This is a genomic window from Polaromonas glacialis, assembly GCF_000709345.1.
In the GTDB taxonomy this organism is placed as follows: Bacteria; Pseudomonadota; Gammaproteobacteria; order Burkholderiales; family Burkholderiaceae_C; genus Polaromonas; species Polaromonas glacialis.
Genome location: NZ_KL448323.1, coordinates 1,089,027 through 1,146,697, shown reverse-complemented (window position 1 = coordinate 1,146,697; position 57,671 = coordinate 1,089,027). Strand labels below are relative to the sequence as shown.

The window sequence follows — 57,671 nt, the reverse complement described above, 5'->3', positions numbered from 1 at the left end:
CCCCGTCGGCGCAGGCCTTGTCAATGAGGCCGAGCAACTTTTGGCGCTGCTGGACGGACGTCATTTGTCCGCGCCCTCCAACAGCGCCTGGAAGTTTTTTTGCAACACCAGCAAGGCAGCCACCTCGGCCAGCGCCTTTTCCTTGCGCCTGAGTTCGCGCTGCAACTGATCATGCTGGCGCTGCAGCTCGCGAAAGGCGCCGCTCGCCTCGCGTGAAGCGGGCACGGCAGGGGTGCAAAACGCCTGGTGCCACTGCACCAGCTGATGCTCGAACACGCCATGCTCGCGGCACCAGCTGGCCCGGGCCATGTCATCCAGTGCATAGCTTTGCTGCAGCGCCATCAAACGCTGTGCAGGCGTCCAGGCCGACGCCGGGCCGTCCAGTGCAGCAGTTGCAGCGGACACCGGGGGGGCTATCGTGCCGGTTTTCTTGCTTGCGCTTTGCAGCCACTTCCTGAGCGTGCCGGCGGACATGTTGAGTTCACTGGCAACGCTGATAACGGAACGCGTGCCGCGATGCCTGGCTTTGAGCAATGCCTGCTCTTTAAATTCAAGGGAGTGATGTGAATGCGGTGTTCTGGTCATGAAATGTCGTTGCCGGGCAGTTAGCCATTGAAGAATTGGACGCGACAACAAGTCTGACACCCGGGGGTTGTGTTCAGGGGCTTGAGGCACCATATTCGCTAACGAGAAGCTCTGAGCCATTGCCTGCGCGGTAGGCATATCCCCTGCTGGCGCAAGATGACCACGATCAAAACCACTGCCCTTGTAGTCATCCAAGGTCGCCCTTTCGGCAGAACGTAGCCGTGCATCTGGAAAAAATTTGTTCGTTCGCTTTTCGTCGGCATCAGCTATGGATGCGCGGTTGAGCTTTTCAGCGACAAACACGGCTGTTTTTTTTTCACCAGAGTGCAGGATTGCAAAAGCGTCGTAGCAAAGGTCACGGCTGGTGGGTCGTGGTGCCACAACGGGTGGTTTTCCGCCTGCAAAAAATTGGCGACAGGCCGAAAAAGAATCAGTGTCGTCACCTGTGTATCTCTTAATTGAAGTCGCAGCCTTGGAGGCCGTTTTAGCCGTACTGGCAAGGTCTCGCGCCGCCGTGCCAAGTTCCTTGATGACACCATCCAAGCCGAATTTGGTAGCTAATTCACGCCCCGCAGGAATGTCGGCACAGGAATGAAGAGACAGACCGATTGCCAGCGCCAGCAGCATGTAGATCAGGTGAAACTTTGTTCGGGTATGAGGGCGCTTTGTTGTTCTTCTTTTAGTCATCTACTGGGTAGGAGCATGCTTAACGGATCGGATCGGATCAGGACAGGCAATGCGTGGTTGAGTGGTAAATAACAATTACTTGCCAAACCCAGACCTTTTTGTCCGATTTCATCTTCAATTCATCGAAATCCTTGAACAACGATGTTGAAAATCCACAGCTAACGCAAGGAGGCGTCAGACAATTTAGGCACAATAAAAAATGACTTGCAGGAAATCGCAAGTCATTCGTTTGTAGAAAAATTCTTGGTGGAGCGGATGAGGATCGAACTCACGACCTCTGCATTGCGAACGCAGCACTCTCCCAACTGAGCTACCGCCCCCAAGGGAATGTAATGATGCCACTGATTGCAAGGAGCATCGACAAGATGATGAAGAAATTCAACTTCAATTGCCTTACCGGGTTTGTGATGGTGTGGATGATCGGTACCAGTGTCGTGGGGTTCTCTCCTGATGCACACGCCGCAGGAAAACGAGCACGGCAGCATTCCGTGTCGTCACAAAAGGACACGAAGGCTAAGCCTGACCTGTCGGGTCACAAGCGCATTGGTAAGGCATCGGTTTTTGCGGGAAAGTTAGCAGGCAAAAAGATGGCCGATGGAAAAAAAATGAACCCACACAGCGACAACGCTGCCAGTAAGACTCTTCCGCTTGGAACCACTGCGAAAGTTACTAACCTTCAGACCGGCCAAAGCGCGAAAGTCACCATTCGTGATCGTGGGCCGTATGTGAAAGGTCGGATATTGGACGTTTCTCCTTCTACGGCGCACAAGATCGGGATTACGAAACACGATGGCGTAGCTAAGGTCAAAGTCGATCCCATCGCATTCCCGAAACCTAACGGCAGCGTGAAATCTGGCGTCGCCGCGAAGAAAACGAAAGCGAACAAGCCCACTTCTGCCGTACAGCACAAGTAACTGAGGTAGCCCCCGAAAATGATCTTTCGTTGCGCTACTTTTAAGCCAAAACTTGCACGGCTTTACCGTAAGTGATTCCAAGTCGATAGCTCAGCAACGCTTGGGCTGCCTGTTCTCGTGAAACGCCACCCACTTCAATTTGCCGGGTGTAGGCTCGAACTTCTGCTGCAAGGCGAAATTTTCGGGAAACGAGATACAGAAGCACCCATATTGGTGTCATCCAAGCTTGCTCACGGTAGTGAACCAATTCGTGTTCTATCAGGGCGTTATCGCTGCGATGTTCAGGTCGTACAAAGATGAACGGCCATAAACAAACAGCAGAGAAGCCTTTTGGGATCAGATTTGTGCAAACGATCATTCCAAGCCCCGTTTCACTTCCCCTCAACCAATCGCGCCACATCACCATGGCATTCTGAACACGAACCGACTAGCAACAAGTCGCCACTTTTGACAGCCCCAGTGAAGTTGCTAATGGTGACCTCGTGGCGACATTTTCCGCACAAGACGTTCGAAATCAATTTCTTCTTGATATCAGCAGGAATGGCTGCCCACAGTTCTGCGGCTGCGCCTGTGAATTTGGAGATGGACTCGATGCTCATGGAGTTAAGTTTAGGGCCAATCACAGGCAATGAGTTTCTTAAAAAATGGCTGGCGTCGAACCAGCTAAACCTGCGTGATGCCCTACCCAGTTTTGGCTAGGTGAAAACCACTTCGCACAAATTACTACAAATAGGTAAACTTTATTTACATATTTTTAGGAGTTCAGGTCAGTGTCAGATCATTACCTTATTGAATGCGAATCAACAGCCCTTGGCGGCTTATTACCACCCACAAATCCCAGCCTACTCTACAAAAATCTTTCTTTGGCCATTGCGGTGGCGGCAAAAAGCATGGCACACCCCAAACATCAAGAGGTACGGGTCATTCATATCCCCAGCCTAGAAATTGTGTTTCGCGCACCCGGCCGCAGAAAAATGTTCGCAAATCTGCTTGTCCCAGAAGTAGCGTGAGCAAGTACGCCTTGGATTAAAACGACCCTGTTCAGGCTATCTGACAAGCTCTACCATAGGGGAAAATGATCATGCTGAATCAATACGAATCTGTAAACGGCGAAGATATGACCATGCTGCGTAGGTCATGCTCAACCTGCGCTGCGTTCACCCCAGCAGAACGCAACCAAGTCTCCTCATGCGCCAACCGGGTGCCAGTCGTCAGATACCTTATGGCCAGCGAAAAAATGCAAAAACCAAACCGCAATCCGCAGCCGGATGACTGGTGTAGCTATCACCACACGCATGAAGAAGACCGGCAAAAAGATGCTGCCATAGATACATTCTGGCAGCGGCTGGCTGTTTCTGAAAATCAATCTACTGAAATTCATCCATCGGCTTAAACCAAATAGGTCAAACGATACCGCGTTTTCACTTGTGAATTGGTGATATGTTCATTACATTCTGACCACTTCTTCAAGCCACCATTGTTGGGGAAGCCAATTCAAGCCCAACAACGCTTGGCACCGTCAAATCCGGTATCGCCGCGCAGAAAGTCAAAGTGAACAAGCCCACTTTTGCCATACAACACAAGTAATACCAATCCCGTGTCATGAAATAACCGAAGCCGAAGGCAGCACTGCCCAGCTGCGGGAGCACAAAGAGCGGATGGCGCCAGGGATTTGCGTGAAGGCATTCCAGGCGTCGCAGCAGGCGTCAACAATCTGCTCGTAGCCGTCGTAGCAGCGGTTGGCCAAGTGCCGGTCGCGTAGTTGCGCCCACACCTGCTCGGCCGGGTTGAGCTCGGGCGACCCCGCTGGCAGCGGCAACAATGAAACGTTCGGGAACTGCGGCAGTTTGGGCGTGGTGTGCCATCCCGCGCGGTCCAGCACCAGCACGGCATGGCGTCCCGCAGGCACCGCTTCGCTCAGGACCTGCAGATGATGGCTCATCGCCTCGGTATTGGCGTGCGGCATGACCAGACCGATGGCACTGTCCTGCTGTGGACAGACGGCGCCAAAGACGTAGGCCGATTCGGACTGCTGCTGACGCACCACCCGGGGCCGCGTTCCCTTGCGTGCCCACAGGCGCGTTTGCGTGCCGCGCTGGCCGATGCGCATTTCATCCTGGAACCAGATGTCCACCTGTTCAGGCGCAACGCCTGGCGGCAGCGTTGCGGCGACTTCCTGGACGAAGTTTTTTTTTGAATTCGGCTTGTGCAACCGGATCGGCGTAGGGACTGACGGCGCGGGCCGAAATCCATACCAGCCCCAGGCGCTTCATCAGGTCATACACACCGTTCAGGCTGTAGGCCACGCCAAACTGCCCGGCCAGCAACTGGCGGATGTCTTCGCCCCGCACCCGCCCGCCGCCGCGTTCGCCCTGCAGTTTCTCGACCGCCTGGCGAAACGCCTCTTCGTGCTCTTTGGCAAGGCGCTGCGTACTCCAGTCGTGCGGCATGCCGGCCAGACGGGCCACGCCACCGGCGGTAAACCATTGCACCCAGCGCATGACCGCGTGGCGGGTCACGCGCAGTGCGGCAGCCACCTCGAGATAGCTTTTGCCATCCTTGAGGTGCGCCAGCGCTATCAGGCGCAGTCGCCGGCGTCCATCGGGTTCCCTGCGGGCCAGCCGGTCGAAATCATAGGGCTGCAGCTGATCAATGATGTGCTGAGATGACATTTTCGTAATCTCCTGCGAGAGCCAAGACTGCTCTGACTCCGATCGCTGGCTTTGGTTCTCTATATCTTGGGATTGGTATAACTTAGTAAGCCCCGGGACATGAGCTTTCGCTGCCTTACTTCAGGTTAATTCCTGCATGGCTTTCCCATAGTTGATACCAAGTCGATAGCTCAGCAACGCTTGGGCTGCTTGCTCCCGTGATACGCCCCCCAGTTCAATCTGCCGGGTGTAGGCCCGAACTTCTGCGGCAAGGCGGAATTTTCGAGAAACGAGATACAGAAGCACCCATATCGGCGTCATCCATGCCTGCTCCCTGTAGTGAACCAATTCGTGTTCAATCAAGGCGGTGTCGGTGCGATGTTCTGGCCGAACAAAGATGAAAGGCCACAAGGAACATGCTGAGAATCCTTTTGGGACTAGATTTGTGGAAACGATCATTGCCATCGATCAGTTTTGGACTTTTTCGGGCTGAGCAACTTGATCATCACACCACTTCTTGACAAATTTCTTCAAGAATCTTTCAGCATTTTTCACACGTCCGTTCGGCGTATCGACACAAAAACACAGGAAAGTGGTCTTCGAGAGTTCGCGATACGTAGATTACGTGAGACTTGGTTGAAGATTCGGCTTCATTAAAACAATCTTTTTCAACTACGCGGCAAAAGATCGTCTGACATCAGCACAGAAATGCTGCTTTCCAGTTGACCAAATCCTGTCCAACATCGCAAACAATCCATGATCGTCCACCATTATTTTAGACACTTTTTAGACACCGGGCATAAAAAAAGGGCTTCGCACTAAGAGAAGTCCTTTGATTTTATTATGTTTTTTGGTGGGCGGTGCAAGTTTCGAACTTGCGACCCCTGCAGTGTGAACGCAAGATTCGCATATTTGACACCCTATCCCGACCCTTCCCAATCGCGCCTGAAACCCCAATATTCTTCAATGATATCATGTAGTTATCAAATTTCAAGCCGTTTCATGTGGCCATGAGCCATGCCGCTTCATCACGTACTTTCCCGCTCATTCCCGCTCCGCACTGGCGCAGATTTGGCGCGCTATTGGCGCAGTAAAAAAGATGCCCCCATGTCCAATGTCCCCAGCGACACGCTGAATTATTTCATCCAGACCTCGCCCGGCGGGAGCCTGGAGGTCGCCCTCGCCTGCGCTGCAGACGCTCAACCCCACTGGCAGGCGCTGTTCGAGCATGGGCTGATTGGCGCTGTTGCCGATGATCCACGTCTTGAGCGCCGCCTCTTTAACCATCTTTGCATTGACGCGGTGCAAATCCACGGCAACCCCCTACTCAGGGCGTACCTGGCAGGACTCAGCCCGAAGCATGGCGATCGCATTTTTTCGGATTCAGCCCTGCAGGATAAAAATCACCCGGTCAACCATGTCTTTTCCAAGGCTGCCTTTACGACGCCAGGAGGGGCACTTGCCCGCGAACTGCTGGCCACGTTTATCGCAGCAGGCCTTCAGGGGAAAATACTCCACGCGCTGGCAATGCGGCGGCACAAGGATGTACTGCGCGCCTGCAGTTTTGGAAACCAAGCGTTCTTGGATCTCTTGTTTGCGTATCTGCAGCTAATTCCGATAGAGTTGTTGATCTACGTCGTTGCAGATGAGACGCACAGCAGCACCCTCGTGGCCAACCTGGTCGTTGCAGGCGCCGTGCCGTTGACCGATTTCACCAACCCGAAAGTGCATCGTTTCGCCAGCGAAAAAGCATTATCACTGCTCCATGCAATGGCGGCGCGCGCGTCTCGCCAGCCGGAGCGTGCGATCTATTGACGCCAGGGCGTACATGACGAGGTGTCAAAATTCATGGAGCAATCCCAGCGCTGAAAAATCCCCATAAATATGGTTGAAAGGCCCGTGCAATTATCTGGCGCCAAGTCCAACGCGGGTGATGACCGATTGCTCGATGACAGGAATCGAAACAAGCGTCGGTGTCTGCTTTTTTTCGGTGGTGGCGGATCCTTGGGCCCGCGCCAACTGGTTCAAGCGTTGCGTGTTGGCGGCAATGCGCGGGCGAACGAATTCAAAGGCCTCGCGCAACGTAACGAACCCGTCCCGGTTCATGTCACCGCTGCCATTGAGCGCTTCCAGCAAAGACAGGGTAAATGCCCCGTGTGGAGCGCCGACGGCCTCGTAGGAGGGTTCGTCGCCTGAAGCGGCCGACAGCAAGGCAATCTGGGCGGCTGCGCTGCGTTTGGCCAATGAGTAAGGATTTTGCCTCCCGTCTGCGGCCCCGGAATGGCAGGTGTCCATCATCAGTATCCTTCGGCCGGCCACGCGTTTGAATGCCGCGTAGATTTCGGAGGCAGTCAGCAAGCTTGCCGTCTTGCTTACCGGAATCGGTTCTGCGGAGGTTTGCGCCAGAACCGTTTCGATGTCGCTGAGTTTGGCATCGCGCGGGGTCAGGTAATACTCTGAGGAGGAACGGTTCTGCGAGAAACCGTGGGACGCCAGGAAAAGGATGGTGGTGTCGTTCGGGCCGGCCTCCTCCAGATGCTTCAAATAAGACAAAATATTGTGCTTGGTGGGCTTGTCGGGGGAATTGTCGGTCAGCACAAACGCTTCGACAGAATCATATTGCTGGCCAGCCTGGAGCTTCATCTTTTGCGCGAGCACCTCCGCATCGTTGGTTGCATTGGGAAGGTCGTCGATGCTGATGTTGCAGGGACGCTGCGGCGAACAATTACGGCTGTCCAGAAAAGCACTGACACCGATGGCAACCAGGCGCAGTTTGCCTCGCGGTATGGTGGGTGGCCGGAGGCGCAAGGTCGGCGTGGTCTCATCCACCCCAACCGACATCTCGGTTTCTGCCTCGATCCGCAAGGTATCGGGTGCCGTGCCCACGGGCAAGCGCATGGTTCTGGTCACGCGACCTTGCGTGGCTGCGGCCAGGCGGCGTTCCGTACTTGTCAACATGGGAATGCCGTCTGCGAAAACGCCGATCTCCTGGATCGGGCGACCGGTGGACTCGGCGGAGAACTGAACCTCCAGGGGTTCACCGTCTTTGTAGGTGATTCGCTCTATCGTCACGCGGGGCGGTGCCAGATTGGCAAAAAGGCCTTGCAATGACTGTGGTGTCGAGCGCTCCTGGCCGGGCGAAAGTGCCAGTTGCACCAGGTCGGGCCGGTAAAGATGTCGCTCGAATTGCACGGCACGGTAGAGGTCTGGCGTCTGTTGATCGCCGCGGTTGATAAGCCAGCCGATGTACTCGTCGCCGCGGGGCGATGAGGCGTAATAACCGTCTGGTCGCCACGACACCCAATCCTCTCCATTGGTGTGCAAAAACAGCCCGAGTGCCTCGATGCCCGTGTTAGCTGCAAACCAGCGAATAGTACCGTCCCCTACCGCCGCCACCACCCATTTGCCATCATCGCTTATCACCACGTGGTAGGCGGGCGCCTGCATTGAGCGTTGCCACTTGATCTTGCCCTGGGCGTCGGCCACGAGGACCGTCCACGCAGTCCCGATCGCAGCGATGGGCTGGGTGGCATGCGTCGCCCAACTCCAGACCGATTGGAAAGGCCGAAGGGCCACCGGTTGGCCGTTGACGCGAGTAGGTTGCTTGTAGCCGAAGATACCTGTCTCGGTCTCGACAGTGACGGCCCCCCCCTGGCGCAAGGCTGTTTGGGTCGTGGCTTGGTCTTCGGCTGAAGCGCTTCGGTACGCCCGATCAAGGGTGCTGCCGTTCTCGAAGGCCCGCAGGCTACCACCATCCGCTTGCATGGGCATCACGACCCGGCGGCCGTCGCGGCTCACCCGCAAGCTGCCCTCCACAGATCGAAAATCGCCATTCGGCGGCAGGGTTTCGGCAGACCGGTTCCCGGTAGCACCGTTTACCCGTACCAGGCTGGGGGTGTCGGTGGAAAAGATGATGTCGCCATCAGGCAGCGGCAGCATGTTGGTGTAAAGGTTGCGTCCGACAGGCATCCGCTCAATGAGGCCCCGGCCCCCGTCGGCGATGCGATAGAGCGGCGTAGGCTCGCCGCCGTCATGCACTCCATTCACGTAGAGCAGTTTGCTGTCGGGCGACCACGCAATGCAACACAGTGACCGCTGCTTGGGATCGTCCACCTTGATGACCTTGTGCAGCTTGAGCGACCGCGCATCCATCAACACGACCTCGGGACGGTCCTGCACACCGAAGGCAAGCCACTGCCCGTCAGGAGAAAAGCGGATGCCTCCCAAGGACGCCGTTCCCTTGCACGCCGCTGCGTTGTCTTGACGTGGCGGCCACTCTGCACGAAACACAATCTTGCCGTCCGGCGCATAGACCCGAACACAGCCGTCAGCGGAGGTTGTGGCCAGCAGTCCATCGGCCGAAAAGTCTGAGAACGTGACCCGCTCGGCGTACTGCGCGTCGGCAAAGAGCTGCTGCTTGCCGGGAAGTCCGATGACCATGGCGCCTTGCGCGGCGGTACCGATCGCAAGGCGCTGGCCGTCCCGCGACATCCCCAGCGATTCGATGGATCCGCTGAAACCACGGATCGTTTCGAGCAGCCTGCCAGTCTCGAGGTCGAAGCGATAAAGCTGCGATTTCCTTTGCCAGGTCAGGCCGGTGAACCCGGCAACGATGACCTCCTTGCCGTCGGGCGTCACTGCCAGCGACCGGGGGTCTCCTTCGTCGCCATCCTCGCTCGGCAAAGGGATCACGCGGATCGGCTTGAGGTCCTGTGTGCGCCAGACCCGGACTGTCTTGTCCCTGCCAATGGAAACGACGCGCTGGAAATCGGGCGTGGCGCGGATCTGGGTGATCGCGGCCGTGTGCATGGTGTAGGTGACACGAGGCTGGGGCACGGCCGTTTGAGCAGCCGAGTGACCCGATGCCAACCAAACCAAAGCTATAAAAAAAAACGCACTGCTCGGTCTCGGACGACCAGATTCAGCATCACTATTTGCAGCGCGTTTCATCGTTTGGTGCAATCCCGCCAGTGCCGACAGGAGCGCTCTCAATGTCACCCGGCGCGCACAGCACCGAGTCTGTGGTGTCAGCAATGCGGTAGCGCGTCGCGAACACATTGCGGGCACTACCACTGAGGCTGGAGCTGCGGCCAAGGTCTGCGTCGGAGGCGGGTCGCCTACCTACGGCAACCTCACCGACGTTGATGGGGAGCTGGATTTGTGTTTCGCGGTCTGGCGACTGAGTTGTCGTCACGATGATAGGTAAGGTTTCGGTCGGAGGAGGTGTCACGATTACAGGCAAAACAACGCCTGGCTCAGTCACGACGCTAGGCGGTGGGGTGACCAAAACCGGCACGACCACGACAGGCAGGGATGGCGCAGGCAAGGGAGCAAAACCGCCAATTAGTTGAAAATTCGTTGAAGTGTTGTTGTTCGCAGTGAGATCACCAACTAAATTGCCCTGATTACTTGCTTGGTCGGTTCTTTGTTGAAAGCCGCCACGCTGAATCACACCGTCGAACAGCACACGGCGCGAGCCGATGCTCGACCCGTCTGCAGCCCCGAGTCCGGGAGATGTGCTTACAACAGATCTTGACACTGCAGCAGGCATGATTTCATTTAAATATTGGTCTAGGTCTGCGTCGGTGAATGGGATGGGAGCTTTCGCACTAATGCTGCCCGCCGCGCTGAGGAGTTTGGTGTCGATGCTCAGTTCCGGCTGTGGACTCACGGCGTTCTCGCTTTCGCTTCGAATGCGCAGCCCGGACACGTTCACGGCCTGCGTGCTTCCCATGCCTAACGATTGCGGGGAAGCCAATGAATCGAAAACGTACTGTTTCCTAAACATGTATGTCTTGCCGTCATCAGTAGTCGCCACACAACGTGTCGGCACGCAGCCGTCGACTTTTAAAGTCGTTGATTCGTCGCGGTCAGATCGGTAAGCGAGCAGCTTCAGTGCCACGCCATCTCTTTTAGCAAGAGCTGTGGGGTCCAGCGGATTGCTATTCGGAGTTTTCGACATGGCCACCAAACCAGGGGAATTATCAGCAACTCGAATGCTGGTTTGGGCCGGTTGCAAGGTACCAATAAGAGTCCCTGCCAAAGTAATAAGTGGAAGCTGCTTTACCACCGGCTGAACAAGTGAGTCTTTTTCGCTACCAGCATAGTTGGCCGCATTGTTTGCTACAACTATTTTCGCTAAAGAGTAATAATATTGCGGTGGGCGATAAGCCGTAGGAGGTCGAAATAATGGATCTGGCCCACGATTCTCAGCATCAACATCTTGCGTGTAGTAGTCGATCACATCATTCGTGTTATCGAACAGTGCAATGTTTTTCTCTGCACGGATCGTGATCGCATAGGCTGTCTTGCCAGTGTTAATGTAGCGGGCAGTACCATTCGCAACTCTTGTCCCATCAACACGGTCGTATCCACGCGAATAAACGCTATCACCGAGATAAACGCCGTCCGTATCCCCCAGACCGGCCGAAACAAATTCGATGTTGCCCTTGTTCACTGCGACTTGATGATTGACAATGAGACGACGGCCCGCCACGACCTGTAGGCCGTTGGCCGTGGCCGTTTCGCTGTCGTTGCCGTCCAGGTTCAGCCCATTGGTTTCGACAGAGCCGTTGTCGGCCTGGATGCGAAGGGTGCCGACCTCCGGCCGTCGGTCGCGCCGGTAACCGGCATTGAAAGTCGAAGGGTCGGTGTTAGGCGCGCTGCGTTCCGCTACGGTCGAGTAGCCGGTGTTCGGTCCTCCAAGCGCCTGCGCCAGGACAACATTGCCGCTGGTACTTCTGATATCGACACCACCGCTGGGTGCATCGTTTGAAGCCCGAGTGGCCATCTGATTCACCACCACATCGCCGTTCGAAGTGATCTGGATAGTGCCGCCGTTGGTGGCCAGTGTGCCTGTAGAGGTGACGGACTGGCCGCCGTTGAGGTTGACTTGCGAAGCGCCCAAAACCTCGATGCCACCGGCACCCACGTTGACCTGCCCGTTGGGAGCATTGAGCGTCACCGGCCCGCCCGAGCGCAGCACGGTCGCGCCGGTCGTGATGCTCCCGCTTGCGCTGGCGAGGTTAATTCCCTCGGCGCCCGCCAATGCTCCGTTGATGCTCACACCCGCAGCCCCTTTTATATCCAAAGATGCAAGGGGAAAGGCGGCACCATCCTTCAGCCCAACGATGGGCGCAGCCACGTCCACCCGGCCGGCGGTACTTGTCAGACTCACTGCGCCGGTGCTGACGACTTGCTGCAACTGAACGCTGCCCACCGCGTTGACGTTGACCGAGCCACTGCCGGTGTAAATTCCAGTGCCTCCGGCCTGAGTCAAATCGCCGCGCGACACTGCGCTGAAGTTGCCTTCGTTCAAAACCACGTTGGCCTCCAGCGCAATGCTGCCAGCCTGCAACGTTAGTGCGCCGCCCGGCGTGCCAGTACGCCCATCGATCTGGCTTGCCACCGTCAGCTTCTCGCTGGCCTCCAGGGTAACGGCGGTGCCTTGGGCGAGTTGGCGGTTGAGCGTTCCCACCCCGATGATGGAGTCGCCTGTAGCAGGAAGGTTGGTAACATTATCGGCGCCCTGCGCGGCGACGGTGAGGTTGGTCGGGTCCAGCAGCAGCTTGGCCGCTTGCACGTTTCCGTCAAACATGAGCCGAGCCTTGCCCGACACCTCGACGTTGCCGCCTGAGTTCTGCACCGAGCCTTCGAAGAGCGTGGGGCCGTCGGACCACACCGAGACCGTGCCGCCAGAGGCAAGGCCGCCGGCGCTGATGACGGCGCCGCGCTCGACGTTGACCTGGCTGGCATTCATCAGAGGCCCCTGGCCCTGCCAGTTGCCGCCGACGGAAACCGTGCCGCCCCGCCCGGCCGAGCCACTCGCGTCAAGGCGGGAGGCGGCCGCCAGTGTCACTTTGCGCCCAGTGACTTCAATCTTGCCGCCGTCCGCGCCCGATGCATCCAGCCGGCCGCCCACCGCTACCTGGGTGCCCGCATCGCCTAGCAGCGAGATCACGCCGGGCCTGGATTCAAACGACGTGGCGCGAACGACACCGCCGACGTTGATGACTCCATCAACCAGTCCCTTGGCGGTGGCCACCGTAATGAACACCTGTCCGCCCTCGGCCGAGATATTGCCTGATTGATCCACGAACGACGCCAGCGGCTTGCCGCTTGCGTCGGTGAGGGTTTGCATCGCCGCCGGGTCAACCACCAAGTTGATCAAGCCGTCGCCGTGCAGGTCCAACACGAACGCCGGTGCGCCGCCGAGCGTAACGCGCCCCAGCTTGGCATTAATAACACCGCTGTTGCGAACGCCTGGCGCCACAAGCCCGACAAATCCCCCATCGGCTACCGTGATACTGCCCTCGTTCACGACCGTTGCGTTGGGTTTTCCCGGTTCAGTGAACGCCATGCGTCCGGCCATGAAATCGGCGTTGCTGATATTGGCTGTGCTGGCCAGGATGCTGCCGACATTGACCTGGGAGCCACGCCCGAACAGCACACCGTTGGGGTTGACGAGGTAGACCTGCCCATTGGCGTTGATACGTCCCAGGATGGTGGACGGATCCACGCCCACCACGCGGTTGAGGATGGCCGCTTGCGCGTTGGGCTGCTGGAAATTAACCGTTTCCTGGGCGCCTACACTGAAGCTGTTCCAGTTCACCGCAGCCCGCTGAGAAGCCTGCTGCACCGTGGTGGTGGCGCCTTGCTGGCTGATGGCAGCCTGCCCGGCGACGACTTGGCCACCGGCCGGCGCACCGACCACAACGCCATGCCCGCCAATCAACGCCACACCAAGGCTGCCTGCGGTTAAAGCGCGCCGAATCTCGGCGGCCACTGGAGTAAGACGCACGGGTGTAAAGCTCGGCGATGAGGTTTTGTTCATGACGGCCCTCGCTAGTAGTGATGATGGTAGGAAGTGAAGTAAGTTACCTGCCCGCCGTCGCAAGGGGGCTAGAAATCAATGCCCGCGCCCGCGAAGACGCGCAGACGATTTGAACCAGTGCTGTTGGGAATCTTGTGCCGGGGTTTGGAAACTTCGATGTAGCCACGAACCCCCTGAGCGGCAGAAAACCGCACGCCAGCCCCCGTGGAAAGGATGGATTGGTCCCGGTCGTTGGGTGTGTTGAACCTTACCTTGCCGGCGTCGTGGTACGCGTAAAACGTGCTGCGAAACGCCGACTGCGGCAGGTCGAAGCGCAGTTCGATCTTGCCCGCAATGCCATTGTCACCAAACAATTCAGACGGATCAAACGCGCGCAGGAATACATCGCCTCCCAGCCCGAATGTCTCGGACGTCACCAGAACATCTCTGGAGTGCTGGCCACTGGCGGCGACCAGCACGCTCCAGGGCCCGGTGATGGACTGCAACCGGGCCAAGTAATAGGTCACCTTGCTGAATTGAGGATCTGCAAGTCCGTTGCGTGACAAGCGGGTGTCATCGCGCCGTGATGCACCCAATGCAGAAAGGCCCTTCGATACTTCCAGGTCAGCAATGTTCAGTCCACCAAAGCTGTCCAGAGAATCCAACGTTGCCCCAGCGCGCAACGCGCGTATGTCATCCCGCGTTTCCAAAGGGATGTTCGAAGAATTGTGGGACGCATCCAACCGCGCCCTGACATCCAGATTCCTGGCGCGGGACCGAATCACTGGGTACGAAACACCAACCCCCGCACTGCTGCTGTTGCTGTCGATGTTGAGCGGAATGTTGAGTTGGGGCTCAGACTTCGAAGCAGATGCGTTCCAGTTCAGTTTGAGCCCGTCATGGCCGATGGGCTGCTCTCCAGCGTAGCCAAGATAATTCAGCCGTTGCGACCCTGAGGTGATGAATCGAAAGGTGTGCCGGTCAAAGTGACCAAACACGCCGCGCATATCAGCGCTGGCTTCGGCTCGAACGCGGCCAAGGGCCTTGCTCGAGCGGTTGTGGACTGACACGGAAAATGCTGCGGGATCGCGTGCCAGGGAAAGGTCCATGGAAGTCGCGCCTGGGGTGGCGGAAGCTTTCAGGTTCGCCCGCACGGACAACCCGGCAAGTTCATTCATCAGCAACAAGTTGCGCTCGAGCGTCGCTAAGGTCAAGGGCCGCTCTGCCGTAATTTTCGACGCGTACGGAGCAAGCGCGTCTTTCAGGTTGTCGGCGCCCGAAAAGGTAACTTGGTCCACGTAACCTTCGAGCACCTCGATTTGAAGAGTAGCGCGCTCGGTCAGCAGTTCCTGGCGCGGCACGATCGCTTGGGACAGGATGTACCCGGCTTCGCGGTAGCGAGCCGATATCGCAGCGGCAATGCGGAAGGCATCAGCCAGCGTAATTGACTTGCCGATCCTGTCGACCCACAAGTCACGCAGGTTTTCAATGGAAAGTGCCTGATTGCCCTTCAGTTCCACCGATCCCAGAACGAACTGAACGGTGTCGGCGCCAGCGGGTACCTGGTCCGAAGGCCGTGGGGCTTCGATCTGGATACTCCTGCGAATGGGTTCAAGCGCAGGCCGAACTTCTTGCTCGATACGGCCTGCAGGCGGAATAACCGGTGGAACCTGTGCCTGCGCGATGCCCGATGTTCCAAACGCGGCACTGACGAGGATTCGACAAGTTGAGTTTTGAGCAGACCGCAGACGTTGGCGCATGGGCCCAAGAACACGAAATTTATAACTGCTAGATATCGGTTGATCAGAATATAGGTCATCAGTTTGCCCAGTCGTAAACCGATACGATGGCTGATGACTTCGGAAGGTAGAAGCGGCAATCAGTCTGCAATAAGCTTGATACCAATTTTTAACCATTGAAACCTCCCTAGGGAATCAGCGCAGTAAGTGCAGTTTCCATACACATCAGCGTTTTCTCGTATCAGTTTAGTCCTGTAAAGCAGCCACTCCTTTATGAAAATTTGCAACGAACTGTGGCTCAAGAAGGCATAGGTGTCAGACCCTCTTACAGTAAGCAATAGATTCACTTCCACGGAAGGTTTCACCCACAACCTCAGGCTTCATAAGGCAGTCTGTCACGTTCAGCGAGTGCCAAAACAGTGAACGTCGAGGTCGTCTCAAAAGAATGACGCGCTCCGGCAGACTTCCACGGCATCATGCGATTAGCACAAAACACCTGATTCACAATTCATTGCTCTTGGGTCAGTAAGATAGAAAAGAACTCAAAAAAGGCACGAGGCCATTAATATTAGTACAGCACATTGAATTGGGATCGGAACAACGCGACATTAAGGCACGTGGTTTGCCCCCGGTTGAATGCGGAAGTGACAAGGCATCACCTAAGTCGCAATTGCAGACTAATTTCTAACGAACCCGAGTAACGCATGTGAAATCTATTGAGCCAGATTCACGATAGTTACTCGTCTATTTTCAGGTGCAATCGGGTTAGATGTATTTAATAATTCTTTATCGCCTCGGCCAATCGCTTCCAGACGCCGATCCTCAATATTATTGTTCTGGACTAAATATTGACGTACCGATTCGGCTCGCAACTGGGAAAGTCGGAGATTCGATTCGCTGTCGCCCCGAGGATCAGCATGCCCCTGGATCGCAAAACGGAAATCGGCAAGCTTATTGGAAGTAAGAGCCTGACCCACAACATCCAGCGATTGTTTCGCACGCGGAGTCAATGCGGCAGAGTTGGTTTCAAAAGTAATGAGCAGAGAGGCCTTAGCTGGCTTGGCAGAGGCAGGACGAGGTTCATTGACGGGATTGACACGAATGCTGCGGGTGCGAATGGGGTCTTCAAACTCCGGCGCTGGCGTAAGGGCTTGAATCAGTGCCGATTCAGTAATTTGATTTCCACGAAGCACTTGCTCGCCCTGCGCAATAGCTGAAGCGGAAAATACCGCAAACGGGATCGTCAGTAAAAATGATATTGCTTTCATAAGCCACCTCGAAAAAGTGTATTCGAACATGTGTATAAGAAATCATTCTTACGCCCAAGCCTGCCAGTCACTTTCTTTGAAAATCTAAAGATACAAAGCCATTGTTTTTTGGCGCCTACTTAGGATTTAAAGGAGCAATCGGCATCAGCGTGTGCTCATCAGGCCCGGTACAGGAGATAACCAAAGCGGAGTAATTGTCCTGATCAGCCCGCCCATTCATGATCACATGACTTTCAAGTTTCTGAAGCCACGCTTCGGGAGACTGTGCCGACGCCAACAAATGCTCCATAGCTGGTTCATCAATGTACTCCCAAAATCCGTCGGTACAAAGCAAAAATATGTCGCCATCGCGAATCGAAAACGCTGTTGCTTCAATGCTTGGCTCAAAGTTGTCGGCATCTCCAAGCGCGGCCAGTAGAGCATTGCGACTGGGTGCAGTACGAAGATTGCAAGGTTCAAGATACCCAGCCTCCACCATGTTTTGCACCACACTGTGATCGCGTGTCTGTACAACGATGCGCTGGTGACGAAAACAATACAAGCGCGTATCGCCAATATGGCCCCATCTTGCCACTGCCTGCACGGTATCGACGGCAAGCACTAGAACGGTAGCACGCATGTCAGAAATTTGCGGAGAACGTTTCTGCTCATCGACAATGGCGTCGTTCGCCGCTTTCAGCGCCGCAGCTAAGGCTTGTGCGCCAAGCTCAGGCGTTTGATAAAACCAGCTCAACACTTGTTTAACGGCAAGTTTGGAAGCTACTTCTCCACCCGGATGGCCACCGGCACCATCTGAAATAACGCAAAAGCACGCGCTGGAATTGGACCATACGCCATAAGCATCCTGATTGACCGTACGTCCGCCCGGCTTGGACAACACTGAAATCTTGAACTCCATGGCATTGCCCCTTTTTATGTCTTATCAGCAGCTGACGCATTGCATTCAGGTTTTTGAAGTTTTTCCAGCTGAGACTCGTAAGCACGCAAGAACTCCTTGCCGAACAAGGATTGGAAATCATCTTGGGCCTCTTTAGTGATGTCTGAATACAGTTCGATGAACAGACTCCACAGCTTGGCCTTGCGATTCATCGGCAACATCGAGTCAATAATGTTTTTGTCGGTCAGGCGCAGCTCAAGTTGCGCCGGGTCAAAACGCCGAAGCACGCCATCCAGTGCCGCGCGCATGCCTGCCATGAACCCGAACTGATGGGCACGGAGATCGTCGTACGCATCCTTCACCGCAACCACCGGGCTCATGAAACCCTGCCCGCGCGGGGCCAGCAAATGAGACAGGGCGACTTCCACGTTGGGAGAAAACTTCAGTGGATTGTTTTCACGCGCTAAGATCATCGTCACCTCGGCCCGCACTTCACGCTTGATCAATGCGCGCGCCAGCAATAGATCAAGTGTGCCCTGCGTCGATGCGCGCAGCAACTGGCCGATCATGCTCATCGTCTGCGGTGTCAGCGGCCCATGCATGTCGAGGTCTGATACGCCGGCACCGGCCAGAAACGCGCTCAGTAATTCATCTTGCGATGCAGGATTCATTCTGGATACCGCGGTCTGAGGCGACGGCGCAGACTGCGGGCGAGCTGCATGATCAGGTTGATGATTAACGAGAGCCGGCAGTGCTACCTGATTGCGCGGTTCGACCTGTGCAGCCTGACGCGGCGAAGGAACAATCACGGACTTGATATCGCCGTCCGCTGTGGCGTCATTGGGGGAACTCCAAGAGAACAGCATGCTGCTCGGGTCTGTCGGTGGCGTCGTAGAACTTGGTTGCATCACTGCCGCTGGCTTTCCTTCATTGAAGAATACTGCGGGAGGAATGAATGCAGCATGGATTTCCGGGCTGTCGTCGCGCTGCGTGCCGGGCGCAGGCGAAGGCACGGGCGCGGCGCCCATCGCCACCAACGGATCCAGACTTGAGGAACGCTCAGTGCTTCGAGAAGGATCGCTCAGGGGATGACCTGCACCAAATGGATCAGCGCTCTTGCTGCTATCCAGACCGAAAAGCTGATCGATGTTGTGACTGGAGGCCGGCTCCAGTCCCAAATTGAAATTGTCAGGGAGGCGAGCAGGATTTTTCAAGTCATTCAAGGGGTAAGCCGATGGTGGCGGGGCCATCAAATCGGCAAACGGGTCAAACCCGGTTGGAATAGTTTGTCGTCCGCCAAGCGGAGCATTCCGATCCCGGTATGCGCCAGCTGGATAGCGCGCCGTAGGTGCAGGTACCCCGGGCGCCAGCAAGTCCGCAAATGGATCGACGCTTGGCTGACCGAACATGGCCAAGGGGTCATCCCGGGGCATGGCATTTGGCAGCGGTGCAGTCTGCGCAGGATTCGGCATTTGGGCCAGCACCTGAAGCATGTACCTGCCGATCTTGATTTCATCACCGTCAGCCAATTTGGCTTCACGTCCATTGCCCAATGGCTGACCATTCACATGAACTGGCGACGTACTGCTGAGATCTCGGAGGATGTAACCACCTGAGCGAAAAACAATCATCGCATGGGTACGCGAAACATGCCGCTCGGGATCGGGCAATACCAAGGTATTGCCATCGGCGCGCCCGATCGTCCCTCCCATCTCATCAAATTCGCAATGGACCGGCTGCGCGGACGGCTGACTATTGAAAGTAGCAATCTTGATCGTGATCATGAATGATTAGCCCATTCTTACGCTATTCCATCACCACTGAACCCGGAGTTAATTCGCATTTCAGTCAAATTCAGTATAGGCATGAATTTGGCCCCAAGCCAATGGCGCATACGTTGAAATTGTTCCGAGCCGAAACCGGACATCCTGAAGTTTTGCACTGACGCGCAGACCCGAGTTTGCTGGGCAGAATGGCGACGCCCTGCTCTGCTCTGCAGAGCTTGGTCAGCGGATGATCAGGCCGTCTTGTTGAGCCAGCGTTCCTGCCGCCATGCAGGCGCGCATGTTGGAAACAAACGGATGCCTGGTTCAAGGAGGCTGAGATAGTCGGCTGCGGCGCTACGTTGGCGCTGGTAACCATGACGCAACACGACCTTGCAATTGCGTGCATTGACAGGCTCTCCCATAAAGTAGCAGACGCCTGGCGTGAAGCGTTGACTGTTGAGCTCCCACCATCGCTGGATGCCAAGCGGATCAGGCCAAGGAAGGCCTTCGTCATCGTCCATCTCCACCTGGATATCGTTCGGGTCATCGCTGGGCCCAGCCTCCATCGTGTTTGGCGGTTTGCGGTCCAGGTCGAGATCAGCGAGATCGATCCCAGTGATAAGCGAGAATGATTCGCCCGCCAAGCGGGCCAGCTTTTCCTCAAGCATCTGCCGTATCAGCCAAGGCACATAATAAGGATCACCAGCGGCCCCAATTCCCTGAATCATCGTGCGGATGGCCGGCCGGTCTTGCGCCAGAACCTGAAGCAATGCCCGGGACTGCACTGGTTTGAAAAGCCGGAGCACCAGCTGAAGGGAATCCAGTTGATGCGGGCCTTTGTGTAGTGCCATGTCTTCTAGCATATCAACCGCCTGGTCGCGCTCGCCTAACAGGACGGCGGAGCGAGCTGACCAGAAACGGCAAACGGCTTCCGGATCGGATAAGGCGCAGGCACAGGCTGACAGTAAATTGCGCCGTCCACTCTCGCCGGCGACGCGCAGGCCGCGCGCGCGTAGCAACCGGTCTGCATCCTCCAGCGCCGCCACCAAGGCATTTCCGGGATCGACCCGGTGCATGTTACAAGCAGCGATTCCGACCTGGCGTTGATACCGGCTCTCCGAAACAAGCAATGCCTGGATGGTGCCGGTCAGAAACTGGGCAGAAACCCAACCGAAAGCAGCGGTTAGCCCACGCTGTAATTCGGGAACCGAGTCGGCCATCGCCAGTAGTTTGTCAAGCCTGGGCATGTCCCGGCCTTCGATAGCGCGCGCACAAGCGGCAAATATCTCACCAACGCCGGGGTTGTCCAGGGAAGCATCGCACAGCTTCCAACCGAACTCCCCCGCAATGGCCAGACCATCCAGATGGCCGGCAAGACGGTCGTCCAGACGACGTAAATGCTGCAATTTGACGTGAGGCGCCTTGGCCAGCCTGAGACGCATATTACCCAGGTTGGCAGCTTCTTCTGCATGCTGGCAGGCGACGAGCAGCAAACTTTTGACAGAAGGAATTGGCATGGGCAAACCTACAGCATTTGGATAACAACGGATCATTCGCTGTCATGGATGACTTGAATTTCACACCATCAAGTCATCCGAGCCTTCCTTCATCACGTCGTCATTGAAAAATTTCACCAAACGACCGTCCAGTTCGCTCTCCGCCATGACAGTGCTCAAACTTCGCCAGGTTTTAGCGTGGTACTGGAAAATCATTTTTCTGCCAAAAGCCCATAAACTGTCCGCAGAGCATGAAAGGCACAGAAAGTTTGCCGCATCCATCTGCTCATAACGGACAGCAAGCAGATCATGCTGATTCCAACTGTAAAGCGCTGACCCAATGACCAGGTAAAGCCTTGCTTCAAACCATTTGACACCCCAGATGGTTTCCGTGATTCCGATATCCAGGATTTCCCAGACATCGTATCTTCCGCGAAGCAGGACACCAGCCCTGCCACCGGCATACACAAATCCATCATCGCCGCAGCACAGCGAATGCAAATGCACGTTGGTGGGCGACGCGATGGGTTCCCAATGATGGCCTTGGCCTTGGCCATGGCCCTGCCAAATTTCACCGCCCAGCCCTACGGCATACAGTTCGGATTGGTCAAATCCGTCGATGGCATTGAGGCCTATATCGAAATTCTCGCCCCCATACACCAGCCCCCGATCGATATCGAGCCAAGCGTTGCCGTCCGTTTTTTTATGAACCTGGCGCCTCATGCCCGCCGTATACACCGCGCCATCCACGGCAGCGACCGATCGGATGATCGACACGGGCTGCTGGTCACGTCTCAAAATGCCCTCTCTTGCACAGGCTTGGTTATTCACACTCAAGACTTGCCCGCCCCATCCGACCATCACCATTTGATGGTCCGGCCGCGCCATCTCGGCAAGACCTGCGGCAAGCCAAGGCACGACGGGCTCTTGAGGAATCGATGACCAAGCATTGTGGTGGTGCCATAACGGTATAGCGTGCTGTACACGCTCTTCGGCAAGGCTGTCATTCATCACCGCTATAAAGACATCGTTATTCAACGATGCCACGCCATGAAGCACCGAGCATTTATCCAGAAAATTCATGATGGTTCCTGTCGATGTCACATCAGTTTTGGAATCCATTTCATGGCATCACCGTAAGTGATGGCTCTTAGTGGGGTATTGTCATTGATGCCGCACTTGTGGTGGTAGTCATCCAACTGGGCCCGGATGCATTTTTCCTCGCAGTGGGTGAACACGGCCCGGACAGAACGAGCACCGTTTTCTGCTGCGGCGGCGTAAGTGGTCGCTCTGTTTCCTGAACACGTCCCTCCTCCACTCAAAGGCAGGTCGGCCACCGGGCAGGCGCTGTTTGCTTCGCCGCGAAGGGCACTCAAAAACCCATGGTCCTTGGAGTATGCCCCCCCTTCCGCACAACATGTTGGCGCTTTATTCAGGTCGTAGTTACCGCATCCCAAAAGCGCCGATCCCCCTGTTCTCGAGGTGGCGAACGACGAAGCTTCCACCAAGTGATCACCGGTAGAGCCCTTGCAGCAATTGGGTGAACCGGAACCGCCGTAGGGCACCAGCTTGCAAGCCTGAGCATTTTTGCAGGCAGGATCAGCGCATTGCTTCCCACGGTCACTCCCATGCTTGGAACAGGCGGCCTGCTCTGCCGCTTTTTCGTTCGCGCACGGGTCCTCCGAATTTCCGGAAGCGTCGATGGCCATGCTGTCCATAAACGGCCAGGGCGGCGTATCGCCTGGCATGGAGGCATGGTTGTTAGTAGTCAGGTCCAGGTGCCGATCAACGTTTTCTCCTTCGAATTTCACATCCATGGACCAAGCATTGAAATACACCTTTCCTGTATTTTTGCTGGTGACCACGCCCTTCTTTGCTGCACATCCGGCCTCATCGCCTGAAGATGATTTGAAATATGACTTGTTTTTCAACATGATCTCTTCTCCCGAAATCATGACGCTCTTGCTGCCTTCCGTGGTGTCCGAAGCCAGGCCGGTGTTGGGGTAAGGCACAGGGACGCCGGGTGGCGTTGCAGGATTTTCAGGCGGTGTAAAGCACACATCCGGCATGGCGCAGATGGTCTTGCCAGTTCCAGCCTTGCAGGCTACTTCTCTACTGTTGGCAAAAATCTTGTTGGCCACTATTTTTCTCCTGGCAAGCGCCAGAAAAACACCATGCCAGAGCGCTTGCCGTCATCATTGCCCAGGTGGGCCAGGATATGGCGTCCCTTGGCATAGCCCTTTTCACAGGCCGCTTTCAAGACAGCGATCATCACCGGGCCTATGGCCGCACCGACTTCGCCAACACAATCAGCCGGATGCCAAATATCGAATTCGTCCTTGCGTGTTCTGAGCAACCGCAGCAATGCCAGGCTGGCTTCTTTAAAGTAATACTGATCGCCTGACAGATCGGTTATTCTGAAATCCATATCGTGCATGGCGCAGCCTGCATCGTTCAGGGCATCCCGAATGGCGGTCGTCAAGCCGTCAGCTCTCAAAGGCTGGTCAGAATGAATAGGCGCTGTTTCCACGGAAAATCCCAAACCGGCACAAATCAGCTGACCGTGCTCGCGGGCATGAACCGGCGCAAGGGCCAAAGCGACGCCAGCCTCTCCGGGGATGAAGCCATCAAAATTACTGCTGGTCAAAAGCCGGTCATTGGCCTCAAAAAAGGCCAAGGTCGGCCCCATGAGCAAGCTGTCCGTAGCCACAATCAGGACGTGGTTCAACCTGAAGGTCTGGAACAGTTTTTGGGCATTCTTCAGCGCAATGGCCACAGCGATGTGACCCCGCCCAATCACGCAGGATTCTTCATGAAATCGCATGCCCAATTCATTTTGCAGGGCCACAAGAAACTGATGTTCATCGCCGATCGTACGGCCTTTGCGCTCCTGTTCAGACAAGCACAGCAACAAAGGCGTTGTCACAGGATCCAATGCTTGATGGCTGAGGCATTCCTGGATGGCGCAAGCTGCCATTTTGAGCAGTTTGGTCCGGCCTCGCCAAGGCTCATCCAGGACAACCTCGGAGCCCATGATCCATTCGCCGCCACTGTCCCGATAGCGGGTATCCGTGAAATTATCGATCGCACAGCGAATGGCAGCGCAGGACGATGGCGCATTGCGCCCCACGCCTGTGACCATGCCGACGCCTGTGACGGCCAGAGGAAATGGGGTCATGATTCTTTTTCCTCAGAGGCAGCCCAACGGGTCTGGACAAGCTGTGCCAGCGACGGATGCCATTGTTTTCCAGTTTCCCGCGCCCGCCACCATCCGCGTGGCATCTTTCCGGCAAGCACCTGGGTCACCTCGAAGATGTTTTTTTTCAAGGGCAGACTGGCGCGCCAGGTAAGCGTCAACAGCCTTTTCTCCGGGTGAATGACGATGGTGTCCAGTACCGCGCGGGTAAGGTTCCGTTCTGTTTTTTTCTTGAAAAATACCACCGGAACTTCGAGGGAGGGCAAGGTAAATGTAGTTCGACCTTCTGGGGTCAGATTCACCAAAACTACGTCTTCTCCCCCTTGAGGGTAATTAATTTGCTGATCCAAGGGTGCTGCCTGGTAATAGGCATCGCTGAAGTCGGCGGGCAAAAAAGGAAAGGTATTATCCAGCCAGTGCTGGTCATAGGTTCCCGCGTAGCGCAATCGCGATGCCCAGCCCCGGCCCACAGGGCCGAAGCTCATCGGTGCGTAATGCGCGTCAGGCACAGTGACAGGCTGATCCAGCGCTTCGGTATTAGGCATCGGCGTCCCATCGATGTAGCGGTTTTTAACATGCTTGTGCCATCCGCAGCCCACAGGATTGAGCATGAACGCCGCGTGCTCTTGGGGGTTTTCATGAAAGTCGTCACGTCCGCCGAAGGCGACATCGTAGGACAAGGGCTGAGTGATGAAGGACTCTGGCGCTGACGAACTCACGCCAGTCATGCCCACCTCCCATCGACGTTTGCCCACGACCGTGAACGCTTTTTGCCACTGTCCGATGCGCAAACCCACCGGCACACGCGTGGCAGGCCGATGGGCTGGCGCATGAGCACTGCCCAGTAACAAAATGTCGCAGCGATGCTTGCGTGGCGCAAAATCCACTTCCTCCATCGGCGCCGAAAAACCGGGCTTGCCAGTGAAGGTATCCGCAGTGATCAGCGGCAATTGGTTGTCAGTGTCAAGCAACTGCACCGCCTGGCCGGTCTTGGGCAAGCAAAATGTGCCTTTGACCACCACGACCAGCCATTCCCGCCCCGAGGGCTCCAATCCCATCGTATAGCCGGCGATCATGCGCGTGGCGTTGATCAGGTCCATGGCGGGCTCAATTGATCTGGACTGATCCGCCCTTGATTCTGTTGGCCCCTGATGACCGGCTCAGCAAATAACTACCCCGGATCAGCACCTTGCCCGCCTTGGTTAAAGTGATACTCGCTTTGCCGCAACGCAGCACGAGTTGCTCATTGGCAGTGATCATCAATCGTTCCCCGTCCGCATCGACCTCGACCTGCCCCAGTGGGTCAGGAAGCGTTGAACCTTCACCTGCATGAAGCAGCCCCATGATGATGGGCTTGGTGGCGTCCCCTGCCTCAAACATCAAAATCACTTGGCGCCCAATATGGCCGCCCTGCAAACCCAAAGCGCTGCGCGCCAGAACTGCTGCGGTGCCAAGCTGTCCTGGATAAAGGACTAAGGGGGTGCACCCTGCGTTTGTGATGCCGATCAGTTCACCAATGACCACGCCGATTGGCGGGGCGGTGGGCGGCGGCGTCGTCTCCCGCCGCTTTGCCAGCACCTTCCACAGTTCGGTGACGGAGGCCGGAGGGATTGTGGGGGTTGCTTGTGCTTCGGTCAGGTCTTTTTCGCTCATGCCGTGCTCCTGCAAAGTACCGTGCTGCCTAGTTCTGGAGAATTTTTGAGCCCTTCATCACAATGTCGCTGCTCGCCTTGACATTGATCTTGCCCGAGCCTTCTACTGTGATGTCCTTGCCCTTGATATGTATCGTCCCGTCCTTCTTCATCGTGATGCTCGCACTGCCGGTCTTGATGGTGACGGAATCGCCCGCATCAATCACCAAATTATTGGTAACTTTGAGTGAATCATCTTTGCCAATACTCGCTGACCGGCCACCCGTTACCGCGCGGGATTCATCCGCGCCCACCTTCATCGATACGTTGCCCGTAATGTCCACGGTCTGAGCCGCGCCAACGTTGATCGATCGGGCCGCCGCGACCTTTGTCGATTGAGCCGCACCGACATTCGTTGACTGCGCTGCGCCGATATTGTTGCTTTGGTATCCGCCGACGTTGGTCGTTTGATAAGCACCTACCACGATGGCCTGGAATGCGCCAATCCCAATCTCCTGCGCGCCGCCGACGCCGATGGTCTCGTTGATGCCGACCAAGTGCGTACGTTGCAGCGCCACTTTTTTGGTTTCACTTGCCCCCACCGAGACGGACCGGTTGGCGCCCACACTCACTGTTTCGTTGACGCCAACGTTTTCCTTGCGATTGACACCAACCGTGATGGTTTCGTTGTTGTCCACCGTCTCGGTGCGGTCATGCTTCACATGCGTGGTTTCATCATGGTCGATGGTTTTGGTCCGGTCGTGTCCGACCGAATGCGTTTCATCGTTCTCGACCGAGATGTCCTGGTTTTTCTCCGCATGCAGATAAACCTGCTCTGAACCCTTTTTATCTTCAAAGCGCAATTCGTTGGCATTGGCGCCGGAGCCTCCTTTGGAAGAACGGCTCAGGATTCCGGTCTGAGTCATGTTGGCTGGCAAGGCATAGGGCGGCATCTGCTCGGCGTTGTACACCCGGCCGGTGATGATCGGCTGGTCCGGGTCGCCTTCGAGGAAATCCACGATCACTTCTTGCCCGATGCGCGGAATCGAAATCATGCCCCAGTTCTTGCCGGCCCAGGGATGCGACGGGCGGACCCAGCATGAGCTGTTTTCATTTTTCTTGCCGTAGCGGTCCCAATGAAACTGCACCTTCACCCGGCCGTATTTGTCGGTGTAAATTTCATCGCCCGCCGGCCCGACGACAACTGCCGTCTGCGGACCTTGCATGATCGGTTTGGCTGTGATGCGCCGGGGCCTGAACTGCTGTTTGCTGTTGAGCGCGCTGAAGCCGCAGGTGAAGGTTGCGCTTGGCGCGTCGCCGGTTTCATATTCATTGAAAGTCATCGCATAGCTGGCTGCCAGAATCAGGTATTCACGGTTCTGATCGGCCCGCGCTTGCCCGGTGAGCTTGAACAGGCAGCCGGATGCCAGGCCGCGCGCGTTACTTTCTCCACGGGCGATTTCAAACTGGGCATGCAACTCGTCGATGCGGGCGCCCACATACTGGTCGCCATCGGCAGTTTGAAGATAAGCGCCCGGATAATCGTATATTTCATAATCGGCGAGCGCGTGTTCGCGTGCCATCCTAGAGCGCACCGCAAGCTCGACGCTAGGCCGTTCGAAATCATAATCATCGATCTCGTATTTACCCGGTTGAATCTCGCAGGCATAAGACCAGCGGCTAATGTATTCCTGTTCAGGACGCACCACCCGTTCAGAGTCGATGTACTGCAGCGTCTCGTACCCCACGGCCGGCGCATGCGCGCTGTAGGCATCGGCGAGCACCATGGTGTGCCGCCCTTCCCCGTGCGTGAAAAAATAATAAATGCCTTCCTGTTCCATGAGCCGGCTGAGAAAATCAAAATCAGTCTCGCGGTACTGCACGCAATAGGTTCGCTTGCGGTAGGTATAGGTGAGCTCGTCCTTGAAGTCCGCCACGCTGTGGTCGCCAAATACCTGCTTGATGATTTCCGGAACGGTTTTGTCCTGAAAGATGCGGCAATCTGCGGTACGGGTCAGGAACCACAACCAGGAGCGAACTGTAGCCTGATAGGCGTGGTAACGGCCGTGAAAGCCGACTTGCTGAAAGCGCGTCACATAGCCGTTGAAGTGGCGGGCGCTGTCGTCATGCAGTTCGAGTTTTACCGTGACATTCTTGCCCAGTATCTTGTTAGGGGCAATATCGCCTTTTTCGCTCAGCAAATCGATGTCGAACTCAGTCAGGCGCGACAGTTCCTCGCGTGCCGTCATTCGATGGAATAGCAACACATCATTCCCCAGCGGGGTCACAATTTCCATCGCCCTAGGCATGCTGCACTCCCTTGAGCAAGCGTGTCATTGAATTCCAGGCCTGCGTTGCCGATACGACTGTCGGCGTCAACGTATGACTTACAAAGCCAGCTTTCGGCCCGTCACCACCAATCCGCCAACCGGCTTGCCGCCTTCCATGCGCAGTTCAGCCGTATCGATCGCCTCCACGTCAAAACCTGCCCGCCTCATCGACTCGCAGACATAATTACGCTCATGGCTGTAGCGTCCATGCGGATTAATCCTGTAGCCAGCATCGGCATCATGCGCTTCTTCCACGGTGAATACCAGCAGGCTGCGCGGCTTCAGCGCATGGCAGGCAGCATCGAACACGCCGTCGAGCGCGCCAAAATAAACCAACGTGTCAGCCGAAATAATGGCATCGAATTCCTCCGCATGATTTTCCAGGTAATCCTGTAATTCGATTTTTACAAGTTCATCGTAAATGTTACGACTACGCGCACGTTGCAACATGCCTAAAGACAGGTCCACGCCGACAATGCGGCAGGCATAGGGCGCAATCAGCGTCCCGCACAAGCCAGTGCCGCAACCTGCATCGAGAACAGATAAAGCACGGTCTGGCGCTGCGCAAGCGCGTTCCAGCGCCGCAGCCACCAGCTCCGGCGCACGGTAGCCAAGCTTGCCCAGCTTGGCATCGAAACTTGCGGCGAAAACATCGAAGGTGCTTTCAATATAGGCATCGGAAGCACGCTGCGGCACATCTTTACCAGAGCATGCGGCATACATGTGATGCGCAATCGGATTGTCCGGTTCCTCCTGCAACCATTGGTGGAAGACTTGCGCCGCAGCGTCAATCTGCCCGATGGTGTAGTACGCGACACCCAGCAACTTTCTCGATTGCGGATGATTTGGCATCAAGGTGATTGCCTTGCAGTAATACGCAACAGCTTCCTTGACCCTGCCCCGGCTCGACAATAAATTGCCGAAATTATTGTGCGCATCCACATGTTCCGGGTCGAGTTCGATAGCCCTGAGGTAGGCGACGCTGGCCTCGTCGAGCCGCCCCTGAGCCCTTAAAACCGCGCCAAGATTGTTGTAAGCGTCGGCGTGTTCCGGCTGTAGCGTGATCGCCTGCTGATAGGCATCGGTCGCCTCCGCGAGCCGGTCGAGTTCCAGTAGCACATTGCCCAGATTGTTGTAGCGGTCCGGTTGGCCGGGGTTAAGCGTGATGGATTTCTCGATGAGGCCAATGGCCGCATCGCTATCGCCGCGCTGATGCGAAAGCACACCCAGGAACTGGAGCGTGTCGGGGTGATCGGGCGCGGCGTCAAGAATTCTTTTATAGAGCACCTCCGCGTCGTCGAACTCGCCAGTGCGATGCAGGTGTATGGCGAGACTGAGCGCGTTTTCTACGCTCAGTTCAGAGGGTGCGGCAACGTCTTCCGGATAATTCGTACGTTGAACACTGTCACGCTCCATTCGCGTTCTCCAAATTAATAGTTGAGTACCGCCTACTATTTTCGCTATCGCCCAACGGACTCAACGGCTCGTTGGAGTGCCGAGTTAGTGGTCATTGGAATGCGAAGCGTACTTCCCACCATGCCATACGATTTTTCAGCTCCATTCGTTTGCAGGGGCCTGTTTCACTCAAAACGCGGTGGAGCAAAGCAAAATACAAGTCTCGTCCAAAATCTTGATTGGAGCGAGCGTCTGTTGGGTGAACATGGGCGGGCTCTTGCGAATCCCAGATGAACATTGCGCCAGGACACTCGTCGAGATTCGCACCTGCTTGACCTTTGTAGAGTGATCCGAACGGGGCAAGGGCAAGCGAACGGCGCTCCCCAGCGGCTCCGGGTGCTGGGTCGATGAAAATGCGGCCCCATTTTTTTAGGTTTGCGCCGGTCAGTTGCTGTCGCCAGTGCTCCGCCACCGTTGGGTAAGCTGGGACAAGAATAGTCACATTAATCACCCCCGGCTCAGGTCGAACCGTGCTTATGTATTTTTCCCATCGTGCCATACCGCAGACTCCGTTTATTGAAATCTAACATTTTCATTAATGGACCTTCACCGGTTTGCGGGTACGATTGGAGCCCGAACATTCTGGCTAAAGACCAGATGCCGAAAGTGCGTCACTAGTTTCCCTGATTTGTTGCCTTATACGTATCAGCTGACCATATGCAGTCTTTCGCGCCCCAACCAAGCTACTAGTAGTAGTGATCGTTTCTTTTCCGCGACTTTCCCAATATTCATAAAGATCATTAGCTAGATTGACGAGAACTTTTGTATGGCCCAAAACTTTTCCATATGTGCTTCCTCTGCTGCTTAGAATCGCCGTGACACCATCGACCTTGGCATTTGCGCTGTATATAAGAGCCTTCTTTGCAGTCACATCGCCATTCATGGCATCAACAACCATTTTTGCAACATCGTAGGTAACCGAGATAGCTTTTGCTCCTACTTGCACCCCAACTTTCTCTGCAGCCTCCTCAAGGACAGCGATAGTCAAATCGCAAGTGACCTGTACCAGCTTCGCCGAGACTTCCATAGCTCGCCAAAAATACTCATCCTTTGAAGCTTGAGTTACGTCTTTGATAGCGATGTCCAAGGTTTTCTCAAGATCTTTCAGTTCGATCAGTTTGCCACAAAGTCGCTTCTGTTCTACGCCGCCCAACGTGCATATCCGCTGCGCATCTGATGAGTTCAAGATTTCGTTAGACATTTTCTTATCCCTATAGGAAGTAACGTAAACAGTGCAATTAGGATCAGGCGCATACACTTAAATTCACGAATTACAGTAGTTATGCAAAACTCACTCAAACCCATATCCAAACTCTCCATCTTCCACGCTCACATCTACCCGCGTCACCGGCTTGCCTTCCATAATCCGTGACAAAAATTCCTTGCTGATCTTCGGCAGCACGGTATTTGTCAATATCGCATCAACCACGCGCGCGCCGCTTTCCAGTTCATTGCAACGGCTGGCAATCAGTTTGACCACCTCATCGTCATAGCTGAACGGGATCTTGTGCTGTTCTGCGATGCGCTTCTGGATGCGGCCCAGTTGCAGCCGGATGATGTTGGTCAGCATGTCGTCGGACAGCGGATAGTACGGAATCACCACCAGCCGGCCCAGCAGCGCTGCTGGAAACACTTTCAGCAGCGGTTCGCGCAGCGCCTTGGCGATGCCTGCTGGATCGGGCATCAGCTCCGGGTCCTTGCACATGTTCATGATGAGGTCGGTGCCCACATTGGAGGTGAGCAGGATCAGCGTATTCTTAAAATCGATATAGCGGCCTTCGGCGTCTTCCATCCAGCCCTTGTCGAACACCTGGAAGAAGATTTCATGCACATCCGGATGTGCCTTTTCCACTTCGTCGAGCAGCACCACGCTGTAAGGCTTGCGGCGCACCGCCTCGGTGAGGATGCCGCCCTCACCATAGCCGACGTAGCCTGGCGGCGCGCCCTTGAGGGTCGAGACTGTGTGCGCTTCCTGGAATTCGCTCATGTTGATGGTGATGACGTTCTGCTCACCGCCATAGAGTGCTTCGGCCAGCGCCAGACCGGTCTCGGTCTTGCCAACGCCGGAGGGGCCGCACAGCATGAACACGCCGATCGGCTTGTTGGGGTTGTCGAGTTTGGCGCGCGAGGTCTGGATGCGCCGCGCGATTACCTCCAGGCCGTGGCGTTGGCCGATGACCCGTTGATTCAGCGTGTCGGCCAGCTTGAGCACTGCTTCCACTTCGTTTTTCACCATGCGCCCGACCGGGATACCGGTCCAGTCGGCGACGACGGAAGACACCGCCTGCGCATCGACAGACGGCAGGATCAGCGGCGTTTCGCCCTGCAGTGCGGCAAGCTGGTTTTGCAGGTCGTGTAACTGTGCCAGTAGTCCGGCGCGTACCGTGGGAGGCAGTTCGCTGCTAAAAGCTGTGTCCGCCTGCACGGCGGCGTCGATTATGGGCAGTGCTTCCTCAGCGACGTGGGTTGCAGGTTTTTCTGATCCCTTGACGGCATCCACCCGCTTTCCGCCTGCGCGCAACTGGCACCGCAATTTGAGTATCTGATCGACCAGCGTCTTTTCGCCTGTCCAGCGTGTTTCCAGTCCAGCGTAGCGCGTGCGCTCCTCGCTCATCTTTTGTTCTGCCGTGGCGCGCCGCTCGCTGGCGTTCAGGCCGATTTCCTCTTCGCGCCCAATGATGTCGAGTTCCGTCTCCAGCGCTTCGATGCGCCGCTGGCAGTCCTCGACCTCGGCCGGCGTCGCATGCTGGCTGATGGCCACGCGTGCACAGGTGGTGTCGAGCAGGCTGACGGCCTTGTCCGGCAGCTGCCTGGCCGGGATATAACGGTGGGATAGCCGGACGGCAGCATCAATGGCCTCGTCGAGCACCTGGACGCGGTGGTGCTTTTCGAGCGTGGAAGCGACGCCGCGCACCATCAAAATGGCCTTTTCCTCGCTCGGCTCCTGGATCTGGACGACCTGGAAGCGGCGCGTCAACGCCGGATCCTTTTCAAAGTATTTCTTGTATTCGGCCCATGTCGTCGCGCCGATGGTGCGCAGCGTGCCCCGCGCCAGCGCGGGCTTGAGCAGGTTCGCCGCGTCGCCAGTGCCGGCAGCGCCGCCCGCGCCGATCAGCGTATGCGCTTCGTCGATGAACAGGATGATCGGCTTGGGTGAGGCTTGCACTTCGTCGATCACCTGCCGCAGGCGGTTCTCGAACTCGCCTTTCATGCTGGCCCCGGCCTGCAGCAAACCAATGTCCAGCGTGAACAGCGAGACTTCTTTCAGCGACGGCGGCACGTCACCCCTGGCGATTCGCACGGCAAAACCTTCTACCACGGCAGTTTTGCCGACGCCTGCCTCGCCGGTAAGGATCGGGTTGTTCTGGCGGCGGCGCATCAGGATATCGACGATCTGACGGATTTCTTCATCGCGCCCGGTGACCGGATCGATTTCGCCCTTGCGCGCACGTTCGGTGAGGTCCACCGCAAACCGCTTCAGCGCCTCCTGCTTGCCCATTTGCGCCGGCGCCATCGCCCCGCTCGCTTCGCCCGGCGCGGCAACTGCGGCGCTACCGTCCGAGGCGCGCAAATTTTCTTCAGGCGAACCGGCGACGATTTTGGCGAAGTCTTCGGTCAGCATGTCGAGTTTGATGCGCTCGAACTGACGTGAAATATTCATCAGGGCGTTGCGCAAGGAAGGGGTTTTGAGCATGCCGACCACCAGGTGCCCGCTGCGAACCTGCGATTCCCCATACATCAGCGTGCCGTAAACCCAGCCGCGCTCGACCGCATTTTCGATATGCGGCGACAGGTCCGATATCGAAGTGGAGCCGCGCGGCAGACGGTCAAGGGCGGCGGTCATATCGGCGGCCAGGCGAGACATGTCAAGTTCGAAGTGACGTGCAATCCGCAGCATGTCGGTGTCCTGGACTTGCAGGATCTGCTGCAGCCAGTGCTCAAGCTCGACATAGGGGTTGCCCCGCAGCTTGCAAAACACGGTGGCGCTTTCAATCGCCTTGTAGCACAGGCTGTTTAGCTTGCCAAATAAGGCGATCCGGCTGATCTCTGCCATGTCTTGCTCCTTGTTGTTAGTCTCGCCCCTGCGCACTCCTGTGCGCCAGCAGCCGCTCGGCGTCGAGCGTCAGGTCCGCCGCTTCGGCCAGCCGCTGGTAATCGCCGAGCCAAGTCGTCCATCCGAGGCGGCCGAATGTGCCCAGCCGTGTTTTCGGTACCTGCTCGCATTTAAGCGCCAACTGCACATCCCATTCAAGTTCGAAACACAGGTATTGCCGCACCCAAGCCACCAGTTTGGGGAGGGCAGAGCCGCCCGGCAAAAAGCTTTCGTATTGCACCAGGTCAAGCGGGCCGAGCCGGATACGGAACTTGTGCTGACAATCCCGGACGCGGCTTCCCAGCACCGCGCCATTGCCCAGCATGGCGCCGTCCCGCCCGAGGCGCGTACGGTCCTCTTCCTGCAGTGTCATCCAGTGCCCCACATACTCCTCGACGCTGACCGGTAGTCTGAAATACCCGGTCAGCAATGCCACCAGCCCATCGCGGTTGCGCACATGGCGCGCCAGCAATCCGGAAAAATACAGTTTGGCAAAATCATCGACCGCATCGCGTTGGCGCAAGCTCGTTTCGCCCAGCCCAAATAAGGACCCGGTATAAAACGAGAAACGGTCATCGTGCGGCCGGTCGAGACTGACAGTAGGTTGCGCCTGCGCCCAGGCGCGGTAAAACAATGCCAGGAATCGATGGTGAAAGATGTCGAGAAAGCGAACCAGCGTTTGATCGCCGGCGTGAACCGAACGGCCGCGCGCGAATTCGGTAAGGTGAAGCGGCAGCGGGCCATTCGGTCCCAGCAAGCCGAAAAACCGGACCTCCATGCGCGGCACGGTCGCACCGGCCGGTGTCTTGAACGACGTTACCGTCGAAGGCGCAAACGTCATGGCCGGCTCTTGCGCGAGCCGCACTGCCTCATCCACCGGGCGCAGTGCCTGGCCGATGCGCGGCATCTGGGGAAACAGGCACTCGATGCGGCGCAGGGCTTGGTAAAAGTCGTACTGATACGGCTTGTCCCCCAGCGCCCGAAAAAAGCTCAGATGATCGGCCGCATCCCGCATTGCGGCCTCCATCGCATGATGTCGCCGCGCGTGGTCGAGCGCAATACCGTTTCCGTGAATGAATTAAGGGAGACATGGCGGGCAAAAAATTGCTCCATCACGCTTCCAAACAAAAACGCACTCCCGCCCTGGAAGCCCATTTCATCGACTTCCATCTCGATCAGAATACCGCGACCGAATGAAAGCGGACCGCTGATGGGCAGGCGCCGAACCGTCTGCTTTGTGCGCACCGACAGCAATGCATCGATCTGCTTTTTCAGACCGGATTCATGGCTGGTCGCATACAGCCCCAGCATCTGGCGCAATGCAACAGCGCCTTGACGTTCATCGGTATTGAGCAGCGACAGGTAATTCAGCGACAGATGGCTGATGAAACGCCATGCAGTGGCGCCTTGCGACAACGCAGAGTAGGGTTTGGACGGCCCCTTGACACAACGGATGGCAATGACCGGCGCGGCGCTGTCGAGTGTGAAATCGGAATTTCCCGCCCCCAGCGGCATGTGCAGCGGCAGGTCGCGGTTGGTGCAGACAGTGTTGATCGACAGTTGCCTCAGGTCGTTCCGATAAGGCGCTTCATCCGGGTCCACCAGGGAGATGAACACTTCGCTGCCGATATAGCTGGACCGGAAACCGTTCTTCTTCTGCGCCTCGGACAGCAGGCGCGGTTCACGCTGCGTGCTGAAGTAAGCGGCATGCTTTTGATCTTCGGTGTGGTATGCGGCATAGAAGGGCTCGAAGGCCTGCTCGCTGTCGCTGCCGACGCCATAGCCGACCACGCTGGTAACTTCTTGGACTTCAAAATCCATAGGCCGGGTGCGATCGGCAACGACGTGGTAATCGTAAGTGTTGTTGGTCACATGAATCCGGTCCGCGCGCTTGGGAAACAGGTTAATCGCCGGAGCGCAGAAAAGTGAAAAATTGGACGTATCGACTGCGCCCTCAAGCGCTGGATCGCCGCGCTCGAAAAGCAACACGATTTCCAGTTCATTGCCGGCGTGGCGTCTGACCGCCGGGGCCAGTTCCTGCAAATCGAGGAACAAAAAGCGCTGCGGGAACGAGAAATATTCTTGCAGCAGTCGGTATCCCTGAAACGAGCGCAAGGTCGTCGGCAATAAGGCCTGGTCGTCCCGGTAGCCGACCGGCCTGATGTTCTTGCCGTCCAGGTACACATGCCATGGCCATGGCCGCGAGGCCGGCGCGGCCAGCATGCCAACCGTGTTTCCCACGCACAACTCATGCAGCTTGTAAGCCACCTCGTCGCTGCCCGAAAAAAAAACCCTGAGTTCATTCAGGGACAATTGGTTGAACGCCAGTCCGGCGCTTGTCCTGAGCCGCAGCCGCACGCCGCCCTTGATGCGTTTTGCAATAGGCAATGCGGCCAACGGCAGGTCGGGTGCAAATGAAAAATATTCTGCCGCAACAACTTCAATCGGCCACAGTACGACATCCTGAGCGGTGCGGAACTCGCATGCCGATGTATCGCCCTTGCCGAGCTGGCTGCGCATGGAACTGCCGCGTGGAATGGTTACTCCTTGCGCCAGATTGGTTTCGTCCGGCTGCGGGCGAAACTGCGCAATCAGCATCGACGGCGTTGGCGCCAGGTAATTGGGAAAAACTATTTCCTGAAGGCGCTGGGTGAATTTTGGAAACTCGGCATCGAGTTTCAGCTGGATGCGCGCCGCGAGAAAGCCTGTACCTTCCAGCAACCGCTCGACATACGGGTCGGTAACCTCAATGCCATCCATGCCAAGCCGGGCCGCAATCTTTGGAAACTGCTGCGCAAATTCGGCACCCATCTCATGAAGGTGTAGTAACTCTTGGTTGTAATAACGTAGCAGACGGGGATCCATTATTTCTTCAACATAGTTATTTCTCTCAATGATCGGTATGAGAGACGCATTTGGTTATGGCAGGGTTATCGGTCACTTGGGCGCTATGCAAGCCTGATGCGCGTTGTATCCTGAGAGGATCAACTGAGCGATGCCTCCCGCAAGTAACACCGCACCAATGCCAGTAACAGCCGTGGGCGCAACAAGTGCGACTGTGAGTCCGGAGGCTGCTAGGTCAGTGAGCGCCGCAAGGCACTTTGCTTGTTTATCGTCTTTGCCTGCCAAACCTAATGCCAACGAGGTTTTTTTCACGAACGCTGCGCCGACCGCAACGACTGCAGAAGCTGGTCCTTTGCCCGCCACCGATACTAGACTCGCTGTTGTCAAAATTATCTGTGCAGCAGTTACTCCCACCACCACATTTTGGGAGCTTGAAGACTTTCCCATTAATTTAGTGGTTGACAAGGCCTTATTTGTCAGTCCAAGGACAACATCAGTCGAATTTCCCGAGACCAGTTTCAGCGTGTTGTTGAAGTTTGTCAGAAGAAAAGCGAATAAATCAGCATTGTTCAATACTGCCTTTGTGTTAGCAGTGCTATTGGCTTTCAGACCTTGCTGCAAGATATGTTTTGTTGTCACAGCTTCAGTCATGTGTGCCTTTCAATATGCAGCGTAATGATGAGGATTCGTGGCACTGACTTATTTATCCTACTCTGCCAAGATCACGAATCTCCACTGCCCCGGTTTCCAAATCAACATCCGTGCGCAGCAATAATTCAAGCGGAATCGGCTGCGCCCATAAATTACCGCGTATCTGTATGCTGACGATGTTGTGTTGCTCCAGCATCGACGCTGACGCCAGCGCCTGAACCTGCAGCGAGGCGGGCATGATGCGCGGCTCGTAATCGAGAATCGCCTGCTTGATGGTTTGCTCAAGGCTGACCATGTCGAGCGTGGAGGCCGTTTCGCCGGACAGGGCGGGCAGGCCGAAATTGATGACGGAGTGCCGCGCATAGTCATAGCCGCCGAGTTCCAGTTCGCCACCGAGCCGCGTGGTATTGAATAACCAGGCAAGGTCGCGCAATACCGCTTCACGCAGGCGCTTTCTGGTGATCAGGCGGCTTTCGCGCGGCTCCTGCTGCTTGTCCGGTTCGGTATCGATCAAACGGTCGAGCAGCGCCGGCTGCAGTCTTTCCTTTGGGGTAAGTTCGGCCATGGCTTACTCTGGCTCCGCGCCGCTTGCCTCATGCCCGGGCGCATCGATGATGATCTTTCGCACCTCCATCAACGGCGTTTCACCGGCATCGGTGGCAATGACGCGCTGGCCCAGCCCGTGGTAGGCGTCGACGCCAGGCGTGGCCTCGGTCCAGACGGTCTTGCGGCTGAGCGCGAGTAAGGCGTCGCCGCTGCTGTCAGAGGCAGGATAGCGCGTCGGGATCAGCCCGACCGCTTCGCCGCCGTTAGAAAAGATGAAGTGCGCAGGCATCCACACAACATCGCGCAGGTCGGCCGGCGGCTCGATCACGACCTGGCTCAAACGGGTGAAAGGCAACCAGTAGTAGTTGCCGTTGATGATCGCTTCAAGCGCTGGTCCGAGCCGCGAGTCGGCATCGGCAATCCACTCAAAACGCTGACTATCAAGGGTGCCGCTTGCGGCGTCGGCTTCTTCATAAGCCTGGGCGCGCAGCTGTTCGGACTGCGCCGGCTGACCGCGTCCAGCCACCAGCAACGACTCGATCAGCAGCGCCAGCCAGGGCTCTGGCTGTCCGAAAATCATCGGCGACTTCTTGCCAGCGAACACCTGCCCGCGCAGCACCTCGCACCGGATCGCTTCCCGGTACATCTGGGTCATGGCAAGCGCCGATACGTCAAGCGTCGATGCCAGCTCAAGCTGGGCCAGTGCCCGGTCCCACTGGCCCAGCACGGCCAGGAGCTGAAACAAGAAGATGCGCAGCCTGGCGTCCGCTGGGCTGGCGCGCACCTGCTCCTGCAACTGCTGCAACGCAAGCAGCGGATCGCCATCGCGCAGGCTTTGCTCGGCTGTTTGCAACGCAATCATGGGCAAGCTCGATTCATCATGACCCTTCGAAAATATCCATCTCGAATGAGGTGGCACCACGGAATTGGCCATCGTCGCCCTGCGGCTTGTATTCAACAGCGACCTTGCTGAAGGCGATGCTCACTTGTTCATGAAGCGCAGCCGGGTCCACGCTATCGCCGGATTGCTGCACCAGCGACGTAATGCGCCCTTTTTCCAAGGTGATGCTGTAATACTCGACCGGCTCCCTGCCACCCGCCTTGCGCACCGTCAGGACGGCTTTTTTAATCACCTCGTTGCTGCGCAAGGCGGCCATCAGCCCGGTCGTCGCCTTGTCCACCCGTTTGGTGATCTTGAGTTCGCGCACCGCTGTCTTGACCGTCGCCTGGCCGTGGACTAAATTGCCTTCCATCCCCCACGTCCAGCCGAGCACGTCGATTTCATCCTTGTGCCCTGCGTCGCGCGCCTCGCCCTTGATGGCACCCTGGCGCGTGCCATCGATCTTGAGAAACATGTCTCCTTGAGCCATATCAATTCGCCTCGTCAGGAAAGCGCGACCAATGCTGCCAGTTCGCCCAGACTATTCGGTGCAGTGCAAAGCAGGGTTCCATGTAGCTGCTGACCGGCATGGGTGCGCTACCCTTTTACATTTTCCGCAATATTCCAGACGGCCTCGATGGCCGCGTCGCCTGTGCCGTCTGATTTCTGAGGCGTGTACTCCACCTTGAACGCAGCAAAGTTGAGCGTGACGTTTTCGGTAAGTCGATCTTCGCCCCCGCTGCCGCCGGTGGAAACCGATGAGATCAGCACTTCTTTCATTGTCACCTTGATGTACTCGAGCGGTTTATCCCCGGCTTTGCGGACGGTCAGCAAGGCCTCCTTGTAGTGCTTGCCATTGCAGGTGGCCATGATCAGGTTGGGGGTAGATTTATCAACGTACTTGGTCAGGGACAAATCCTGCACATTCACCTTGCCCGCGCCGCCGCCGCCGCCCATGTGCGTGGTGCCAGACTGGCTCAAGCCCCAGCTCCATGCAAGCACATCAACTTCGTCCTTGTGCTTGCTGTCGCGCGACTCGCCCTTAATATCATCGAGCTTTAAAAACATATCGACTGCCATGGTATCTCTCCTGTTAGTTGATTGGCAATGACCCAGTACATTGGCGAAAACACATGCGTGAGGCCAGACCTGGCCCTATCTGCTCAGGCTGCCTTCGCCGACGGCAGCTTGGATACCAACCGCAGCGATACCGTCAGCCCTTCGAGCTGGTAGTGGGGCCGCAGAAAGAATTTGGACGTGTAATACCCCGGATTGCCCTCGACCTCTTCGACGACCACTTCCGCTGCTGCCAGGGGCTTGCGGGCCTTGGTGCTTTCCGAGGAGTGCGCGGGGTCGCCATCGACATAATTCATGATCCAGTTTTGCAGCCAGACCTGCATGTCATCGCGCTCCTTGAACGAGCCAATCTTGTCGCGCACGATGCATTTGAGGTAGTGCGCAAAGCGGCAGCAGGCAAACAAGTAAGGCAGGCGCGCGGCCAGGTTGGCATTGGCGGTCGCGTCCGGGTCGTCATACTCGAAAGGCTTTTGCAGCGACTGCGCGCCGATGAAGGCGGCAAAGTCGGAGTTCTTGCGATGCACCAGCGGCATGAAGCCGTTTTTGGCGAGTTCGGCTTCCCGGCGGTCACTGATGGCGATTTCAGTCGGGCATTTCATGTCCACGCCGCCGTCATCGGTGGGGAAAGTATGGGTCGGCAAGCCTTCCACCGATCCCCCCGATTCGATGCCTCGGATGCGCGAGCACCAGCCATATAGCTTGAACGAGCGGTTGATGTTCACTGCCATCGCATAGGCGGCGTTGGCCCAGGTGTATTTGCTGTGATCGGCCGAACCAGTGTCTTCCTCGAAATCGAACTCCTCCACCGGCGAGGTTTTGGCGCCATAGGGAAGGCGCGCCAGATAGCGCGGCATGGCCAGGCCGATGTAACGCGCATCGTCCGACTCGCGCAGGGAACGCCAGGCGGCATATTCGGGCGTCGTGAATATTTTGGTGAGATCGCGAGGATTAGCAAGCTCCTGCCAGGAATCCATTTGCATCACAGTGGGTGAGGCGCCAGCGATAAACGGCGTATGGGCAGCGGCTGACACCTTGGCTATTTCGCCCAGCAATTCAACGTCGGGCGGACTGTGGTCGAAGGCGTAGTCGCCCACCAGGCAACCGAAAGGTTCGCCCCCGAACTGACCGTATTCCTCCTCGTAAATTCGTTTGAAGAGCGGACTTTGGTCCCAGGCTGTGCCCTTGTAGCGTTTGAGCGTCTTGCCAAAGTCGAGCTTGGAGATGTTCATGAAGCGGATTTTTAGCTGCTCATCCGTTTCAGTGTTGTTGATCAGATAGTGCAAGCCGCGCCACGAACCTTCGAGCTTTTGGAAATCCTGATGGTGCAGGATGAGGTTGACCTGCTCGGTAAGCTTGCGGTCGAGTTGAGCAATGATGGCTTCGATGGACTTGATGACATCGTTGCCGATCAGTTTCGTTTGCGACAGGGCTTGCGACGCCAATGTGCGTACCGCTTCTTCTACGGCACTCTTGGCTTCTTCACTTTTCGGTCTGAATTCCTTTTGCAGCAATGCAGAAAATTCATTGCCTTCGAGCGTCAGGCGCACAGACTGCGCAGTCGGGAGGGCTTGTTCGGTTTCGGCCATGAAATGCTCCTTGGATAACAAACGGGTTGCTTGGCCTAGGAGGGCGAGCCTTCGGCCGCCCCGCCTGCCGGTGCGGTGCCAGGTGCATCCGGCTTGGCCGTGGCCGCCAGCGACTGCAGCAAGGCCGGATCCTGCAGCACTTTGTTGATCAGTTCTTCGGCGCCGGACTTGCCGTCCATGTAGGTCATGAGGTTGGACAGATGCTGGCGCGCCTGCAGCAGCTTGCCCAGCGCATCTACCTTACGGGCGACGGCAGCGGGCGAAAAGTCATCCATGTTCTCAAAGATCAGGTCAACGCTGATGTTGCCTTCACCGGTCAGCGTGTTGGGCACCTGGAACGCAACCCGGGGCTTGATGGCTTTCATGCGGCTGTCGAAATTGTCAACATCGATGTCCAGGAACTTGCGATCCGCCACCGGCGCCAAGGCATCGGCCGGCTTGCCCGACAGGTCGGCCAGTATGCCCATGACGAAAGGCAGCTGAATTTTTTTCTCGGCGCCGTAAAGCTCGACGTCATATTCGATTTGCACCCGCGGCGCACGATTGCGTGCGATGAATTTCTGACTACTGTCTTTTGCCATGACACGCTCCTTCAATGCATTGGGACAATCAGTTAAAGCCAGATCTTCAAACCCATGCGCCTGGCCTTTGGAAATACAAACACGCAATCTTTCATTTCTACAGGGTTACGTAGTCAATATCAATACCGCATTCAAGTTTTATTGTGTTGCTGCTACTCATCCTTGAGTCCGGCGATATTGCGAATCTGGCTCAGGCTGTCGGGTGCCAAGTCCTGCATGATTTCGACGAAACTCTTGTTGATCAGTCGCTGCGCCCGGCGAATCAGCAGCGGCGCCGGATTCCCGGGCTCGGCGCGTTCGTAAAACTTGCATACCGCGTCAAGTGCGCGCATGGCGTCGTCGCGGCTGCCAATTTCGCTGACCAATGCAGTCGCGCTGCCCGCCTGGCCGGCCGGATCAACGCGACTGTCGGCCACACGGTGCAAAATGACCTCGCTGGTCTGGGGGGTCGCGTTGTCGCAGGCCTGAACGATCAGCTTGAGCATGCTGGACAAGGGACGTAGGTCGGTTGCCAGGTCAGTGCCCACCCTGTCTGAAAGCAACGAATAAATCTTAGGAACCAAATCGGCGCTGTCGCGTGCCGCATCAATCCGCTCGCGATCCTGTGCAGCCGCAGCGGCAATGGCGCTTTCGATTTGCGCTTGGCTCAGCACGGTTTCGCCTTTGGCCGGCGGCAGTCTTCCGGCGGCAACCAGGATGTCGCGCACGGACACGCGGCCATGTGGGCCAGACACCACCACCAGCGCACTGCGCACGTCCAGCAGCAATGCATTGGCATCGCCGAGCGGCGCCAATGCATTCAAACGAATCGTGAAGTCGTCCGGTTCGTCTGGATCAACCGGATGCAATATCGGCCAGTAGCGTTCGATCAAGCCGTGCAACAGCCTCAAGCCATCGCGCAAGCCAGGCAGGTTATCCACCCGGACCAGAGCGCGGGCCAGCAGCACCGCTATCCGCACATCCTTGGAACGCATCAGAAGCGATTCGGCCTGTTGCCTGACAGCTCCCCAGTCGGGCTGTTCGGCGGGGCTGATATGGTCGCCAAGTTGCTGCTCCTGCTTGCCGCGTGCCGCAGTCTCAAGCGCGACGAATTGCGCGTCGTACGTAAGGGCAAGGTCAGGGCCGCACGGCGTATCAGCCGCAATCGCGGCGAGCAGCGCTTCTATGTCAGCCAAATCACTTCTCCTGGGGCTGATTTCTGCATGAATGAAAAACCCTTAAAAACTGTCGCAGGTATAGCGCTGTACCATGCCGATGCAATTGCTCAGGTTCGGGTTTCCTCGAACGCGGGACCATTCCACGGCCAGCGGGTCCTTGGAGTCCGCCAGATCCGACACCAGCGACAGCGGGCCGACCCCCGCGCACAGCCGCTGCGCGCCAAAGTTCCTTTCGTAAAGATTGCTACTGGCAAAGGTCACGTCTTTGAAGATGGACGGCGTGAACCCGAAGATGGCAGGCTCAACCGTCAGCGCCGTTGCGTTGCCAGGTGCCTGCTGGAACAGGTAGTTGGCAGCCGACAAACCGCTGCCATTGATGGCATAGCGGCCGGGTAGCGAAACGATGTCGGCCGGAGTGGAAAAATTAAATGATCCCGTGGTCGAGGTGGCCAGCGTATCGCCCGCCACCAGGCCACTTACGCTTCCGCCCAATGCCGGATTCGAGGTGCCCTGCAGGCGCGTGGCCGGCGTGGCCACATATGTCAGCGTGGCCGGGTTGACCGTCAGCGTCCCTGGCGCGGCATCGATTAAATAGCCGACTGGCGAGACGAAATTACCATTGACGGGATAGTTGCCGACGTTCGATGCCGAGGTGGCCGTTGTCAAGTAGGAGCCGGTGACTGCATCGCCGAAAGTGTCGCCATTGACGAGACCGGTTGGCGTAAATGCAAGCGCCGGGTTCTGGTCGCCGTAAGTACGCGATGGATTGGCAGGATCCAAGACGAAGCTGCCGCGGGGTTGCTGGCGGTATACAAAATGGTTGCCGGTCGTGGGCAATGCGGCTGCGCACGCCGAGCCGAATGCGCAGTTGTAAAAGTTCGGATTTGGGCTTGATCCGGCCAGGCCGCCGCGGTTTTCACCTACCCAGGTATCGGCAAAGACTTTCCAGGTGCCACCGCCCCCCGGCGTGAGCGTTGCATTCACGACATTGCTCATAATCCCGCCAGTTACCAAGGTGATGTCGCTGCCCAGCGTTGCAATGCGCTGATTGAGGGTAAGGTTGCCCGCCGTGTTAACCAGCAAATCGCCAGCCACGACCGTGTTCGCCGCATTGATGCGCACAGGCAGGTTGGCCGCTGCATCGACACCGGTTCCGACCAGCGGTCCGATAGCGAGTGCGCCGCTGCTGACGAAATTCACGTCGCCGTAGGCCGGACTGCTCGCATCCTTGGGGGCGTCGAATTGGGCGGCAAGCGTTCCTGCGCTGTTTGCTGCATTGGTCAACTGGAAGTTGGACTGCGGCTGAGTGCCGTGCAACAGCAAGCTGCCAGCCGCAACCGCACCGCCCTGCGAAACAGTGCCGCCGCTGGACAAAGCCACGAGTCTCCCAGGGTTCGACAAGCCGTTGGCAAGGACGATTCCAGAACTCCCGGCGCCGCCATTTTGCAGGGTGATGTCATACAAGCCATTGACAGGCGCGCCGCCTTGCGCCGTGATCAGCCCGGTGTGGGCCGCGCTGCCGATCACAACGCTGGAGAACCCTGGCTGGATCACCTGCGTCATCTCGTTTTGGTCGAGGCTGAACTGCGTGGAGTTGGGGGCGAACAGGTCAATAGCGACTGCGGGGGCCTCGGTCAGGGCGCCTGTCGTCGAGACGCCTCCAGGGCGCAGGTTCAGCACGCCACTGCTCTGGATTGTGCCGCCCAGTTCAATCATGTCACTCTGAACTTCGTCGTTGGACGCATTGAGCGCCCTGAGCGTGATGTTGCCGGTGCTTGTCAACCCGCCAATCGTCGTGCCGCCGTTGAACACAATGCCGGGTGTGGTACCGGTCGATTCGCCGCTGATCACCATAGCGCCGGGGCCGCCGCTGGTGAAGACGGCGGTGTCGTCCGAGAACACGCCATAAGTGGCAGATTCAGTGGCCTGCGCTATGCCCGCGCGTCCTCGAATGTCGATCGCCCCGCCGCCCGAAGTCGAGATCCGGGCGCTCAGCATAGACACCCCATTGGCACCCGCGCCGCCGCTGCCGTCAATGCTGATGGCGCCGGTAGTGGTCTGAAGCAAAGCCCCTTCAAGCCTGACCCCCTCACCGAAGATCAGACCTTCGCCACTGTCAAAACTCAAACCGCTTCCGCGAATCACCACGTTGCCGCCCGGTCCAGCAGACAGCGGCGCGGAAGCATTGATGGTGGCATCGGTCAGGCGGACGGCATTTCCATTGCTTGAAAGAGATCCGGCGGCACGCCCGTTGGCCGGGTCACTCTGACCATAAAAGCGCACATTGCCGCCATTCGTTGCAATCGATGAGCCGCTGTTCATCACGATAGCGCCACCGTTCAGGTTGTCAAGGTCGGCATTCAGATCGACGTTGAGCCTGCCGCCAGATGGAAGCGAGGTGATGGAGCCTGCCTGACCGCCCTCGATGCTGTCGCTGCCGGCGAAGTTGATGTTGCGGTGCGCATTGAGCGTCAGCGTCGCATCGGCTCCACCTCTTTTGATGATCGGCGCCTCGACATTGATATCGCCCGACTGGCCATTGGGTCCTGAGGTGCCGGTAGTCACTGACACGTTGGTTCCTGTATTGAGCACGTTCTCTATCGTTGAAGGGTTAAGAATTGCATCATTGCTGGTCGAAGTGAAATTGGAGCTTCCAGTGACCCCAACGTCGATTGCGCCTCCATCGACAAGGACTCTGATGGTTATATCGTTAGGATCGAGCAGCCACTCGCCAGCCTTGCCCTTGGCTGCCGATGCATCTACTTGAACGCGCGCAACATCAAGAAATTTTCCGGAGGTTTCGACAAACCCGCCGTCGCCACCCTGCCCGCCACCCTTGGCGCTGATCGTGCCGTGCGCACGTGTTGCGTCATCGCTCCAGACAATGACTTTGCCGCCATGGCCGCTATCGAGCGCATCGGCGCGCAGTATCGTATCCGGGCCGACGAAAGTGGCGGCTGCGTTGCGCACCTGGGAATTCTTGCCCTGGTAATCCCCACCGACCAGAATCGTGCCGCCACCGACATCGCCCCGCGCATCGATCAGCGCCTGGTCAACCAGGCCCACGTGATGGCCGAGCACTTCGGCCGTGCCACCAGTGCGGCCAAGTGCCACTCCCGATACGTCAAGCGTTCCGCTCGCCAGCGTGACGCCGGTGTCGCCGCCATCGAGGACAATTGTGCCGTTGCGCTCCACCAGCGAGCGTGCCCGCACGACGCCCTGCTGGTTGAGCACCGTTTCCGTCAGCGCCTGCGCTGCACGCACCGTCAGGATCACCTCCCCACCGTCGGCAATTACCATGCCCCGATTGGCCACCAGCGCATTGATGGCTGACTGATCAACCTTGACCTTGGTGAGTCCATCGCCATTGAAATCAAGGGAAATTTTTTCACCCGCGGCCAGCGCGGCCGTTCCCAGGCGCGCCGTCAGCGTGCCACTGTTGCTGGCCTGAGCGCCCAGCAAGGCAATGGTGCCGCGATCACCAGCCTGCAACTTGCCCTGGTTGTCAACCGCACCGGCTGCGCCACCGGCAGAAAATTGGTAGCGACCCCCCAGGAAATCCTCATTGCTGATGCGTAGCGTCGAAGCGACCAGGCTGCCCACATTGACCTCGGCCGTTCGGCCGAACAACACACCGCCGGGATTGACCAGGAATACCTGGCCATTGGCATTCATACGCCCAAAAATCTCGCTCGGGTTGTTGCCCGTGACGCGGTTGAGGATCACGCTGGAGGCGCCGGGCTGGCGAAAATCCACCTTTTCAGCCGCGCCAATCGAAAAGTTTTGCCAGTTGACGATGGCTTCCGCCGAGCCCTGGTTCACCACCATTTGCTGCGCATCGGGCCGGCTGATCGCAACTTGCCCCGCTACGGTCTGTTCGCCTGCCGGCAATGCGCTGGCAGGTCCAACCAGGGCAAACGCCAGCATGATCGCAATGCTAATCAGCGTGGGCTTCAGGCCATGCGTGCGCTGGGACTGATGGAAATTACGAATCGGAAAGCGCATGATTTTTTCCTCCAACATGTCAATGCCAGGGACTCAAAAGACCTTGACGAGCTGGGCATACAGCCGAGGATTGCGGTCGTTGCCGGGCGATTCACGGTCGCTGGCACGCCAAGCCAGGCTGGTACGCAGCGAAACGCCGCTGGCCGGGCTCCAGAAAAAACCCAGCCCGTAGCCGCGCAGCGTGCGGGTGTTGGGTGCCCCCGGCAGGGGATCGTGGTTGAACCGGACCCAGCCGGCGTCATAAAACACACTGACCACCGCGTCCGGTCTGAAGCTCCAGCGGTATTCTGCATTCAATATATGGGCCTCGTCGCCAATGCCCGCCGACGACGAGTAAGCCCTGACCGCGCGCGGGCCACCGGCCGCGATCTTTTCAGCGCTGTCCAGGTTCTTGCTTGCCCACTGCCCGGCCAACGCCACCAGCGCGCTGGTCTGCGGCGACAGGGACTGCAGCCGCGACGCCTGATAGACGATGCGCGTGTAGCGGCCCTGGGTATTGAGCCCGCCGGCGCCCTGATCCAGCGCGAGGTCGCGCGGCGAGTCGATGTGCAGCTTGCCGAAGTAGGCAGTCACGCCAGCATTGGTATAGCCGCCAAGCCCCAGCGCATCACGCCCTTCATAGACAAATCCCGCGCCCATGCTGCGCAGCCGCTTGTCGGACGCCTGCGCCACCGCAGCGATGATGTCGAAAAGCCTTTTATCCTCGATGCTGAGTTTTGCGAACAGATTCTGGGCGCGCGAGCGTATGAACGGATAGGTGAGCGCCGCTTCATAGACCTTGGCCTTCCCGCTGGCGCCAAGCGCCGCCAGGTCCTTGCCCAGTTCATAGTCGAGGTGCGAATAGGCCACGCTGGCGCGCAGCCCCGAGTAACCTAGCGGCAGCTCATAGCTGATCCGGCCGAACGTTAGCCCGGTGCCGATGGAGCTGAGCAGGCGCAGGTCCAGGTTGTCACGCAGGCCGAACGGGCTGTTGATGCGGGCAAAGCCGCCCAGCCGGTATTCGTTGGTCACGCGCGAGCCATAGTTGTCCGCATCGACACTGAAATTCGTTCGCGGTGCCGGCTTGAGTTCGACGATGAGGTCGAAAGTCCCCGGCTCGTTGCCGGACTCCAGCGACGATTCGGGCGCCAGTCCCGGCAAATCCGTCAGCAAGAGCATGGCGCGTTCGAGCTGCTTCTGGTTCAGCGGTTTGCCGGGCTGCAGCCCCGCCAGCGTCGCAGTGATGGCGCTTTCCGGCATCGGAATGTCAGCCAGCCGTTCGATGCGGATGCGGCCCAGCCGCCCTTCGATGACGGAGAGCCGGACGCGGCCTGAGCCGACATCCTGCGGCGGCACCACGACCTGGGTCAGGATATAGCCTGCGCGCTGGTAATAGTCGCTCACCTGGGCGGCGAGTGCCTGCAGATCGTCCAGGTTGACCGGCTGGCCGATCTTGCCGGCCACCAGCGGCGCGAGCGTCGCATCGGAAAACACGCTGTTTCCGGTAAAGCCGACCTCGCGCAGCACGAAAGAAACACTGCCGCCGGGCGGCGATGCCGGTGCGGGCGTGGCCGGAGCAGCAGGAACAGCCAGTGGCGGCTCGGCCGACAGGCGAGGCGGTGCCGTGGCCGGAGCCGATTCGCGCAAGGCACGCCCGGCATCGGGCGGGCTCTGCGCCCAGAGGTCGGGAGCCATCATTAGAAGGGCGCCAAGCCCGAGCGCCTCCAGCAGCCGGACCTTGGCGCCAGTGCCGGGCGCAGGGGTTGCAATTTGTTGTTGCCACACATGGCCTTGGCAGGTCTTTTCAGTTTTTTTCACGGACGGGTTTCCAGAAAGTGAGTGTCGGATTTCCAGCTGTACGCACCTGGCTGGCGGGAATGAGCCATGGCGCGCGACATGGCTGTGCGGCTCAGCTTCGGATTTGCAGGCGCCAGTTACCCACCAGATTGAAGGGTGCCCAAAAAAACGGATGCGCAAATTTTTCCCGCCTGAGCACGGTGACCTGTGCCGTCTGCATGGCGACTATGGCCTGCTTGCCGCTGGCCAGTTCTTTGTACAGGGTGCTCATGAGGAGTTCGGTTGAATCGTCGGCCACCGGCCAGAGTGAAACAAACAAGGCCGATGCGCCGGCCGTGAAGAAAGAGCGGGTAAAGCCAAGGATTTCATCGCCACGGGCGATTCGTCCCAGCCCGCTCTCACAGGCGCTGAGGGTGACCATCGCGACCTTCTTGAGGTCCACGTCATAGACTTCGCGGGCATTGAGAAAGCCGGTGTCGCCGGCTTCAGGCGCGAGCAGGATGCGCGATTGCAGCGGATCGATCACATCGACTTCTGCATGCGTCGCCAGATGCAGGATGCCGGCCTGGCCTGCGTTGTCCAGGAACTGCCGTTTTGACGCGTCGTTCTGCAGGAATATCTTTTTGTCGCTAAACAGCGCTCCGATCTGGTTGACCTCGCGTTCCGCGCCCGGCAAGGCAAGCCTGGCATCGGTGCCGGGATTTCCAAACGCCACCAGGTTGCCGGCCCCGCCATGATTTCTCCTGACCAGCTGAATCGCCACGCTGGCCGAGGGCGCGGTGGCCAATGCATGCCTTTCGATGAAGTAACTGTCTGCGTCGCGAAGCGCCTGAAACGGCAAATAATGCAGGGAAGCGTGCGGCACGATCAGCAGGCGCTCGTTCGAGCTCAATCCCAGCGGTTCAATCAGGAGGGCATGGAGTTCGCGGCCCAACTGCTGCGCCTGCGGCCGGCGCTGGAAAACCGATTCGCGAAACGCCTGGACGCGCTGTTCGAGCGCTTGCCGGCCAGGATCCAGGACATAGCCTTGAAGGCCCGACGGCCTCAACACCCAGGCCAGCAGGCGGTCATCAAGGCTGTGGTATTGGACGATGGCCTCACCCGCACGCAGCGCAGCACCCACTTGATCGTCCCCCACAGGCTCGGCATTGAAGGGCGCGTCATTGCCAGGCCCGGCCAGCGACACCCGCTCGCGCACCATGTCAAGCAAGGCACGCGAGCGGCTGGCTTCGCTCAAGCGCCATGCCGCCTGCACTTCGCCGGCCTCCATGGACAAGGAAATCGCGCGATCGAATATCTGCTGGACATCGCCAAACAACCCGGTCTTGAATTCCTCGCTGCGAAATCGCGCCCGTATCGACTCGGATTCTCTGGCTGCCTGCATGTAAGCCTCGCGCGCCTGCGCCTTCTCATCAAGGGCGAGCAGGCTGCGCGCCCTGCCTTCCTGGGCCCACAGCCGGTGATAAGCTGCATCGCTGCCGGTGGCCTGCGCCGCGGCCTGTGAAAAAATCTTCATGGCCTCCTGGGGCTTACCTTCTGCCAACGTGAGATTGCCAAGGCCGCGCTGGTAGGCCTGCTGCAACGCCAGGTTGTCGGGCAGCCCCATCTGGTCGTACAGAGCACGCGCCTCGGTCAGCCTGCCATCGGCCACATAGGCATTGGCCAGCGAAATGTCCACCAGGGGGCGGAACCTGGCGCTGGCGACTTGCCGCGCTTCCTGATAGCTTGAAATGGCATCGGCCAGTCTGCCGCGCCTGGCCTGGACATCGCCCAGGGTCTTGTAAGCCGGGCCGGCAATGACTGGTGTGATGCGCGATGCGCCGGCCAGCGCATCGCGCGCATATTTTTCCGCGCGGTCCAGGTCACCGGCATAGCTGTACGCAATGGCCAGATCCCGCTTAGCAGAGGCGACCAGATTGCCATTGTCCTGCTGCTGGCCAAGAATGAGCGCCTTGCTGGCCGCCTGGATGCTCAGGCGAAACTCGCCGCGCTCGGCCAGCGCAATGGCTTGGGCGCAATACATGGCACCGTCGAGCTTGATACGGTCCTTTTGATAAAGCAGCTGACCTTCAGTGCTCAGGGTTCGTATCGTTTCGGCATCGTGCAACCTTGCGGCGGCGAGCTGGAAAACATTTGAGCCTTCAACCCGTGTGGCGTCCTGCGCCATGGAAATCGACGAGGCCATGAGCAATGCCAGGCAACCCATGGCGCGAACTGACATGAAATGCCGGATGCAAGACATCAACGACCTCCCAGGCAGCCAGATTTATTGTTGACAGAGCTGCTGTCGGGCTGGCCGGCAACTCTGAATTTTTAACTTTTTTACATGAGTCAGACATGAAAATTACCATTTAGCTCGGAGCTTCACAAGACCACGCCAAACGAAAGCGTCACCAGATATTTCAAAGCTCGGCAGGAAAGACGAGCTGCAAACCCCTTTGAAAATCCATGGGCAAAGTGATTGACTTCCATGGGCATAGTGATAATGTTTGAAATGCTGCGGCCTTGGTCGCAGTACCCAGACTGTACGATGATTGTGAGCAAGGATGCCGGCGCCGTGATACGTCAATCCGTTCTGATTTGCATGACAGTTGCATTCACCTCATGCGAAGGCATGGCCCAGGAAGGAAGTCCGGCGCCCGCCCAGGCAAACCCGGCCGACACGGCACTGCGCGCACCATTTCGCACCAAATACGCTTATTTCGAGCCGGCCAGTTTCAGTGAACTGCCGGGGTGGCACGATGACAGGCTGGGCGATGCCTGGCCGGCATTTCGTCAAAGCTGCACAGCGCTTCAACGAAAAAACGCATGGGATCAACCCTGCAGCCGTTCGCGCCGCATCGATGGTTCCGACGAACGGGCGCTGCGCATTTTTTTTGAACAGGAGTTCACGCTCTACCAGATTTACAACACCGACCGCGTCCCCGCAGGAGTGATCACCGGCTATTACGAGCCCTTGCTCAATGGCAGCCGCCGTTACGGTGCGCCTTATGTCTATCCGGTGCACGCTGTTCCAGACGACATGCTGTACCTTGATTCACGCACCTTGCCGACCGGGCGCAATGGTGCCGACATTCGGGTCCGTGTCGAACGCCGCGAAGTGATTCCACTGCAGCCCCAGGACCTTGCCAGCCGCGTCAGCTACAAGCTGGAGATTGCAGGAATTGCGCCTGATATCCGCACCCGCAGGCTCCGCTTGCGAATTGACGGCGAGCGCGTGGTGCCCTATTTTTCCAGGCAAGAGATTGAAAGCGGCCGGATGCTGAACGCCAGCGTGATTGTCTGGGTTGACAACCCTGCCACCTTGTATTCCATGCAGATTCAGGGTTCAGGAAAGGTGCGCTTGCCGAGCGGCGAAATCATCCGGGTTGCCTATGGGGAGCAAAACGGCCACCCGTTCTCCCCGTCCTTGGCGGCCCTGCCGCAAATAGTCAACAGCAAGGGCAGGCGGCAAACCATTGCCACGCGGGGACTCGGACCGGCGTTGACGCAGGACGAGGACGAGCCAGCAAAAATACTGGAGCAGGCGATGGGGCCTTCCGCAGACGATGACTTGCCCGTCACGCGTGGCGTGCGAAAAGCACAGCGCCAGGCAAGCAGCGCCACAGAGGTGGACCTCATGATTGAAGCGCTGTTGGCAAGCGGCCAAACCAAAGCGGCGTCTCAAAATTCTCCGCCCCGCATTGCGCCCGCTTTGAGCGATGGCGCCCAGAACGGTAAGCCAGAGCCGCACGCCGCGCAACAGGAAAGGCGCGAACGGTTCGAGGCGCCCCCTCTGATTTCCGCGCCAACTGCCAGCCAGGCTCCGAATGCGGGCGCGAACAGCGACCCGAGTTATGTGTTTTTTCGCCCAATTCCCAACAATGACGGCGGCCCGATCGGTGCGCTCGGTGTTCCTCTCACGGCCGGCCGCTCGGTTGCAGTCGATCCGCGTACCACTCCGCTGGGTTTCCCGGTTTTCATTTCGACCCGGCAGTCGGGCAGTGCCCTGAACCGGCTGATGCTGGCGCAGGATACCGGCGGGGCCATCCGGGGAGCGGTCCGCGCCGATTATTTCTGGGGATTTGGCGCCAAGGCCTTTGTGCAGGCGAGTCGTATGAAAGAAGATGGCCGGATGTGGCTTTTGATGCCGAAAGCGCTGAAATTTCCTGCCCCTGCCAGTACCGTTACTGTGCGCGGAATCGGAGGGCCGAATCAAGAAGCAGAGCCATCAGAATGCGTTGTGCCTGACCCCGAACTTTGCGTTGAATAACGTTCTGCCTTTTAGTGGCGGAGTGATTCCAATGATTCGGACTCGGTGCCCAGCCAAGTATTTGAACGCAAACATGCGAATAAGCACGCAACGCTGGTGAGCTGGTCGGCGGCAAAGTGTGTTGAAGCGCTCATTGGGCAAAATTCTCTAACCACGGGAAGCAGGAGTTTGTCATGGTCTTGCAAAGCTATTTCCGCGCGGGGTGGCGAGTTTCCTTGTCATTGCTGATCCTGAATTTCTCCCTGCTTGGATGCGCCAAACCGGCACCGCCACCGCCTCCGCCACCACCACCACCCAAACCCACCATTTTTCAGGTCAACCTGGGAGTAGCCCCCGATGTCAACCCAGACGCGCGCGGCAGAGCTTCGCCAGTGGTGGCGCGCCTGTTTGAACTCAAAAGCCTGGCTTCGTTTGAAAATGCCGACTTTGCCTCATTGTTTGATCGGGACAAAGAGACTCTTGGAAATGATCTGGTAGCTAAGGAAGAAATGGTCCTGCAGCCAGGAGAAAACCGCAAGTTCACGCGCGAACTCAACGCGCAGACACGCTTTGTCGCAGTGGTTGCCGGGTATCGGGACATTGAAAGGTCAAGGTGGCGTGCCTCGCTGCCCGCGCCGCTGCATGAAACCACGCCAGTCACCATTAGCGTGCAGGAGCGGGATATTTTGATCCTTCGAAAATGATGCCTGGATCTCACACAAATTCGTTACGCCAGTCAAGGGCGCTTCTCTTAAAAAAATCAAGGGATAAAACATGTCGAGGGAATACAAGGTCATCTGGTCCGAGGGAATGTTTCTGCAGCCGCAGCATTTTCAGCAGCATGACCGCTACCTCGAAAAGCTGATCGAAGCGCGCGTGGCACCAGCGACCCCGTATGGCTGGGGTTTTGTCAGGCTCGCACTGGACGACTCGTCCCTGGCGCTGGGCAAACTGGCGCTGTCTCAGGGCAGCGGAATTTTCCCCGACGGCACGCCCTTCGATTTCCCTGCCACTCAGGCAGGCCCCCTGCCGCTGGAGGTGCCCTCCAGCGCCAAGGACCAGCTCATCGTTCTGGCGGTTCCCTTACGTCGCGCTGGCGCCAGGGAAAGCGGATTCGAACCGGACAGTGAACTGGGGCTGGCGCGTTACACCGTCAACGACCTTGAAGTCTCCGACAACACGGCGGACAGTGCCGCCAGCATTCAAGTCGGCCAGTTGCGCATGCGTCTGATGCTGCAAAGCGATGTCACCGATGCCTATGCCTGCCTGGGCGTGGTGCGCTTGATCGAGCGGCGTGCTGACAATGAACTGGTGCTGGACAAGCCCTACATTCCACCGATGCTCGGCGTCAGCGAAAACGGCACGCTGGCCGGTTACACGCGCGAGCTTGCAGGCCTGCTCCATCAGCGCGGTGAAGAGCTTGCCGCACAGGTGACACAGCCCGGCCGTGGTGGTGTTGGCGAAATTGCCGATTTTCTCTTGCTGCAAACCATCAATCGCTATGAACCGGCTTTCATTCACTTTACACGTGCGCGACTGATGCATCCACAGCAGTTGTTCATCGCCTGCCTGCAACTCGCCGGGGAGCTGTCCACCTTCAGCCGCGAGAGCCGGCGCGCTCCCGTCTATTCCGATTACCTGCACGATAACCTGGCAAAGTCGTTCGCCCCGCTTGTCACCGACCTGCGCCACTCGCTGAGCATGGTGCTGCACCGCAGCGCCGTACCGATTGATTTGCAGGACCGCAAATTCGGCGTGCGGGTCGCCATCATTGCCGACCAGGACTTGCTCAAGAGCGCAAGTTTTGTGCTGGCGGTCAATGCCCAGCTATCGCCTGAAATTTTGCGCACCCGCTTTCCTTCGCAGGTCAAAATTGGACCGGTCGAGCGCATACGCGACCTGGTCAATCTTCAGTTACCGGGCATTCCCCTGCGCGCCATGCCGGTGGCGCCACGGCAGATTCCCTTTCATGCCGGATTCAATTATTTTGAACTTGAACGCGGCGGAGAATTGTGGGGCCAGCTTGAACGCTCCGGAGGAATGGCCATGCACATTGCTGGTGAGTTTCCCGGCCTGGAACTTGAATTCTGGGGCATCAAAGGATAAGCATGAATCAGGATGATCCTTTTTCCCTGGCGGACTCTGATCACACCCTCATCATGCCGACGCCCGGGCGGCGGACCGCAGCGGCTCCGCAAGCCGTCGCGTCCGCAGCACCACGCGGGGATTTCACGGCTGAAGCACCACTGCCAACCAATGGCCTGAATCCGCTGATGGCCGCGGCGAACCCCCTGCTCGACCTCGTGCCGCAACTGCAGGCCACTTTGCAGCATTCGGACCCGACCGGCTTGCGCGACTCCCTTGTGCAAGGCATCAAGTCGTTTGAAGCGCGAGCGCAGGCAGCCGGCGCAAGGCAAGAAACCATCGTCGCGGCGCGCTATGTGCTGTGCACGCTGCTCGATGAGACGGCGGCATCGACCCCCTGGGGCGGCTCGGGTACATGGGCCAGACATAGCCTGCTGGTCATATTCCACAATGAAGCCTGGGGCGGTGAAAAATTCTTTCAGTTGCTATCCAAACTGGCAGAAGATCCTGCGACGCATCGCGATCTGCTGGAGTTGATGTATGTCTGTCTCGCCCTAAGCTTCAAGGGGCGTTACCAAGTGCTGGACAATGGCAAGGCAGCAATTGAAACCTTGCGCGAGCGGCTGGCGCAAATGCTGGGTCAGCAACACGGTGACTATGAGCGCGCGCTGTCCCCTCACTGGCAGGGCGTCAGTGTCAGGCGCAAGGCCCTGTTCACCGCCCTGCCCTTATGGGTAGCGCTTAGCGCCCTCGGCCTGATCTTGCTGGGGATGTATCTGGGATTGAACAATGCCTTGAATGAAAGATCGGACCCGGTGTATGCGCTAATTCATGCGTTGCGCGTCCCGTCCACTGAGCCGCCAGCGCTTCCAAGGGCGGTTCCGCTGGCAACCAGACCACGGCTGGCCGGATTACTGGCGCCGCAAATCAAGCAGGGCTTGGTGGCGGTGCGGGACGAAGAAAATCGCAGCGTGGTGACGCTTCGCGGCGATGGCCTGTTTGCCCCGGGCAGCGCTACCATCGCGCCGGACTACATCGAACCTCTGCAGCGCGTGGCCCAGGCGCTCGACGCGCTGCCGGGGCAAGTACGTGTTATCGGGCACACAGACAATCAGCCGATCCGCTCAGCGCGTTTCCCGTCCAACTGGCACCTCTCGCAAGAGCGGGCCGTCGCCGTCATGGCGCTGCTAAAGGAAAAGGCGCGCGCGCCCACCCGCTACAGCGCCGATGGCCGCGCCGATTCGGAGCCGCTCGGATCCAACGCCACGCCGGCACAGCGCGCACTCAACCGGCGCGTCGAAATCGTGCTGGTCACACCCCCGGCAGCGGGAAATTAGCATGGCGCTTTGCATGCCCTTTGAGCAAACTCCGTCCCATCCGCAAGGTGTGAACGATGATTAAAAAGCTGATCTCGCTCGTTTTCAATCGGTGGGTCATGGCGCTGCTGGGTCTATGCGCCATCGCCTTGTTGGTCTGGTTCGTCGGACCGCTCATCGCGGTTGCTGATTACCGTCCGCTCGAGTCCGAAAGGGTGCGCATGGTGGTCATCGGATTCGTCATTTTCGTGTACGTTGCCAAACTGCCGTGGAAATTTTTCAAGGCCAAGCGGGCGAATGCGAACCTGATGGAGGGCTTGTTAAAACAGGGCGTGCAGCAAGGCGCCGCCCAGAACCAGCCAGGCGCTGAAGAGATCGCCCTGCTCGGCAAACGTTTCGAAGAGGCGGTCGGGGTGCTGAGGCAGGCGCGCCTGGGCCAAGACGGGCAAAAATCGCTGTCTGGCAGTTTGGGCCGGTTTACACGGCAATGGGTGTACGAGCTTCCGTGGTACATCTTTATCGGCGCACCGGGTTCTGGCAAAACCACGGCACTGGTTAATTCCGGCCTGCAGTTTCCGCTGGCCGACCGATTTGGACAAGGTGCGATACGCGGCATCGGCGGCACCCGCAATTGTGACTGGTGGTTTACCAATGAGGCCGTACTGCTCGACACTGCGGGGCGCTACACGACCCAGGAAAGCAATCAAGCGGTTGACAGCGCAGCGTGGTCCGGATTTTTGCAGCTGCTCAAGAAATACCGGGGCCGACGCCCCATCAACGGGGTCTTGCTGACCTTGAGCGTCGCGGACTTGCTTGAACAAAATGGCCCGCAGCGCGACGCGCACATCAATGCATTGCGCAAGCGCATCGAGGAACTCCACAAGGAGTTGAACATCCGATTTCCGCTGTATGTTCTGATTACAAAGATGGACTTGCTCGCGGGTTTCATGGAATTTTTCAGTGAGTTCAACAAGGAAGAGCGAGAGCAGATCTGGGGCGGATCGTTTGCGTACCCTGAAACGCCTGGTCTTTCGGTTCAAGCCAGCGTTGCAGATGAATTCAACGCGCTCGAAAAACGCATCAACGACCGCCTGATCGAACGGCTGCAACAAGAGCGGGACCCGCAAAAGCGGGCTCGGATTTATGTTTTTCCACAGCAACTCCATACGCTGAGGCAGGTGGTCGAAGAGTTCATGGCCGATCTGTTCGCGCCCTCGCAGTTCACTGAAAAGCCGCTGTTGCGGGGCCTGTACTTGACCAGCAGCACACAGGAAGGCAGTCCCATTGACCGGGTCATGGGCAGCCTGGGGCGTGCATTGCAGCTCGACCGCAAAGTGCTCGCCGCGCAGCGCCCGAGCGGCAAAAGCTTCTTTCTCACGCGCCTGCTCAAAGACGTAGTGTTCCAGGAAGCCGGTCTGGCAGGAACCAACCTGCGC

At 57.7% G+C, this 57,671-nt stretch carries 45 protein-coding genes, 1 tRNA gene and 2 pseudogenes (2 of these 48 cut by a window edge); 9 read left to right on the top strand and 39 right to left on the bottom strand.

The features are described from left to right. From EC86_RS29450 to EC86_RS0105805, 4 genes and pseudogenes are all read right to left on the bottom strand, one after another. Nucleotides 1-64 (bottom strand): annotated as a pseudogene (locus EC86_RS29450) (IS3-like element ISGur6 family transposase); its annotated part reaches 244 nt to the left of the window's first position; the annotation flags it as partial. After that, nucleotides 61-474 (bottom strand): transposase, encoded by a 414-nt coding sequence (locus EC86_RS30350; protein ID WP_269635732.1) that lies wholly within the window; start codon nt 472-474, stop codon nt 61-63. The pseudogene EC86_RS29450 and the gene EC86_RS30350, both read right to left, overlap by 4 nt. Before the next feature lie 177 nt (nt 475-651). Then, nucleotides 652-1,272: pseudogene (locus tag EC86_RS29830) on the bottom strand (DNA/RNA non-specific endonuclease); the annotation flags it as partial. Nucleotides 1,273-1,516: 244 nt separating this feature from the next. Beyond that, a tRNA-Ala gene (locus tag EC86_RS0105805) sits at nt 1,517-1,592 on the bottom strand. Between the two features lie 15 nt (nt 1,593-1,607). Between EC86_RS0105805 and EC86_RS0105800 the strand changes: the two genes are divergently transcribed. Beyond that, nucleotides 1,608-2,186 carry a septal ring lytic transglycosylase RlpA family protein gene (locus EC86_RS0105800; protein WP_232229812.1) on the top strand — a complete coding sequence of 193 codons (579 nt, stop codon included), beginning with the start codon at nt 1,608-1,610 and terminating at the stop codon, nt 2,184-2,186. Nucleotides 2,187-2,226: 40 nt separating this feature from the next. Here EC86_RS0105800 and EC86_RS28590 read toward each other — a convergent pair whose 3' ends face one another. After that, on the bottom strand, nt 2,227-2,586 hold the full coding sequence (locus tag EC86_RS28590) for a hypothetical protein (RefSeq protein ID WP_232229810.1): 360 nt from the start codon (nt 2,584-2,586) through the stop codon (nt 2,227-2,229). After that, nucleotides 2,558-2,785, bottom strand: a complete 228-nt coding sequence (locus EC86_RS27585; protein ID WP_084181195.1) for a hypothetical protein — start codon at nt 2,783-2,785, stop codon at nt 2,558-2,560. Before EC86_RS27585 ends, EC86_RS28590 begins: the two co-directional genes overlap by 29 nt. Nucleotides 2,786-2,956: 171 nt before the next feature. Between EC86_RS27585 and EC86_RS28585 the strand changes: the two genes are divergently transcribed. Continuing rightward, nucleotides 2,957-3,196 (top strand): hypothetical protein, encoded by a 240-nt coding sequence (locus EC86_RS28585; protein ID WP_156955233.1) that lies wholly within the window; start codon nt 2,957-2,959, stop codon nt 3,194-3,196. Between the two features lie 71 nt (nt 3,197-3,267). Next, nucleotides 3,268-3,579: a hypothetical protein gene (locus EC86_RS28580; protein WP_156955232.1), complete on the top strand. Its 312-nt coding sequence runs from the start codon at nt 3,268-3,270 to the stop codon at nt 3,577-3,579. Between the two features lie 207 nt (nt 3,580-3,786). Here the strand turns inward: EC86_RS28580 and EC86_RS0105785 are convergent, their stop codons facing one another. The 3 genes from EC86_RS0105785 to EC86_RS0105775 all read right to left on the bottom strand — a co-directional run bounded on the left by EC86_RS0105785 (nt 3,787) and on the right by EC86_RS0105775 (nt 5,302). Continuing rightward, nucleotides 3,787-4,398: an IS630 family transposase gene (locus EC86_RS0105785; protein WP_198026760.1), complete on the bottom strand. Its 612-nt coding sequence runs from the start codon at nt 4,396-4,398 to the stop codon at nt 3,787-3,789. Then, on the bottom strand, nt 4,325-4,858 hold the full coding sequence (locus EC86_RS0105780) for a helix-turn-helix domain-containing protein (protein ID WP_029524726.1): 534 nt from the start codon (nt 4,856-4,858) through the stop codon (nt 4,325-4,327). The genes EC86_RS0105785 and EC86_RS0105780 overlap by 74 nt, the downstream gene beginning before the upstream one ends. 120 nt (nt 4,859-4,978) lie before the next feature. Then, nucleotides 4,979-5,302 (bottom strand): hypothetical protein, encoded by a 324-nt coding sequence (locus EC86_RS0105775; protein WP_156955230.1) that lies wholly within the window; start codon nt 5,300-5,302, stop codon nt 4,979-4,981. Nucleotides 5,303-5,944: 642 nt separating this feature from the next. Between EC86_RS0105775 and EC86_RS0105770 the strand changes: the two genes are divergently transcribed. After that, complete coding sequence (locus EC86_RS0105770) at nt 5,945-6,652, top strand: hypothetical protein (RefSeq protein WP_156955229.1); 708 nt, start codon at nt 5,945-5,947, stop codon at nt 6,650-6,652. Nucleotides 6,653-6,742: 90 nt separating this feature from the next. On the opposite strand, the gene EC86_RS0105765 is transcribed toward EC86_RS0105770, so the two are convergent. From EC86_RS0105765 to EC86_RS0105630, 30 genes are all read right to left on the bottom strand, one after another. Further along, nucleotides 6,743-9,787 carry a hypothetical protein gene (locus tag EC86_RS0105765; RefSeq protein ID WP_332258642.1) on the bottom strand — a complete coding sequence of 1,015 codons (3,045 nt, stop codon included), beginning with the start codon at nt 9,785-9,787 and terminating at the stop codon, nt 6,743-6,745. After that, complete coding sequence (locus tag EC86_RS0105760; RefSeq protein WP_084181191.1) at nt 9,768-13,670, bottom strand: two-partner secretion domain-containing protein; 3,903 nt, start codon at nt 13,668-13,670, stop codon at nt 9,768-9,770. Before EC86_RS0105760 ends, EC86_RS0105765 begins: the two co-directional genes overlap by 20 nt. 68 nt (nt 13,671-13,738) lie before the next feature. Then, nucleotides 13,739-15,409: a ShlB/FhaC/HecB family hemolysin secretion/activation protein gene (locus EC86_RS0105755; RefSeq protein ID WP_029524721.1), complete on the bottom strand. Its 1,671-nt coding sequence runs from the start codon at nt 15,407-15,409 to the stop codon at nt 13,739-13,741. Between the two features lie 692 nt (nt 15,410-16,101). Next, nucleotides 16,102-16,656 carry an OmpA family protein gene (locus EC86_RS27580; protein WP_084181512.1) on the bottom strand — a complete coding sequence of 185 codons (555 nt, stop codon included), beginning with the start codon at nt 16,654-16,656 and terminating at the stop codon, nt 16,102-16,104. Nucleotides 16,657-16,771: 115 nt separating this feature from the next. Then, entirely contained in the window at nt 16,772-17,554 is a 783-nt protein-coding gene (locus EC86_RS0105745) for a PP2C family protein-serine/threonine phosphatase (RefSeq protein WP_036771883.1), read from the bottom strand. 14 nt (nt 17,555-17,568) lie between these two features. After that, nucleotides 17,569-19,317 (bottom strand): type VI secretion system-associated FHA domain protein TagH, encoded by a 1,749-nt coding sequence (gene tagH / locus EC86_RS27575; protein ID WP_084181187.1) that lies wholly within the window; start codon nt 19,315-19,317, stop codon nt 17,569-17,571. 233 nt (nt 19,318-19,550) lie between these two features. Next, entirely contained in the window at nt 19,551-20,816 is a 1,266-nt protein-coding gene (locus EC86_RS0105735; RefSeq protein WP_029524717.1) for a TIGR02270 family protein, read from the bottom strand. A 60-nt stretch (nt 20,817-20,876) separates the two neighbouring features. Then, the gene (locus tag EC86_RS28575; RefSeq protein WP_051675744.1) at nt 20,877-21,878 is read right to left on the bottom strand and encodes a beta propeller repeat protein; all 1,002 of its coding nucleotides are present in this window, start codon (nt 21,876-21,878) and stop codon (nt 20,877-20,879) included. A gap of 17 nt (nt 21,879-21,895) precedes the next feature. After that, nucleotides 21,896-22,936, bottom strand: a complete 1,041-nt coding sequence (locus EC86_RS28570) for a PAAR-like domain-containing protein (RefSeq protein ID WP_156955228.1) — start codon at nt 22,934-22,936, stop codon at nt 21,896-21,898. Next, nucleotides 22,936-23,973: a 3-oxoacyl-ACP synthase gene (locus EC86_RS0105720; RefSeq protein ID WP_029524714.1), complete on the bottom strand. Its 1,038-nt coding sequence runs from the start codon at nt 23,971-23,973 to the stop codon at nt 22,936-22,938. The genes EC86_RS28570 and EC86_RS0105720 overlap by 1 nt, the downstream gene beginning before the upstream one ends. Next, nucleotides 23,970-25,091 carry a DUF2169 family type VI secretion system accessory protein gene (locus EC86_RS0105715; protein WP_029524713.1) on the bottom strand — a complete coding sequence of 374 codons (1,122 nt, stop codon included), beginning with the start codon at nt 25,089-25,091 and terminating at the stop codon, nt 23,970-23,972. Before EC86_RS0105715 ends, EC86_RS0105720 begins: the two co-directional genes overlap by 4 nt. A 7-nt stretch (nt 25,092-25,098) precedes the next feature. Continuing rightward, nucleotides 25,099-25,644: a DUF6484 domain-containing protein gene (locus EC86_RS0105710; RefSeq protein ID WP_232229808.1), complete on the bottom strand. Its 546-nt coding sequence runs from the start codon at nt 25,642-25,644 to the stop codon at nt 25,099-25,101. Between the two features lie 28 nt (nt 25,645-25,672). After that, nucleotides 25,673-27,919, bottom strand: a complete 2,247-nt coding sequence (locus EC86_RS0105705; RefSeq protein WP_232229806.1) for a type VI secretion system Vgr family protein — start codon at nt 27,917-27,919, stop codon at nt 25,673-25,675. 90 nt (nt 27,920-28,009) lie between these two features. Next, nucleotides 28,010-29,368 carry a tetratricopeptide repeat protein gene (locus tag EC86_RS0105700; protein WP_051675743.1) on the bottom strand — a complete coding sequence of 453 codons (1,359 nt, stop codon included), beginning with the start codon at nt 29,366-29,368 and terminating at the stop codon, nt 28,010-28,012. 91 nt (nt 29,369-29,459) lie between these two features. Continuing rightward, a complete protein-coding gene (locus tag EC86_RS28565; RefSeq protein ID WP_156955227.1) occupies nt 29,460-29,906 on the bottom strand; it encodes a hypothetical protein in 447 nt (148 codons plus the stop codon). An 87-nt stretch (nt 29,907-29,993) separates the two neighbouring features. Then, complete coding sequence (locus EC86_RS0105695) at nt 29,994-30,608, bottom strand: hypothetical protein (RefSeq protein ID WP_029524709.1); 615 nt, start codon at nt 30,606-30,608, stop codon at nt 29,994-29,996. A gap of 90 nt (nt 30,609-30,698) precedes the next feature. Continuing rightward, a complete protein-coding gene (gene tssH, locus EC86_RS0105690; protein WP_029524708.1) occupies nt 30,699-33,461 on the bottom strand; it encodes a type VI secretion system ATPase TssH in 2,763 nt (920 codons plus the stop codon). 16 nt (nt 33,462-33,477) lie between these two features. Continuing rightward, nucleotides 33,478-34,515 carry a type VI secretion system baseplate subunit TssG gene (gene tssG, locus EC86_RS0105685; protein WP_051676120.1) on the bottom strand — a complete coding sequence of 346 codons (1,038 nt, stop codon included), beginning with the start codon at nt 34,513-34,515 and terminating at the stop codon, nt 33,478-33,480. Then, complete coding sequence (tssF, locus tag EC86_RS0105680; protein WP_029524706.1) at nt 34,491-36,365, bottom strand: type VI secretion system baseplate subunit TssF; 1,875 nt, start codon at nt 36,363-36,365, stop codon at nt 34,491-34,493. The genes tssG and tssF overlap by 25 nt, the downstream gene beginning before the upstream one ends. A 72-nt stretch (nt 36,366-36,437) precedes the next feature. Further along, on the bottom strand, nt 36,438-36,995 hold the full coding sequence (locus EC86_RS28560) for a hypothetical protein (protein ID WP_156955226.1): 558 nt from the start codon (nt 36,993-36,995) through the stop codon (nt 36,438-36,440). A 52-nt stretch (nt 36,996-37,047) separates the two neighbouring features. Beyond that, nucleotides 37,048-37,560, bottom strand: a complete 513-nt coding sequence (tssE, locus tag EC86_RS0105675; RefSeq protein WP_029524705.1) for a type VI secretion system baseplate subunit TssE — start codon at nt 37,558-37,560, stop codon at nt 37,048-37,050. Between the two features lie 3 nt (nt 37,561-37,563). Continuing rightward, entirely contained in the window at nt 37,564-38,403 is an 840-nt protein-coding gene (locus tag EC86_RS0105670) for a type VI secretion system accessory protein TagJ (RefSeq protein ID WP_232229804.1), read from the bottom strand. Nucleotides 38,404-38,419: 16 nt separating this feature from the next. Then, nucleotides 38,420-38,911 carry an Hcp family type VI secretion system effector gene (locus tag EC86_RS0105665; protein ID WP_029524703.1) on the bottom strand — a complete coding sequence of 164 codons (492 nt, stop codon included), beginning with the start codon at nt 38,909-38,911 and terminating at the stop codon, nt 38,420-38,422. Between the two features lie 107 nt (nt 38,912-39,018). Then, the gene (locus EC86_RS0105660; protein WP_029524702.1) at nt 39,019-39,501 is read right to left on the bottom strand and encodes an Hcp family type VI secretion system effector; all 483 of its coding nucleotides are present in this window, start codon (nt 39,499-39,501) and stop codon (nt 39,019-39,021) included. Between the two features lie 83 nt (nt 39,502-39,584). Next, nucleotides 39,585-41,084 carry a type VI secretion system contractile sheath large subunit gene (gene tssC, locus EC86_RS0105655; protein WP_029524701.1) on the bottom strand — a complete coding sequence of 500 codons (1,500 nt, stop codon included), beginning with the start codon at nt 41,082-41,084 and terminating at the stop codon, nt 39,585-39,587. Between the two features lie 35 nt (nt 41,085-41,119). Beyond that, the gene (gene tssB, locus EC86_RS0105650) at nt 41,120-41,665 is read right to left on the bottom strand and encodes a type VI secretion system contractile sheath small subunit (protein WP_029524700.1); all 546 of its coding nucleotides are present in this window, start codon (nt 41,663-41,665) and stop codon (nt 41,120-41,122) included. 152 nt (nt 41,666-41,817) lie between these two features. Beyond that, complete coding sequence (gene tssA / locus EC86_RS0105645; protein ID WP_029524699.1) at nt 41,818-42,840, bottom strand: type VI secretion system protein TssA; 1,023 nt, start codon at nt 42,838-42,840, stop codon at nt 41,818-41,820. A 42-nt stretch (nt 42,841-42,882) separates the two neighbouring features. Further along, complete coding sequence (locus EC86_RS26935) at nt 42,883-46,827, bottom strand: two-partner secretion domain-containing protein (protein WP_198026758.1); 3,945 nt, start codon at nt 46,825-46,827, stop codon at nt 42,883-42,885. 33 nt (nt 46,828-46,860) lie between these two features. After that, nucleotides 46,861-48,624, bottom strand: a complete 1,764-nt coding sequence (locus tag EC86_RS0105635) for a ShlB/FhaC/HecB family hemolysin secretion/activation protein (RefSeq protein ID WP_051675741.1) — start codon at nt 48,622-48,624, stop codon at nt 46,861-46,863. A 91-nt stretch (nt 48,625-48,715) separates the two neighbouring features. Continuing rightward, nucleotides 48,716-50,824 carry a CHAT domain-containing protein gene (locus tag EC86_RS0105630; RefSeq protein WP_051675740.1) on the bottom strand — a complete coding sequence of 703 codons (2,109 nt, stop codon included), beginning with the start codon at nt 50,822-50,824 and terminating at the stop codon, nt 48,716-48,718. Between the two features lie 309 nt (nt 50,825-51,133). Between EC86_RS0105630 and mltA the strand changes: the two genes are divergently transcribed. The 5 genes from mltA to tssM form a co-directional block, all read left to right on the top strand. Next, nucleotides 51,134-52,855 (top strand): murein transglycosylase A, encoded by a 1,722-nt coding sequence (gene mltA, locus EC86_RS29825; protein ID WP_232229802.1) that lies wholly within the window; start codon nt 51,134-51,136, stop codon nt 52,853-52,855. Between the two features lie 173 nt (nt 52,856-53,028). Then, a complete protein-coding gene (gene tssJ, locus EC86_RS27565; RefSeq protein ID WP_084181181.1) occupies nt 53,029-53,538 on the top strand; it encodes a type VI secretion system lipoprotein TssJ in 510 nt (169 codons plus the stop codon). Between the two features lie 70 nt (nt 53,539-53,608). Continuing rightward, nucleotides 53,609-54,940, top strand: coding sequence for a type VI secretion system baseplate subunit TssK (gene tssK / locus EC86_RS0105615; RefSeq protein ID WP_029524693.1), 1,332 nt, complete (start codon nt 53,609-53,611; stop codon nt 54,938-54,940). Between the two features lie 2 nt (nt 54,941-54,942). Next, nucleotides 54,943-56,256, top strand: coding sequence for a DotU family type VI secretion system protein (locus EC86_RS0105610; RefSeq protein ID WP_029524692.1), 1,314 nt, complete (start codon nt 54,943-54,945; stop codon nt 56,254-56,256). 56 nt (nt 56,257-56,312) lie between these two features. Next, nucleotides 56,313-57,671, top strand: partial view of a type VI secretion system membrane subunit TssM gene (gene tssM, locus EC86_RS0105605; protein WP_029524691.1) — the start only. Its footprint extends 2,238 nt past the window's final position; only the first 1,359 of its 3,597 coding nucleotides appear in the window; its start codon is at nt 56,313-56,315; its stop codon lies off the right edge, out of view.

Coding starts and splice junctions, on each gene's coding strand:
- EC86_RS28575 (WP_051675744.1), bottom strand. CDS start 21,878: ATGAATTTTCTGGATAAATGCTCGGTGCTTCATGGCGTGGCATCGTTG.
- EC86_RS0105705 (WP_232229806.1), bottom strand. CDS start 27,919: ATGGAAATTGTGACCCCGCTGGGGAATGATGTGTTGCTATTCCATCGA.
- tssF (WP_029524706.1), bottom strand. CDS start 36,365: ATGGATCCCCGTCTGCTACGTTATTACAACCAAGAGTTACTACACCTT.
- EC86_RS0105770 (WP_156955229.1), top strand. CDS start 5,945: ATGTCCAATGTCCCCAGCGACACGCTGAATTATTTCATCCAGACCTCG.
- EC86_RS30350 (WP_269635732.1), bottom strand. CDS start 474: ATGTCCGCCGGCACGCTCAGGAAGTGGCTGCAAAGCGCAAGCAAGAAA.
- EC86_RS0105800 (WP_232229812.1), top strand. CDS start 1,608: ATGCCACTGATTGCAAGGAGCATCGACAAGATGATGAAGAAATTCAAC.
- EC86_RS28590 (WP_232229810.1), bottom strand. CDS start 2,586: ATGTGGCGCGATTGGTTGAGGGGAAGTGAAACGGGGCTTGGAATGATC.
- EC86_RS28560 (WP_156955226.1), bottom strand. CDS start 36,995: ATGACTGAAGCTGTGACAACAAAACATATCTTGCAGCAAGGTCTGAAA.
- EC86_RS0105710 (WP_232229808.1), bottom strand. CDS start 25,644: ATGAGCGAAAAAGACCTGACCGAAGCACAAGCAACCCCCACAATCCCT.
- EC86_RS0105700 (WP_051675743.1), bottom strand. CDS start 29,368: ATGGAGCGTGACAGTGTTCAACGTACGAATTATCCGGAAGACGTTGCC.
- tssJ (WP_084181181.1), top strand. CDS start 53,029: ATGGTCTTGCAAAGCTATTTCCGCGCGGGGTGGCGAGTTTCCTTGTCA.
- EC86_RS28565 (WP_156955227.1), bottom strand. CDS start 29,906: ATGGCACGATGGGAAAAATACATAAGCACGGTTCGACCTGAGCCGGGG.
- EC86_RS0105695 (WP_029524709.1), bottom strand. CDS start 30,608: ATGTCTAACGAAATCTTGAACTCATCAGATGCGCAGCGGATATGCACG.
- EC86_RS0105630 (WP_051675740.1), bottom strand. CDS start 50,824: ATGTCAGTTCGCGCCATGGGTTGCCTGGCATTGCTCATGGCCTCGTCG.
- EC86_RS0105780 (WP_029524726.1), bottom strand. CDS start 4,858: ATGTCATCTCAGCACATCATTGATCAGCTGCAGCCCTATGATTTCGAC.
- EC86_RS26935 (WP_198026758.1), bottom strand. CDS start 46,827: ATGCGCTTTCCGATTCGTAATTTCCATCAGTCCCAGCGCACGCATGGC.
- EC86_RS28580 (WP_156955232.1), top strand. CDS start 3,268: ATGCTGAATCAATACGAATCTGTAAACGGCGAAGATATGACCATGCTG.
- EC86_RS0105765 (WP_332258642.1), bottom strand. CDS start 9,787: ATGAAACGCGCTGCAAATAGTGATGCTGAATCTGGTCGTCCGAGACCG.
- tssC (WP_029524701.1), bottom strand. CDS start 41,084: ATGGCCGAAACCGAACAAGCCCTCCCGACTGCGCAGTCTGTGCGCCTG.
- tssK (WP_029524693.1), top strand. CDS start 53,609: ATGTCGAGGGAATACAAGGTCATCTGGTCCGAGGGAATGTTTCTGCAG.
- EC86_RS0105660 (WP_029524702.1), bottom strand. CDS start 39,501: ATGGCAGTCGATATGTTTTTAAAGCTCGATGATATTAAGGGCGAGTCG.
- EC86_RS0105760 (WP_084181191.1), bottom strand. CDS start 13,670: ATGAACAAAACCTCATCGCCGAGCTTTACACCCGTGCGTCTTACTCCA.
- EC86_RS27585 (WP_084181195.1), bottom strand. CDS start 2,785: ATGAGCATCGAGTCCATCTCCAAATTCACAGGCGCAGCCGCAGAACTG.
- mltA (WP_232229802.1), top strand. CDS start 51,134: ATGATTGTGAGCAAGGATGCCGGCGCCGTGATACGTCAATCCGTTCTG.
- tagH (WP_084181187.1), bottom strand. CDS start 19,317: ATGATCACGATCAAGATTGCTACTTTCAATAGTCAGCCGTCCGCGCAG.
- EC86_RS0105665 (WP_029524703.1), bottom strand. CDS start 38,911: ATGGCTCAAGGAGACATGTTTCTCAAGATCGATGGCACGCGCCAGGGT.
- tssE (WP_029524705.1), bottom strand. CDS start 37,560: ATGGCCGAACTTACCCCAAAGGAAAGACTGCAGCCGGCGCTGCTCGAC.
- EC86_RS0105670 (WP_232229804.1), bottom strand. CDS start 38,403: ATGATTGCGTTGCAAACAGCCGAGCAAAGCCTGCGCGATGGCGATCCG.
- EC86_RS0105610 (WP_029524692.1), top strand. CDS start 54,943: ATGAATCAGGATGATCCTTTTTCCCTGGCGGACTCTGATCACACCCTC.
- tssH (WP_029524708.1), bottom strand. CDS start 33,461: ATGGCAGAGATCAGCCGGATCGCCTTATTTGGCAAGCTAAACAGCCTG.
- tssB (WP_029524700.1), bottom strand. CDS start 41,665: ATGGCAAAAGACAGTAGTCAGAAATTCATCGCACGCAATCGTGCGCCG.
- EC86_RS0105720 (WP_029524714.1), bottom strand. CDS start 23,973: ATGACCCCATTTCCTCTGGCCGTCACAGGCGTCGGCATGGTCACAGGC.
- EC86_RS0105775 (WP_156955230.1), bottom strand. CDS start 5,302: ATGGCAATGATCGTTTCCACAAATCTAGTCCCAAAAGGATTCTCAGCA.
- EC86_RS0105715 (WP_029524713.1), bottom strand. CDS start 25,091: ATGGACCTGATCAACGCCACGCGCATGATCGCCGGCTATACGATGGGA.
- EC86_RS0105735 (WP_029524717.1), bottom strand. CDS start 20,816: ATGCCAATTCCTTCTGTCAAAAGTTTGCTGCTCGTCGCCTGCCAGCAT.
- EC86_RS0105755 (WP_029524721.1), bottom strand. CDS start 15,409: ATGCGCCAACGTCTGCGGTCTGCTCAAAACTCAACTTGTCGAATCCTC.
- tssG (WP_051676120.1), bottom strand. CDS start 34,515: ATGCGGGATGCGGCCGATCATCTGAGCTTTTTTCGGGCGCTGGGGGAC.
- EC86_RS27580 (WP_084181512.1), bottom strand. CDS start 16,656: ATGAAAGCAATATCATTTTTACTGACGATCCCGTTTGCGGTATTTTCC.
- EC86_RS0105745 (WP_036771883.1), bottom strand. CDS start 17,554: ATGGAGTTCAAGATTTCAGTGTTGTCCAAGCCGGGCGGACGTACGGTC.